Source organism: Sphingobium psychrophilum (assembly GCF_012927105.1).
Taxonomy (GTDB): Bacteria; Pseudomonadota; Alphaproteobacteria; order Sphingomonadales; family Sphingomonadaceae; genus Sphingobium; species Sphingobium psychrophilum.
Genome location: NZ_JABBFV010000027.1, coordinates 1 through 47,260, shown reverse-complemented (window position 1 = coordinate 47,260; position 47,260 = coordinate 1). Strand labels below are relative to the sequence as shown.

Sequence of the window (47,260 nt, the reverse complement as noted above, 5' to 3'; positions counted from 1 at the left end):
GCCGCTGTGGCGTCGTCCCGTCCGGTGGAGGCCAACTAGGGGAGGCATCTGAGTCGGTCAACCGGAAAAAAGCGCGCTTTGTGAATTTTCTGAGACAATGCTGGGAAATCAACCCGCCAAAGCCGATCAACTCGCTCCGCCACGGCCAGCGCAATATCGCGTTCAGCAACAGCGTCTCGATGCCGAACGCATATTCGACCACGCCCGGATCGAGTAGGAAATTCCAGTAACCGGTCACGATGTTGAGCGGCGCGGCGGGCAGCGCCGCGGGCAGCACCACCGGTTCGCCAATATCAGTAACGCGGCAACCACCTCCATCACCTTGATCCAGGCGAACAGGCCGCTATGGATCAGCGCGAGCGTGAATTCCCGCGCCAGCGGCGTATTGCCCAATGGCTGAAGGTCGAAGGGGGGTGAAATATTCCACCCCCGAAAAGAGGAACCAACCGCCAAAGATGATCCGGGCGGCGGTGAATGCCGCGCCGGTCCCGCGCCCTTGCGCATTAAGGGCGATCATCGTCAGAACCCCGCGGGCGCGCCGTCGAGCAGGATCGTCTTGCTTTCCAGATAGGGGTGCAGCCCTTCCACCCCGCCTTCGCGACCAATGCCCGACTGCTTGAAGCCGCCAAAGGGCAGGCCGAATTCCAGCTTCATGCCATTTTGCCCAAAGCCGCCCGCACGGATACGCCGGCCGATGCGATAGGCCGCGTCGGCATCGTTGGTCAGGACCGATCCGTTCAGACCAAAGCTGCTATCGTTGGCGATGCGGATCGCATCCTCCTCATCCTCGGCAGGGATTAGGCAGAGCACCGGGCCGAAGATTTCCTCCTGCGCAATCCGGCTGCCATTATCGACATTGGCGAACAGGGTCGGTTCGATGAAATAGCCCTTGTTCAGATGCGCCGGACGGTTGCCTCCCGTCACCAGATCGGCGCTGTCGCGGCCCAGCGCGATATATTCCTCCACCCGATCGAGTTGGCGTTTCATAGCCACCGGGCCAAGCTGCGTGTCGGGCGCATCGCTATGGCCGATGCGGATGCCCTGCATCACCTTGGCGATGGCGTCGGCCAGTGCGTCATGCCTGTGCTTGGGCACGATGGCGCGGCTGAGCATGGCGCATACCTGGCCGCTCATGATGGTGATGGTGTTGCCGAGGATCGCGGCGGCCGCCTCGATCGGGAAGTCGTCGCGCACGATCGCCGCCGATTTGCCGCCCAGTTCCAGCGTGCAGCGCGCGACACGCCTGGCGCACACTTCGCCGATCCGCTTGCCCGCCAGCGTCGATCCGGTGAAGGTCACCTTGTCGATGCCGGGATTGCGCACCAGATGGTCGGACGCATCGCGCCCGGCCGCCACCAGATTGACGACGCCCGGCGGCACGCCCGCCGCCTCCGCCGCTTCGGCCATGATATAGGCCTCCAGCGGGGTTTCGGGCGATGGCTTCATGATGACGGTGCAGCCCGCGACCAGCGCATAGGCGACCTTTGCCGACATGATGCCATAAGGCGCGTTCCACGGCGCGATCGCCGCGACCACACCGGCCGGCTCCTGCACCACGATCGCGGTGTCGACCATGTGCGAGGGCCGCCGCTCCACGAAGGGATAAGTATCGGCATAGCCGGCGATCGCCATCAGCGTCGCCGTCGCGCCGCCAGTCATCACCGGCGCGAAGCTGGCGAGGCCGCCAACCTGCGCGGTCCAGGCGGCCGCCAGTTCGGGCGCACGCTTTTCCAGTTCCGCGCCCATGCGCTTGACGATCGCCCCCCGCTCGGCCGGGTCCATGGTCGGCCATGGCCCGTTGTCGAACGCATCCCGCGCGGCGGCAACGGCGCGGTCCATGTCCGCTGCCGTGCAGTCGGCGACGCGGGCGATCACCTCCTCGCTATTGGGCGACACGATCTCGATCATGCCGTCGCCGGTTGACTCGATCCAGGCGCCGCCGATAAACAGCTTGTCGGGATGGGCGATGCAGATGGCTGCGGAAATCATGTTGTCCATTTCCTCTCAGAAGCTCTTCTTGACCGTCGCCGTCCATTCGCGCGGACGACCCACCGTGCCGGTAGACACGCCATAGGTTGCAACATTTTCCGCTACGCCCTGATAATAGAATTTGTCGAAGACATTGGTCACGCCCACGCTGAGCGACCAGTCCTTGTCCGCCGCCTGATAGGTCAGCCGCGCATTCACCAGGCTGGGCGCGTCGATCAGATTATAGGGGTTGTTGACCGAGTTATAATAGAAGTTCGAGCGCCAGGACCAGTCGATCCGCGGCGTCAGCGTGCCGTTGCCACCCAGGTCCGCTTCATATTGCACGCCTGCCGACAATTGCCATTTGCTGATGAAGGGCGCGATCATGTCCTTTGTCACCAGGGTCGCCGGGTTGGTGATGGTCTTGTAGTCGAAATCCAGATAGCCGACCGACGCATCGAACGACAGGCCATCGGCCGGGCGCAACTGCGCTTCCAGTTCCCAACCGAATACCTCGGCATCGCCCGCATTGGACGGGACCGAGCAGGACAGAACCAGGCTTTCCGGGCATTGATAGCGGACCAGCTGCATATCGTCATATTTGTTCAGGAACACCGCGCCATTGAGGCGCAGCATCCGGCCGAACAGATCGGCCTTGAACCCTGCCTCATAGGTGGTCAGCTTTTCCGGGCCGAATGTCTGGACCTGATCCGGCGCGGACGGGCGCGGATTGATGCCGCCACCTTTGAAGCCGGTCGACAGCTGGGCATAGGTCATCAACTCGTCCGACCAGCGATAATTGGCACCGATGCGATAATCGACCCGGTTGCCCTTGAACGTACCGGTCAGCCCGTCCAGCCCGACGAGCAGGAAATTGGGCGTGAAGAAAGCGCCGCTGGGCAACGTCCCGTCCACATTGCGGCGGGAATAGCGATAGGTCTTCTTGTCATCGGTATAACGCAGCCCGCCGATGATGTTGAAGGCGTCGGTGACATGATATTCGCCATGCGCAAAGGCCGACGCGCTGCGGTTCTTGATGACGTCGTCCGACAGGAAGTCGAACAGCAACGTCGGAATTTGGCTGCGCCCCTTGATCGTGTCGGTGGCGTTATAATAGAAGCCACCCACGGTCAGGTCGACCTTGTCATTGAAATTGGCGCTCAGGCGCAATTCCTGCGTGAACTGCTCATGGCCGTAGGTGAATTGCTGCAACAGGATGGCGAGCGGTGATCCGTCCACGTCGATCGCGCTAGTGCCGTCCGCGCTGCGATAGCCGGTGATCGACTTGAGTTTGAACGAGTCCGACAGGTCATAGTCGATCGTGCCGGAAAGGCCCCAGGCCTTGACCGTGCTGGTCGGGCTGGCGGAAAAGCCACCCGGCGCGATCTGGGTCGGGATGCCGAACACCGTCGTATAATTGCCGCCGGTCGCATAGGTGGCGTAGGATGTGTAGCTGTTCGCCCCGGTCAGGAAACGGCTGTCGAACGGGATGCCCGCGGTGGGATCACCCGCGACATAGCTGCGCACCGACGGATTGTCGGCGTAGAGCAATTTGGTCGCGACCGTCTCGCTCTTGTCCTTGGACACATCGGCGACGATGTTGATTTCCAGCGGCGATCCGGCCGGCGCGTAACGCAGCGCGGCGCGCAGCGCCATCACGTCGATCCCGCCTTCGGTGCCGATCTGGCAATTCTTGTTGCCGCTGCTGGCCGGGATGCCCGACGCCGGACTGACGCAACCATAGTCGAGCAGCTTCATATAGCCGTCGACATTTTTCGACACGCCCGACACGCGCAGGAACAGGTCGTCGGTCAGCGGCACATTGGCGCTGCCGCGCAGTTCCAGCCGGTCGAACCGGCCATAGGTCGCCTCGACAAAGCCGCCCGCCGTGGCATCCGGCTTCTTGCTGAACAATTTCACCGCGCCGCCGACGCTGTTTTTGCCCGCCAGCGTCCCCTGCGGCCCGCGCAGCACCTCGACCCGCTCCAGGTCGGTCAGGTCCATGACCGCGCCGAAGGTCGTGCCATAATAGATATCGTCAATATAGATGCCGACGCCCGGCTCCAGCGCGAAACTGGCATCGAGCTGGCCGACGCCGCGGATGAAGGCGGCGACGGCGTTGCCCTGAATGCTGGTGGCGGGAGCCAGCGCGACGTTGGGCGCGAACTGGCCCAGATCGGTGACGCTGGTCTGGCTGCGCGCCGCCAGCGTATCGGCCGATACCGCGGTGATCGCGATCGGCGTATCCTGCAAATTCTGCGCGCGGAACTGGGCGGTGACGATGATATCGGCGCTATTGGCCTGATCCGCCGCCGGTTGTTCGGGCGTCGCCGCCTCCTGCGCCATTGCGGGCGCGGCGATCATCGCCGCCGCCAACGCCAGACCCGCTCCATGCCCTTGAAACCGGCTCTTCCAGATTATCGACATTATCTTTTCCTCCCTCATATGATGGCCGCCAGGCACAGGGGAGGAAGCGCCGGACCAGCCATTGCCGGTTCCGGTGGGGGCGGCGCTATGCACCTGCCTGCCTTGCCATCCTCTTGCCCGGCCCAGGGCCTTCCGTCTTTTCCGTTCAGGACGGAGAGGTCTTTGCCTCTCCATCATTAAGTAACGATCGTTAGTATTTTGTCAAGCGACTTGGTGTACTTTCGCGGTCGCCAATTGCGCCGCCGACACCCAGGCACCATGGACTTGCGCGCGCATCGGCAGGGGCATCGGCACCCGCGCGACCGGCCCGGCGGCGATGGCGTTTGCGTCCACCACCCACAGTTCGGACTTATAGTCCGCCTCGCCCGCCTGGCGATCGACCACCATCAGCAACCAGCCCTCATGCCCCGCCTGTGAGGACGGGACATGCACCGGTTCACTGATCGCCATGCCGAATTCCAGCCCCATCATGTCGATGCGGCCATTGCCCGGCTCGATCTGCAACAGGGCGTTGAAGGCGAAGCCGACCGGCCCGCCCGGCAGCGGCGGTCCGCCCTGCGGGTTCATCGACAGATACCAGGCCGACCGATAGGGCCGACCCTGATCCGCGTCGCGTAGGCGCGGCATGTCGCCAGGCGGGCCGATCAGCCGCTCCTCGAAACCGTCGCTCTCCTTCGACAGGTCGAAGGTCCAACGGGTCAGGCCACCGCCTATCTCGCGCTGGTCGCGCTGGATGCCGCCCGCTTCGCGCATGAAACCGAACGCATTGGTGTCCGAAAGGCACAGGTCGAGATGGACGCAATCGCCATCGTCAAAGGCGTTGACGATGTGGAAGGCCGACACGCCCGGCCGCCCCCGGAACCAGCGCATCTCTTCCACCTTGCCATCGCGCGGCATGATGCCGACCCAGCTGTCCAGATCCTGCTGGTGCGCCCAATGGGCGCCGCCCGCCTTCAACCGGTCCAGATCCGCCGTGGTCGGAAAAATCGGGAAGATGGCGTATTTTTCCGTGATCGCAAAATCATGGATGGTCGAACAATAGGGCTGATCGAACCATTGTTCACGCATCAGATTACCGTCGCGATCGGCCACGCCATAGGCGATTTTGGTCGAACACAGACCGTCCGCCTCATAGCCGAAGAAGAACATCTCCCCGGTCTGCGGATCGACGCGGGGATGGGCGGTAAAGGTCTGCGACGTGAAGGCGCCATGATAATCCCACCGCCCGATCGTCTCCAGCGTGTCGGGATCGACCTCATAGCCCAGGCCGTCCTCCTTGGTCATGAATAGCCGCCCGCCATGCCAGACCGGCGTGGTGTTCGCGACGGTGCGATCGCGACCGGCCACGGCGGGATCGTCGGTAAAGGGGTTGCGATAGCGGCCGAACAGGGCGTGCCTGGCGTCCTTTTCCAGCGCGTAGCGCTCGGTTTCGACATAGCGGATGGCGTAATCCACTTTGCCATCATGAATGGCGAATTTCGCGACCATGCCGTCTCCCGACAGTACGATATCGTCATCGAACATCGGGGCATGGGCGGGGTCGGGTACGGCGCGGAAGAAGGCGCCGTCTATCTCTGCCGGGATCTCGCCCACCACATCCAGGTTGCGCGCCGACCATTCGATGCCGACTGGCGTGTTGAGGCCGGTAAAATGGATCGTTTCGGGAAAGACTCGCACCGTTATCTGCTCCTAATCCTACGATCTTATAATAACGATCGTTATCATTATTGCAAGCCGTCGAAACCGCTCACAACTGTCCAACTCGCTGTCGCATCGTGCGCAGCACATGGTCCGCGCCCTTGTCGCCGATCATGATCGCGGTCGCATTGGTATTGCCCGCCGGCAGGCTGGGCATGACCGAAGCGTCGGCCACCCACAGCCCCTTGATCCCGATGACGGCCAGATCGGCATCGACCACCGCCTGCGCATCATCGCGCGCGCCCATCCTGGCCGTGCCGACGGGATGATAGAGCGGGATCGACGCCATCCGCACATAGCCGCGCAACTGATCGGGATCGGTCAGCGCCGCGCCGGGACGCAACTCGCTCTTGATATGCGCCGCGATCGGCGTCTCGTTCAGAATCGACCGGGCGATGCCGATGCCCTCTACGATCTGATCTATATCGTCCTCGCTGCCCAGTTGCCGATGCTCGATCTTTGGCGGCGCGAACGGGTCGGCCGAGCGCAGGCTGATCCGACCGCGATGGCTGGGCCGCATCAGCCCGACCAGGGTGGAGACGGACGGCGTCTTGCGCAGCATCAACCGGCCCTGCTCATCGAAATCGAAGGCGAAGGCGGCGAAGCTGATCTGGAGATTGGGTGCGGGCAATTCCGGTCGGCTCTTCACGAAAGCCTGCGCATGGCCGATCGCCGTGGTCAGCGCGCCGCGCCGGGAGAGCGCATAGCGCAGCACCTGCCATGCCCCGCGCAGGCCCTGTGCATCGCTGTTGAGCGTGGCTGCATCGACTTCATTGACGACATGGGTGCCGACATGATCCTGAAGATTGCCGCCCACGCCGGGCCGATCGCACAGCACCTCTATCCCATGGGCGCGCAGATGATCGGCCGGGCCTATGCCCGACAGCATCAGCAGGCGCGGCGTGTTCATCGCCCCCGCGCTCAGCACCACGCCATGACGGGCGCGCAGCGTCTTTTCGACGCCGTCCTGCCAATAGTCGATGCCGACCGCGCGACCTTCCTCGATTCTGATGCGCAGCAATTGCGCCTCCAGCAGGATGGTCGGCGCCTTGCCGCCGCGCCGCTCGTGCAGATAGCCGCGCGCCGCCGAACAGCGCGTGCCGTTGCGTTGCGATACCTGGACATAATCGACGCCCTCGGCGCTTTGCCCGTTAAGGTCTAGCGATCGGGGGATGCCCGCCGCCTGCGCCGCCACGATCCACTGGTCGGTGATCGGATAGCGCGCCCGTCCTTCCGACACGGCGATCGGGCCGCCGGTCCCGCGCCAGGCGTCCGCCCCGCGTTCATTATCTTCCATCCGCCGGAAATAGGGCAGGACCGATTCATAGTCCCATCCCGCAGCGCCCAGCCGCGCCCATTCGTCATAATCCCAGCGATGCCCGCGAATGAACATCATGCCATTCAGCGCACTGCCGCCGCCCAACATCCTGCCCGCAGGCCAGATGTCGGCCCGGCCGCCCAGCGACGGGTCTGGCTCTGCCTGATAGCACCAGTCATAGGCGGGGTTCTGGACGATTGCGCTAGTCAGCGCCGGGATGCGCGATCGCATGTGCCGGTCGGTCTTGCCGGCCTCGACCAGGGTGACGGACAGTCCCGCTTCGGCCAGCCTCCCGGTCATCGCGGACCCCGCCGAACCGCCGCCCACGACGATGATGTCGGTTTCTTCGATGGTCGTGTTCCTAGAAATTGGACATGATGGCGGCGCTGGGCGCGTCGAGCGGCTTGCCCGCGGCCTTCAGCTTCAGCTCACGGTCCCGCAGCGGTCCCTGCTCGGCGATCAGCCAGGCGTGGATGGCGTCGGCATCCTCCACGCTCAGCAGGTCGTCCCAGCGTGGCATCCCGCCCGGCAGGAGCAGGCCGTCGCGGACGATCTGGTTGAACATGTCATGTGTGGCCGGCTGCATCCGGCGCAGGTCGGGCGCGGTGGAGCGCAGCTGGTTGCTGTGGCAGATGGCGCAATTCTGGAAGAACAGCCCTTGCCCCTTGGCGATCATCGCAGGCGTCACGCCAGGCAACTGCGCAGGCGGCGCGGATGCAACCTCCGCAGGCGGCAACGGCGTGGGCTGCGGCACCGGCCCGCCGTCCAGCTTGAACACCAGAATGCGGTTGGCGTTGCCGTTGCGATAGGCTGCGGAGTAGCGCGGCACATAGCCCCAGCCGCCTCCGCCGAAACCCGCCGCGACCGCCACATATTGCACGCCCTTCACCCGATACGTCATGGGCGCGGCCATGATGGACGTGCCGGTATCGATTTCCTTGATGAGCTTGCCATTGTCGGCGTCGCGGACGATCAGCTTGCCGCCGATGGTGCCATGGACGATAAGGCCCGATGCGGTGGAGAGCATCCCCATCCGGTCCTGCCATCCCTCGGTCGGCACCGCCCAGCGCGCCTTGCCGGTCAGCGGGTCGATGGCCCGCAATTCGCTGCTATAGGGCTTGTCCTTCACCCACTGCATTTCGGGTAATTTCTCAACCTGTTCGCGGATCGCAGGCGGCAACGTCGGCAGCACGGCCTGTAATTGCGGCGTGAAGATGAGCGTCGTCTGGACATTGAGCGCCTTGGGCCGCCGCGCCGCCGCAGGCGTGCCGGGCGGCACGGTGAACATGAGGTTCCCCATGTCCAGCACGGAGGCGTAATAGCTCTTCCGATCGGCGTCATAGGCCGCCGGATACCAATTGCGCGCGCCCGCTGATGCCGGGAAGATGATGCGCGGACCGTTCCAGAAATCAGTACGATCCGGCGTCATCTGCGGCACGCCATCCTTGTCGAATCCCTTGGTCCAGTTGGTCCGCACCAGCGGATTGATGCGCAGCGGCTTGCCCGTCTCACGATCCAGCACGAACAGATAGCCGTTCTTGGGCGAATGGAGGATGACGGGGCGGACCTGGCCGTCCACCTCCATCTCGGTCAGCACCATCGGCTGAGTGGCGGTGAAGTCCCAGCTGTCGCCGGGCGTTTCCTGATAGTGCCACTTCAGCGCGCCGCTTTTGGCGTCCAGCGCGACGATGGAGGAGAGATAGAGGTTGGTGCCGCCCTTGGGCGATCGGGTGGCGATGGAATAAGGCCCGCCATTGCCGACGCCGATATAGACGGTGCCATATTTGGGATCATAGTTGATCGCGTCCCAGACGGTGCCGCCGCCGCCAATGTCCCAGCGGCTTTTGGCGTCCCAGGTCTTGAGCGCGGCGTCGAGCGCCTTGTCCTCCTGCGGTCCTTTGGCCGGGTCGTGGGGAACGGTGTAGAAGCGCCAGGCCTGTCCGCCATCGACGATGCGATAGGCGGTAACATAGCCGCGCGCGTCATATTCCGCGCCGGCATTGCCGATGATGACCAGGTCGCCCGCCACTTCGGGTGCCCCTGTGCTTGTATAGCCGCGGCTGTGATCGACCACCGTATCGACTTTCCACAGGATCTTGCCGGTCTTCGCGTCGAGCGCGTAGAGCATCCCATCAAGCGCGCCGACCATGACCTTGCCATTGGCAAGCGCGATGCCGCGATTGGCCTGGTCGCAACAGGTGGCGCGGTTGGACTGCATGTCCACCTCCGGCTCGAAGGTCCAAATCGGCTGGCCCGTCACGGCGTCGAGCGCATAGACGCGGCCAAGATTGCCGCTGGTATACATGACGCCATCGACGACCACCGGCGTCGCTTCCTGCACGCGGTTGGTGTTGAGTTCGTATGACCAGGCCAGGCCCAGGCGACCGGCATTGCCCTTGTCGATATCGGTCAGGCGCGAATGATGGCTGCCCCAGACGTCTCCGCCAGTATAGGGCCAGTCGTCGCCCGCCCCGCTGCCACCCGTCGTTCCGCCGCCAGCGCATCCCACGAGCGCCAGCAACGCCGCCAGCGCGGCCATCATCTTCTTCACAGCGGCCAGCCTTCCTTATGCGCCAGCATCACGTCGCGCAGGCTTTTGGGCTTGCGACCGGTGATCTTTTCCACCCAGTCGGTCTTCTCCGCAAAATAGCCTTCGCGGATCGACTGGCCGAACGTCACCATGTCGTCGCTCGACCAGGGGATCGGACCGTCTGGCACGATGTCGGAGGCATGGCGCGGCGCGCCCAGCGCATCGAAATAGGCGAACATGGCGTCGTCATCGACCGCATCAACCACGATCGGTTTGCCCGCGAGTTCGCTCGCCAGCGCCATCGCCTGCGGGATGGTGATAAGGTCGGGGCCGGTCAGCACATAGGCCCGGTTCTCATGGCCTGTCTGGGTCAGCACGCCCACGGCCGTCGCGACACAATCATCACGGCTGACGAAGGCCACCGGGCCGTCGCCGCAATTGTCGGGCTTGCCGCCCGCCATCAGCGCGGGAATGGTCATCGGCCCGGCGATCGCCTCGGCATATTGGCTGTCGCGCAAATGGGTCCAGGCCGCGCCGGAGCCCTCGATGATTTCCTCGGTCGCGCGATGGTCGTTCTTGACGATCGCGGGATTGCCGGGCTGATCGGCGGCGATGATGGAGGTATAGACGATATGCCGAACGCCCGCCGCGACCGCCGCCTCGACAGCGCTCCGATGCTGGCCGACGCGGGTGCCGACGCGCGCGGTACTGATGAGCAGCATCTTCTCGCCCCCCGCCATCGCAGCGGGCAAACTCGTCGGATCGTCGAAATCGGCGAAACGCACGTCCGCACCACGGGCGGCGAGATCTGCCAGCTTCGCTGGCGTGCGGGTCAGCAATATCGCGTCCTGCGGCGCGACTTTCTCCAGCAGCAATTCCGCCGCCGCGCGGCCAAAGGCGCCCGAAGCGCCTGAAATGATGATCTTCCCCATGCGTCCTCTCGCTTGCATGATCTATCGTCTTGTTGCAGACAATCGTAACGAATGTTATTATTGCGTCAAGCCTAAGAAGCATGGCCATAGAAGCAAAGGAGAGTGACTATCATGCCTTCCCTTCCGATCGAGGACAGGATCGCGCTGCAAGACCTGATCGCCGCCTATAGCTGGGCGCTCGATACCGGGGATGTCGACGGGCTGGTCGCCTGCTTCACGCCCGACGCGCGCATGGTGGAGGAGGTATTCGACGATCCCGACATCTGGGAAGGGCATGAGGGAATTCGCGGTATCGCCGAACATTATCGCAATGCGCCGGGCTTCCCCGGCCGCCAGCATCATGTGACCCAGGTTCAATATACGGCGCAGGCGGATGGTAGCTGCAAGATGCGCGGCTTCGCCTTTGTGACCGAGTGCGAAGGCGAACCACCTTATCTGCTGCGCTTTGCCGGCTGGTATGACGATCATGCGGTGAAGGGCGACGACGGCCAGTGGCGCTTCCATCGTCGTACCGTGCGATTGTGGGACGGCGAAGTGCTGAAGAATTTTCCTGGGCGCGGGGAGTGGGTGCCGCGCAAACGGCCGGAGTCGCTGATTATCCGGCGGTGAAACGCTGTCAGTTCGTGCTGAGCCTGTCGAAATTCCGTTCTTCCAAGAACAGCCCTTCGACAGGCTCAGGGGGAACGGATGAAGGCAATTTCACGAAGCAATTTTAGCGCCGGACCATCACCCAGCTGAGCGCCGGCTCTGCCCTGCTATGGGATGCCACGGCACATTGGCCGACCTTGTCGAGCGCCAGTTCGGCAAAGGCTTCCGGCCAGGCCATGCCGGAAAGTTGCGCCAGCACGTGGACGGATGCGCCATCCGCCGTGCAACGCGCCGTCATCCGGCCATCCGCGCCGTGCCGTACCAGCGCCACGCGGCGATAGCCCGCTTCGGCCGCGATCTCGCCCACCAGCAGTTCGTCGCTTCGCCGCGTGACCGCGAAGATCGCCGCCGGAGCGGTCGCGAGCAAAGCGCGCGTCTGGCGCACCCGGTCGCCCTCCAGCGCCAGTGCCTGTGCGCCCAGCAGTTGCGCCCGCGTAGCGAAGCGGCGTCCAGCCGCCAATTGGGCATCGTGCAGCAGGAGCGGCAGCGTCGCCGCTTCCACCCGGCCACTTGCCAGTGCCGCCGACGCCACGGCCGCGCTCGCCATGAAGCCCCGGCGCGACAGGCCGCTCATGGCTTTGCCCCCTTGGCGAGATGCTCGGCGATCTGCTGCAACTCGGCATCGCTCACCTCGCCGCGCGGGATGGCCGGCATGTTGCCAATCCCCATGCGCGCCGCCTGCACGACATAGTCGACGGTCAGGTCGGTGCGCTTTTCCAGCAAGGACTGGTCCATCCGCCGCGCGAGCAGCCCCGCCCCCATGCCGCCTGGTCCATGGCACATCGCGCATTTCGCCAGATAGAGTTTTTCGCCCGGCCCCGCCGCCGACCGCGACGACAGCGTTTCGGGCGCTGGCAAGGGCGGCGGCCCCTTCGGCGCTGGCGTCGGCGTTTCGCTCGCCCGACCGCAAGCCGCGCATGCCAGCACCAGCGCCGCACCCATTAGCGCGATCATCCCCCGGCGCATCAGCCCTGCCCTCCCGCATAGCGACTGGGCCAGATGCCACTCTTCCCCGGTGCAATCACGCCCTTGGGATCGAGCGCGCCCTTCACCTTGCGGTTGAGCTGCGCCAGTGCGCCCTTGTTATAATCATAGGTGCCGGCAACCGCATCCATATAGTCGAGATGGGTGCGATATTCGCCATAGCCCTGTGCCTTGGCATCGGCGATCAGATGCTTGAGGAAAGGATCGACCCGGCCCATCAGGTCGGGATCGTCCTTGTTGATGAGCACCGCGTTCACATTGATGAGGTGGCGTTCGCCAAAGGCGAAGCTGGCCTGATAGTCCATGCCATATTCCTTGTAACGGGCGTAGGTGCGCTGGAACTGCGCCTGCGCCGCGGCACCCGATTGCGGCAGGATCGGCGAGAAGCCGATATGGCCGCCGCGCCCGCCATGCCAGTTGGCGTTCTGCATCGGCATAGTGAGCGGCGTGCCGGTCCAGCCGGTCGCCTCCAACGGTTCGCCGGTTTTCCAGACGGTGGGGCGCAGCGACATGGGTTTGAGCTTCCCCATTTCCCGCTCCAATATCGCATAGGCCGCCTTGTTGACCGCTTCCCGGCCATAGAGGCGCAGGCTGACGCCCCACCAGCCGACATTGAATTTCTTGCGGATCGCCGCAATCACATCGTCGGGCAGCGCGCCGGGCTTGTCGGTCCACTGATCGCGGGTCGTCACTACGGCGGCGGCGCGCAGCCAGTTGCCGATCGTCGGCGATTGCTGCAACAGCCCCTCGCGCCGGAGCGGGGCGATCGCGTCGATCAGCGGCCCCAGATCTTCGGGCCGATCGAACTCCAGGTCCATGCCCATCAGCGATTCGGGCGCCGGCATCAGCCACAGGCCCATTTTGGTGACGATGCCGAAATTGGACTGCACGAACATCTGGTCCCAGCCAGGGCCGAAGCCGAAGCGATAGAGCTGCCAGGTCGGCGCGCCGTCCAGCGCGCCCATGCCGGTGCGCACGACGAGGCCGTCCGCCATCACCGCCTCTACACCGCATATGCGCGTCGCATGTTCGCCATAGGGGGTATAGCCCATGCCCCGGTCCAGCGCGTTGCCGACCACCGATCCCCAACTATTGCCAGGCACTGACAGCCAATGTTTCATGCCCCTCGACTTCAGAAAGTCGTAGAGATCGTAAAAGCCGACGCCCGGCTCCAGCAGCACGGTCCCGTTCGCCTCGTCATAGTCGATCTTCTTCATCCGGCTGAGGTCCAGCACCACAGACCCCGCCAGCAGCGGCGCGGAGCCGCCATAGCCCAGATTCTTGCCCCGGCTGATCGGCCACAGCGCGATGCCGCGGTCGGCCGCGATGCGGACGATCGCCTGGATTTCCTCCACTGTCGCGGGGGCGACCGCACCGGCAGGATGGTGACGGGCGTCGTCGATCGCGAACTTGTCCTGATAGCTTGCCTGATCGTCCTCGCCGAAAAAGACATGATCCTTGCCGACGATCGCCGCAAAGGCGGCTACGGTGGCGGGCGGTAAGGTTTGGGCCATGCTGTGTCTTGCCTTGTCGTGAAAAGGGTTCAGGCCGCCGCGGTCCAGCGGGTGCGCGCGGGCGGACGGGCGCCGCCGTCGAGCCGCAGGACTTCGCCGTTAATCATGGGATGACGGATCAGGAACAGGGCGGCGGCGGCAAATTCATCGGCCGTGCCCGCCCGGCGGGGAAATTCCATGCCGCCGACCAGTTCATTGACCAGCGCTTCCGGCATATGCGCCGTCATCGGCGTGGCGAAGAAGCCGGGGGCGATCCCGACGCAGCGGATCGCGTGACGGGACAGGTCGCGCGCCCAGATCAGCGTGAGCGCCGCGAGCGCCGCCTTCGATGCGCCATAGGCGCCCATCCCCTCCTGCCCCTCGAACGACGCGATCGAACAGGCGTTGAGGATCACGCCGCGTGTCTCATCCGGCCCGTCCGGCGCATTGCCGATCATGCGATGGGCGACATGGGCGGTGACGTTGACCGCGCCGATCAGATTGACGTCGATGACGCGACGAAAGGCGGCGACATCGCCCGGTCCCGCTGGCGTGGCGATCGATCCGATGCCACCGATCCCGGCCATGTTCGCCAGGATCGACACCGGGCCAAGCGGGGCAACGGCAGCGGACACCGCCGCTTCATCGGTAATGTCGCAAAGGATCGACCGCACATCCGGCAAGGGGCTGGCGTGCAGGTCGAGGACCACAATATGTGCGCCAGCGGACAGCAAGTTGGACACCAGTGCGGCACCCAACCCGGACGCGCCGCCGGTGACGAGCGCTACCTTGCCCTGCACATCCATCTCGCCTCGCTTTGCCGATCGCGCCGGCCTTTATTTAATAACGATCGTTATCATCGTGGCTGCCCCGCTGTTTGTCAAGGCACGCCGGCCCGCTGACCGTCGCAAAAAAGCCTTGCCAGTCGCGCATCGCGCATTGTATGCCTGTGATACATACTGCAAGGCCGATAGTGCAGGCCGCCAGAGGAGCCAAGGTGATGGAAGATCAAGACGTCGTTTCGGTACTTGTCGAAAACCGCATCGCCTGGGTGAATTTCGCCCGGCCGGCCAAGCGCAACGCGATGAGCCCCACGCTCAACCGGCGCATGATGGAAGTGCTGGACGAGCTGGAATTTAACGACGATGTCGGCGTGCTGGTGCTGGGTGGCGAAGGCACCGCCTGGTCGGCGGGCATGGACCTGAAGGAATATTTCCGCGAAACCGAATCGCTGGGCCTGCGCGGCGTGCGCAAGTCGCAGGCCGAAAGCTATGGCTGGTTCCGCCGCCTGCGCTGGTTTCAAAAGCCCACCATCGCGATGGTCAATGGCTGGTGTTTCGGCGGCGGCTTCGGCCCGCTCTTCGCCTGCGACCTCGCCATCTGCGCGGACGAGGCGCAGTTCGGCTTGTCTGAAATCAACTGGGGCATCCTGCCCGGCGGCGGCGTGACCAAGGTGGTGGTCGACCTGCTGCCGATGCGCGACGCCATGTGGCTGACGCTGACCGGCGACCTGATCGACGGCAAGGCCGCGTCCGCCATGCGGCTGGTCAATGAGAGCGTTCCGCTGGAGCAGCTCAAGGCCCGCACGACACAGGTGGCCGAGATGCTGCTGAGCAAGAATCCGGTGGCGCTGAAATTCGCCAAGGATGCCGTCCGCCGCGTGGGCACCATGACCTATGACGAGGCGGAAGATTATCTGGTCCGGATGCAGGAAGCGGCCAATTTCCACGACAAGAGCGAAGGCCGCAAGGAAGGTATCCGCCAGTTCATCGACGAGAAGAGCTACAAGCCGGGTCTGGGTGCCTATGACCTGAGCAAGGCGAAGACCAAGGCCTGAGGCCGATCAGTGGTGTGGGGTCAGGCCGCGGCCTGACCCCAACCGCCGCCCAGTGCGCGGAACAGGTCCACCTGTGCGAAGGATAGCGCGCGGGTGGCGGTCGCCAGATCCGCCTCGGCACTGGCGAGCGTGCGTTGCGCGTCCAGCACCGTCAGGAAATCGATCTGTCCCTCGCGCTGCCGCGCCAGGCTGATCCGGGCGGCCCGGGCAGCTTCGTCGCGCGCCAGGCCCAGCGTCTGCGCGCGTTCGATCGCGTGGGCATAGACGGACAAGGCGCGTTCGCTTTCCTCCAGCGCCTGTAGCACCGTACCGTCGAAGGTTGCGAGCGACGCCGCGCCCTCCGCCTTCGCAGCGCCGATCCGGGCACGGATCGCTTCGGTGTTGGGAAAGGCCCAGCTGATGAGCGGTCCCAGCACCCAGTTCAATGGCCCGCCGCCCAGCAAGTTACCGCCACCCAGCGCCGTGGTGCCGACCGATCCGCCCAGCGTGATGCGGGGATAGAGGTCCGCCGTCGCTACGCCGATCCGCGCGGTGTCCGCCGCCAGCCTGCGCTCTGCCGCACGCACGTCGGGCCGCCGCGCCAGCAGCGCCTGGCCGTCCCCCACCGGGATCGGCTGAGCCAGTTGCGGCGTGCGGGTCGCCGCGCGCACCGTATCAGGCAGTTGCTGCGGCGTCCGCCCGGTCAGCGTCGCCAGCCGGAACAGCGCTGCGTCCCGATCCGCCGCCAGCGCCGGGATCGTCGCTTTTTGCTGCTCGCGCAGGGCGGTCACGCGGATCACGTCCAGCCGGTCGGACCGGCCGACTTCGAAACGCGCGCCGGTGATGCGGATGGACTGGTCGAGCAGCGCCACCGTCCGCTGCGCCACGGCCAGCCGTTCGGCCGTGGCGGTGACGTCGAGGTAAGCGCGCACCGTGTCGGCGATCACCGCGACGCGCACGCCGTCGGCGTCTGCCTGCACCGCCGCCAGGTCGCCGCGCGCCGCTTCGACCCCGCGCTTCACCCGGCCGAACAGATCGACCTCGTAGGCAACGTCCAGCCCGCCATCGAACACCCAGTTTGCCCGGTCGATGTTCGGCAGCGATTGCGCCGCCGACGTCCGGTTATAGGTGCCCGACGCGCCAAGGCTGGTTTGCGGCAGGCGATCCGATTTCGCGCCGCGCAGCGAAGCGCGCGCCCGTTCGATCCGCGCCACCGCCACGCGGATGTCGGTGTTGGCGGCCAGCGCATCCCCGACCAGCGTGTCGAGCAGCGGATCGCGATAGAGCGTCCACCAGCGATCCTGCGTTGCAGCGGTGCTGACCGCCGGGTTGGCCGCACCGATGAAGGGTGCGGCGGCGGTGGTGGGTGTAGCAGGCGGCCGATAGTCCGGCCCGGCCGTGCAGGCGGTGAGCGCACTGACGCCGAGCAGAAGGGCGATGAAGTTGCGTGTCACAGCTTTGTTCCTCATTCGGCCGGCTGCAAGACAGCGTCGGCCTCTGGCCGCCGGCGGCGGGCGAAGCGATCGCCCAGCGCGCGGCACACGACATAGAAGGTGGGGGTGAAGAGCAGGCCGAAGGCGGTCACACCGGCCATGCCGAAGAACACAGCCGTTCCGAGCGCCTGCCGCAGTTCAGCCCCCGCGCCGGTCGCGATCACCAGCGGTACCGCACCCAGGATGAAGGCGAAGCTGGTCATCAGGATGGGACGCAACCGGGTCTGCGCCGCCTGCACCGCGGCCTCCACCGGCGACAGTCCCTGTTCCTCCTCCGCCTGCTTGGCGAATTCCACCACCAGGATGGCGTTCTTCGCCGCCAGGGCGATCAGCACCACCAGGCCGATCTGCGTCAGGATATTATTGTCCATGCCCCGCAGATTGATGCCCAGCATCGCGGCGAACAGGCACATCGGCACGATCAGGATGATCGCCAGTGGCAGCGTCAGGCTCTCATATTGCGCCGCCAGCACCAGGAAGACGAAGAAGACGGCCATGCCGAAGACGATGCCGGCGGTGTTGCCTGCGCTCTTCTGCTGATAGGCGATGCCGGTCCATTCGCTCGTATAGCCTTCAGGCAGCGCCGCGCTCATCTTGTCGATGGTCGTGAGCGACTGGCCGGAGGAGTAGCCGGGCGCCGTGTCGCCATCGACCTCCACCGCAGGCATCAGATTATAGCGCACCACGCGATAGGGACCGGTCTTGTCGCGGAAGGTGGCGACCGAACCGATCGGCACCATGCCTCCGGCGTTGGACCGCGTCTTGAGGTTGGCGATATCCGCGACGGTCCCACGATGTTCCGCATCCGCCTGCGCGGTGACGCGATAGGTGCGGCCCAGCAGGTTGAAGTCGTTGACGAAGGCGGAACCCAGATAGACCTGCATCGCTTCGAACACGCGCTCAGGCGGGACGCCCAGCAGGTCGGCCTTGGCCCGGTCGACATCGGCGTAGATGCGCGGGGTGCTGACGTCGAACAGGGTGTAGATCATCGACAGGCCGGGGGTTTGATTGGCCTTGCCGATGAAATCCTGCGCGACCTTGTTCAGTTCGGCATAGCCGCGGTCCTGCCGGTCCTCCAGCATGATGCGATAGCCGCCGGCCGACCCGATGCCCTGAATGACCGGGGGCGGCACCAGCAGGATGCGTGCCTTGTCATAGCCGGCCATCGCCTTGTTCGCCTGTTCCATGATCCCGGCATAGGTGACGCCTTCGGCCTTGCGTTCGGCAAAGCTCTTGAAGGGGAAGTAGATCGCGGCGGAATTGGGCGCAGCGGTCTGCGACGGGCCATGGAAGCCGGCGAACATCACCGCGCCGCGCAGGCCCTTGATGGGCAGGATCTTATCCGCGACCTCGCGCGTCACCTTGTCCGTGCGCTCGAGCGACGCGCCCGGGGGTAGCTGCACCACGGCCAGGAAATAGCCCTGGTCTTGCGACGGGATGAAGCCTGCGGGCGTCACCCAGAACAGGCCTGCGGTCGCCACGATCAGCCCGGCATAGGTCGCCAGCATCTTCTTCGGCCGCGCGACCAGCCAACGGGTGAGGCGGGCATAGCCCTCGCTCATCCGGTCGAAGCCGTTGTTGAAGCCATCGACCGCTATGCCCAGCTTCTGCCGCCAGAGCGGATCGTTGCTGCGGTCGCGCGGGCCATGTTTGGCATGCAGCAGCAAAGCGGCTGCAGCGGGCGACAGGGTGAGCGAGAGGATTAGCGAGATCACCGTCGCAGTCGAGATGGTGACCGCGAACTGCTGGTAGAAAGCGCCGGAAATGCCGGTGATGAACAGCGTCGGCACGAACACCGCGCACAGCACCAGAACGATCGCCACCAGCGCGCCCGATACCTCGTCCATCGACGTGCGTGCAGCCTCCAGCGGGGACATGCCCCGGCCGATATTGCGCTCCACATTTTCGACCACGACGATGGCGTCGTCGACAACGATCCCGATCGCCAGCACCAGCCCGAACAGCGACAGATTGTTGAGCGAATAGCCCAGGCCCGCCAGGATCGTCGCGGTGCCGATCAACGATACCGGGATGGCGATGATCGGAATGATCGCTGCGCGCCAGTTTTGCAGGAAGACGAGGATGACCAGCACCACCAGCAGCACGGCTTCGATCAGCGTGTGATAGACCGCGTCGATCGACTGGCTGATAAATTCGGTGGGGTTGTAGATGACGCTATATTCCAGCCCCTTGGGGAAGCGCTGGGACAGTTGGTCCATTTCCGCCTTCACATGCTCCGCCGCGTCGAGTGCGTTGGAACCGGGGCGCTGCATCACCGCGATGACGACGGTGGGCTTGCCCGACAGATAGGTGTTGATCGCATAATCCTGCGCGCCCAGTTCAACGCGGGCAACGTCGCGCACGCGGACCTGCCGGCCATTGGCGTCGCTACGGATCACGATGTTGGCGAACTGGTCGGGCGAGGTCAGGCGGCCCTGCATTTCGACGCCGAGCTGGAAGGCTTCGCCGCGATCATAGGGAGGCTGGCCGATCGAACCGGCCGACACCTGGACATTCTGCGCCCGCAGCGCCGACACGATCTCGCCCGCCGTCAGGTCCATAGCGGCGGCGCGGCCCGGATCGATCCAGACCCGCATCGCATAGTCGCGCGATCCGAACAGTTGCACGTCGCCCACGCCGTCGAGCCGGGCCAGCCGGTCGCGCACCTGGGTCAGCGCATAGTTGGACAGGTAATTGCGGTCGAACGTGCCGTCGGGCGACTGGAGATTGACGACCATCAGAAATTCGGGCGTCGTCTTGCGCGTGACCACGCCCAGCCGCTGCACTTCTTCGGGCAAGCGGGGCACGGCGACGGCGACGCGGTTCTGGACCAGCACCTGGGCGGCGTCGAGGTCGGTGCCGATCTTGAAGGTGACGGTGATCGTCACCTTGCCATCGCCGGTCGACTGGCTGCTCTGATAGAGCATGTCGTCGACGCCGTTGATTTCCTGTTCGATCGGCGCGGCCACAGTCGATGCGACCGTTTCGGCGGACGCGCCGGGATATTGGGCGGCCACTGTGACCGTGGGCGGCACGATGTCGGGATATTGACTGACAGGCAGGCCGATAAAAGCCAGCGCACCGACCACGGTGATGACCACCGCGATAACAGCGGCGAAGATCGGCCGGTCGATGAAGAAGCGCGAGAAACGCATCGGGCAAGTCCTTTGCGGAGGGCAAAAGGGAGGGCGCGCGATCCGCCATGGCGGCGGATCACGGGTAGGAATGTTCAGCGAGAAAGGCGGCTGTTACCGCTCGAAAGTCGCCTGCGACGCGACCGGGGCGGCACCGTCGGTCGGGGTGATCGGCGCGGCCACGGCCCTGATCGATGCGCTGCGGGTTGCGACCTTCGCACCGGGCATGGCCGCCTGCACATTGGCTACGACCACCTTGTCCTGCGGCGAGAGGCCCGAACGGATGATCCGCAGCCCGTCGACCAGCGGCCCCAGCTGCACCGGCTTGGCGGCGACGACATCGTCGCGGCCGACCACCAGCACCGTCTTGAGCGCCTGGTCGGACTGGATCGCCTCGTCCGGGACCAGCAGGGCATTGACTTTCCCGCCGCTGGACAGGCGCATATTGCCGAACAGGCCAGGGGTCAGGAACAGGTCGGGATTGCTCAGCACCGCGCGACCGCGAATGGTGCCCGACCGGGGGTCCAGCCCATTGTCGGTGAAGTCGAGTCGCCCCTTCCAGCGATAATCGGCCTCGTCCTGCAAACGGATTTCGACTTCGCCGTTATTGCCATCCGCATGGTCGCGCTGCGATTTCAGGAACAGCGCTTCGGACGCATCGAAGCTGAAATAGATGGGGTCGAGCGCATTGATGGTGGTGAGCAGGCTGGCACCCGCCCCTTCCGCCCCCGACACCAGATTGCCGATATCGACCTTCCGGTCGGACACCCGGCCGGAAATAGGGGCGCGGATCAGCGTGAATTCGACATCCAGCGCGCGGGTCCGGGCGCGGGCATCCGCGGCAGCGAGCGCAGCCTGCGCGGCTTGCAGGCGCGCCCGCAGCGTGTCGATCTCGCTGGCTGACACCGCTTCGTCGCCGTTCAGGCGCTGGACGCGGGCATAGTCAGCCTGCGCCAGCCGCAATCCGCTCTGCGCGCTGGCGACATTGGCGCGGGCTTCGGCCAGCGCGGCGAGGAAGGGCCGCTGGTCGAGCGTGAAGAGCAACTGCCCCTTGCGCACGATATCGCCGTCGCGAAAATGGATCGCGGTCACCGGACCCGACACGCGCGGCCGCACGTCGACCGTTTGGCTGGGGGCGAAGCGGCCGACATAATCGTCCCATTGCACCACCTGCCGCATCAGCGGCGCGGCGACGCCCACGGTCACCACCGCCGCGGCGGACGCCTGCGCCTGCGGCTGTCCGGCATATTTCCAGGTCACGCCGCCGACGATCGCCAGCGCCAGCGCGGCCCAGGCGACATGCCGGCCGCTCCAGCGCTTGCCTGCATTTTCCGACCGGATGTCCCCGGCCGGCGCGTCCGCGTCGATCTTTGTGATCATGTTCATGCGACAGTCCCCTTGATGCTGTGGCGCGCGGCGGTGATCGCGGAAAGGAGCAGTTCAAGCTGCCCTTCGCTGAACCCCGCTTTGCGAAAATCGGTGATGGCGGACGGACGGACGGCAAAGCCGTTATGCCAGCCTTCCACGGCCAGCCGGCGCAGCGCTTCCAGCCGCGTGCTGGCGAGCCGGAAGTGCGGTTGCGGGCCGAAAATCATGGTCTTAATCCGGGTCCAAAGGCCCGGTTCGCGCAGCGACGCCAGGCCATCGCCGCGCGCCAGTTGCACAATTTGCCATTCGGTCGGCGAAAAGCCGGTAGCGGTCGCCTTGATACGATCGCGCACGACAGACAAGGCGATGCCATCCCCCACCGCGAGCAGCGGCTGGGCAAAATCGATATAGGCCATGATATTCGTCCCCTGATTGCGCGCATGGCGCCCGCGCCATCCGTTCAGGATGAGCAGGACCGTCTCCCGAACCCCGGTGGGATCGGAATGCGCGACGGCATACAGAACAGGGCGTTCGCCCGGTCCGGCATGACCAGATGTTGATGCAGATGCGGCGCGCCGAAACGGCCGTTAAGTCGATGTCACTCGCTTATGGATAAACAGGCTTTTGCCATTGGGCCTCCTTGGAGGCGATGCCTCAGCCGGATTTCATACTTATCGGTATATAATGCGATGCAGCATGCCGTCAACCGCTTTCTGTACCGCTTGGTAAAAATTTATGAAGCGGTGCTGAACGGGGCGAAAAGGCTCAGGCGGTGGGCCACATCGCCAGGGTGGTTTCGACCAGTTGTTCCAGCTGCGCGGGCGTCGCCCCGCCGCTGGCCTGCACGCCCATGCCCTGAATGACAGCGGTCAGATAGGTGGCGATCGCGGCAGGCTCGACCCCGGTCGGCAGGTCGCCTTCCGCCTTGGCGCGCTCCAGCCGTTCGACCAGCGCCTTGTCGGACGAGGCGCGGCGGGCGATCACATCGGTCTTGATCGAGTCGGCCTGAGTCGTGCAGGCGACCATGGAGATGACGCCCAGGCACGCGCGCGGGTCGCTGCCGCCGGTCTGGATTTGCAGCGTACCGCGCAGCAGCCGTTCGGCCACACCGCGCGCGGTGGGCGCATCGAGGGCGGAGCGCATATAGCAGAGCTTGTCGCGTTCATAGAGGTCGAGCGCCTTGTGAAACAGGGCTTCCTTGTTGCCGAAACAGGCGTAGAGGCTGGGCTTGGTGATGCCCATCGCCTCGGTCAGTTCGGCCAGCGACGCGCCTTCATAGCCGCGCGTCCAGAAGACCTGAAGCGCAGCCGACAGGGCTTCCTCGGGATCAAATTCCCGCGGGCGTCCTCTCGTTACGGGTTCGGCTGCCATTTTCATACCGATCGGTATATAGGCATGGCGGCGAGATTGTCCAGATGCGGCGCTCATCCGACTGCGGAGCGGTTCACATTTATGATATACCCATATTCGTGAATTTATGGCACCTGTCTTCCGTTCGAGGGAGAGAGATGCATGTCCATAGCCACCACCCATGTCGGCAGCCTGCCGCGCGGCGACGCGCTGACGCCGCTGTTGCTGGCCCGCGACAAGGGTGAGCCTTATGACGCCGCTGCGTTCGACACGGCGGTCCAGCAGGCGGTGACGCAAGCGGTCGCGGCGCAGATCGACGCGGGCGTGTCTATCGTGAGCGACGGCGAACTGGGGAAGGTCGGCTATTCGACTTACATGATCGAGCGACTGTCGGGCTTTGGCGGCCATATCGACCGCAAGGTCGCGGCCGATCTGGCCCCGCTGCCCGAACTGCGCAAGAAGCTGGCCGCGATCATGGGGAGCCAGGAATTTACCCGCGCGTCCTGCATTGGGCCGGTAAAACTGGTGACGCTGGAGCCGCTGCACGACGACATCCGCCGGTTCAAGGCGGCGCTGGCCGATCACCCTGGCACGCGCGCCTTCATGAACGCAGCCTCCCCCGGCCTGATCACCGCTTTCCAGGTCAATCGCCACTATCCCAGCCCTGAAGCCTATCTGGCCGACCTGGTCGATGCGATGCGGGAGGAATATGAGACGATCGTGGCGGCGGGATTCGACCTGCAACTTGATTGCCCCGACCTCGCCATGTCGCGCCACACCGGTTATCAGGATGCGAGCGAGGAAGAGTTCGTCAAAATCGCCGCCGCCAATGTCGAGGCGCTCAATGCCGCAACCGCCAATATTCCGGCGGACCGGATGCGGATGCATATCTGCTGGGGCAATTATGAAGGACCGCACGATCATGACATCCCGCTGGAGAAGGTGATCGACATCATATTGGCCGCCCACCCGGCGACCGTGCTGTTCGAAGGCGCCAATCCATGCCACGAACATGAATGGACGGTGTGGCGCGACGCATCGCGCCGCGGCGTGTTGCCCGACGACAAGATTTTGGCCCCCGGCCTGATCGACACCTGTTCCAACTATGTCGAGCATCCCGAACTGATCGCCCAGCGGATCGAGCGTTTCGCCGGGATCGTCGGCAAGGATCGGGTGATCGCCAGCACCGATTGCGGGTTCGGCACCTTTGCAGGATATGGCAAGATTGATCCGGCCGTGACCTGGAAGAAGCTGCGCTCGTTGCGCGCCGGGGCGGATTTGGCGGACGCCAGATTGTGACGGGCGAAGAGCGTCGCGCCATCGAGCAGGATTGCGCCCGGCTGGTCGCGCTCTACGCCAATCTCAACGATGCGGGCCGCTGGGCGGATGTCGCGGCGCTTTATGCGCCCGATGGCCGCATGGCGCGCCCGACAGCGTCCGGCGAATGGACGGAAGGGCGCGACGCGATTTTGGCCGCCTTCCTCGCCCGGCCGGCGCGGACCACGCGGCATGTCTGTTCCAATGTCGTGATCGACGTGCTGAGCGAGTGCGAAGCGACGGGGGAGAGCGCGATGTTGCTCTTCACCGGCGAGGGTCCGCCTAAAGTCGGTTCCTTTCACGACCGGTTCGTGCGCATAGAGGGTGACTGGCGCTTCGCGGAGCGGCGAGGCACTCTGACTTTTTGATTGCCGCGATTTCCAAGTCGCCGGATATGCCGATCCGGCTCGAAATCGCTTTGATGAACAGGGGTTCGCTGACTTATGAATGGCACCACGCCGTCCACCGTCAAATCGGCGATGCGCACCATCGACATCATCGAATATGTCGTGGCGCGACCGGCAGGCGTGGTCGCGCAGGAGATCGCCGCGGGCCTGGCGATCCCGGTCAGCAGCCTGTCCTATCTGCTCGCGACGCTGACGGAGCGCCAATATCTGACCCGCGAAGGGCGGCGCTATCTGCCCGGCCCGGCGCTGGAGCGGCTGGCGTCGCCGCGCATCGCCATGTCGCTGGCCGACAAGGTCCGGCCGCTGGTCAAGTCGCTGCGGTTGCAGATGAACGAGACGGCGTCCTTCTTCATCCGCGACGGCTGGCATCTGGAGGCGATCGTCACCGAGACGGCGGAACAGTCGCTGCGCTATTCGATCAGCGTGGGGACGCGCAGCCCTCTCCATTGCCTGGCGGCGGGCAAGGCGCTGCTGGCCACCATGACCGACGATGAGCTGAACGGCTATTTCGCGCAGGCGCGGCTGGAAAGCTTCACGCCGAGCAGCATCACCGATGAAGCCCAGTTGCGGGCGGAACTGGCGCAGGTGCGCACCACCGGCATCGGCCGCACGCGCGAGGAATATACGCCCGGCATTTGCGGCCTGGGCATGGTGGCGATGGTGGACGATGTGGCGGTCGGCGCCTTTGCGCTGGCGATTCCCGTGCCGCGCTTCACCGCCGAGGTGGAGGGGCGCGCCATCGCCAGGCTGGAGCAGGCGGTGAGCCTGTTCACCGCCGCAGAGATGCCGACGGTTTGAAGGCGGGCGCGCGATGGGCGCGACAGGGCGAAGTATACAGTGTCGTGGGGTGAAAAGGGCCAATAGTGCGCGCCAAGCCATAGCGGCGCCACGCCCACGCCACAGTCGGGTAACATCTGCGTCAGGGTGACGCCACGCCGACGCGCCCGGCGCGCGACACCGAAGCGACAGGGCGGCGGAGGAGGTCGGGCAGGCGCGGGGATGCTGGTCCATCTACAAGGATAGATCAGACAAAATCCTACATTGGAAGAGTTTTGGTTGAGAGGGTTTGGAGGACGCCCCCCCTCAACGAAAACGGGGGACGCCTTTCGGCATCCCCCGTCCCATCCCGCTCAGGATGTGATCCGATTACGCGGCCTTCGTGCGCCAGCCGTCGGCGTAATTGTCGCGCGCGGCTTCCGAATAGGGGACCGAGGAGACGATCGCCTTGATTTCGGTCTGGACGTGGCGTTCGACGGTGGGCTTCGACGTGCCGCCATTGGGTTCGCCCCACAGCAGGGTGACTTCGGTGCCGGGCGTGGCGAACTCCGCGTCCACCATCGCCAGCGCCAGGAAGCGACCGGCGTTGATGGTATAGCCGATCCAGGTGGACAGGCCGACGGTCTTGCCGTCCTTGAGCACCGCATCATAGGGGTGCATGCAATAGACGGCGCTGGGGAATTCGAGGAACTTCGCCTTGTCGCCGGTCTGGAGCATGGAGCTCATGACGCGGACGATATCCTCATTATCCAGGGCCAGCGTCACCTTTTGACGGTGGGGCTGATCCTTGATCTTTTCCAACGCTTCGCGGCCGACGAAGTCATGGTCGAACTTGACCATGATGCCATAGCCCAGCTCCCAGGGGTTCAGATAATAGTCTTCGATATTGTCGGAGACGAAGCTGCCGCCGAGCGAGCATTTGCCTTCATAGCTGTTTTCGCTGGCCCATTCACGAAAGCCCTTCGAGCCTTCGCCGGTGTAGGTGGCGGGCAACGGCGAGGGAATCCAGCCGGATTCCAGCGTGTTGGACGAATAGGTGCGGCCACCGCAGAGCGTCAGGCCATGATCCTTGCCCGCTTCGATCAGCGCGTTGCGGACGGTGTCATAATCCTTCCAGGGACCAAACAGCTCGTAACCCGGCTGACCGGCCATGCCGTGACGCAGCGCGCGCACTTCGACGCCGGCGATCATGATCGGCGCCATGTGGAAGAATTTGAGGTCCGGCGGGGTCTGGCCCATCGCCTTTTCCAGCACCGGCATGGCGTTTGGCCCCTGCAACTGGAAGCGATAGTTGCGGCGATAACCCTGCTGGTCGAGCGGGCGGGCGATGGTGCGCTCGTCGCGTTCCACCTTCACGTCCCATTTGCCGGTCGAGGCCCAATATTCGACCCATTCGATCGAGGGGGCGCGGCCGACCAGTTCGAACTTTTCTTCTTCGAGATAGAAGAGAATGACGTCACCGATCACATAGCCTTCGGGCGTGACGGGGGCGAACTGCTTGGCGCGGTTCGGCACGAAGCCCTTGAAGCTGTTGGGGGCGAGGTAGGACAGCATGTCGAACGCGCCGGGTCCGGTGACGAGCAGATCGACCATGTGGAAGCTCTGGTTGAACAGGACCGAGCTTTCCGCCCAGCTGCGCTGTTCGTCGCGCCAATTGCTATATTCGCCCGGAACACCCGGATAGGCATTGGGGCCGACCTGCTGGTTACGCAGGAATGTGACGATGTCGCCCTTTTCATCGAGCAGCTGTTGCAGGGTCTTGTCAGTCATTCAAACCTCTCCTTCGACTTGATCTGGAAGTGTACGAAAATCTGGCGCGGGCGACGTGGTGAGCCATTCCCGCACGAGGTAGTTGAAGGCCTGCGGCGCTTCCGCAGGCATCATATGGCCCGCCCCTTCGACGATGCGCAGTTGCGCGTGCGGGATGGCGGCGGTGATCGCTTCATGCTGGGCGACCGGGGACCATTGGTCCTGGCGGCCGACCATGGCGACGGTCGGGCAGGCGATCGCCGGCAGCAGCGCATCGACCGACGGGCGGTGCAGCAGCGCTTCGATCTGCGCTTCGAACGTCGGCAGGCCCGCGGCGACCGCCATGGCGTAGAGCGCGTCCATCAGGGCTTCGTTGCGCAGGGCGGCGAAGCCCATCATCGGGGGGAGCCATTCGCCGACCAGGGCGCCCATGCCCTGCGCGCGGCCAAGGTCGCGCAGGCGGTGGCGGCCTTCGCGCTCGCCGGGCTTCACAGCATGGACGCCGGTGTCGACCAGTGCCAGCCGTTCGACGCGATGGGGCGCCTTGCGCACGACTTCGAGCGCGACGCGCGCGCCCATCGAATGACCCAGCAGGGCGCAGCGATCGGGCATGCGGGCGATCGCATAATCGGCCATTGCCTCGATTCGTTCGCAACCAGCGTAGAAGCCGTCCACCACCGCACTCTTGGGGAAGGCCGCCAGCGTTTCGCCGAACATACGGGAATCGCACAGCAATCCCGGCAGGATCAGGAGGGGGGCGTTTTCGTCGCGACCTGATGATTTCGCATCCATGAATATTTCATCTACACGAATATTTTAGGCCGGGCCAGAGAGAAAATGCATCGGCGAACAGCCCGATGATTGCCTTACGACTGGTGCGTCTCCTCATCGGCCGGGCGGAGGCGGGAGAGCAGCAGGACCAGCGCAGCGACGGCCGAGCCGAGCGCGAGTAGCAGCGACGTCACGCCCCTGCCCGCCCCCACGGCCAGCAATTGCCCGGCGATAAACGGGCCGAGCGCCGCGCCCATGCGGCCGAAGCCGATCACGGTGCCCGTGCCGGTCGCGCGCAACGTGGTGGGGTAGATATTAGCGATCAGGGCATAGAGGCCGACCACCGATCCATTGGCGAGGAAGCCCAGGATGAAGGCCGCGACCTGAAGCCAGACCATGGCGGCGGGGACCGCGCCGAAGGCCGCGACCGCGACCGCCGCGCCGCCCAGCCCGACGATCACCAGCGGGCGCAGGCCCAGGCGCGGAGAGAGGAAGCCGAGCGTCAACCCGCCGATCGCGCCGCCCATGTTCATGAACACCGACACGATCGTCGCCCGCGACGGATCGAAGCCCAGCGCTACGACCAACGAGGGCGCCCAGCCCAGCGCATAGTAAAAGGTCATCATGTGCAGGCCGTACATGAAGATGAGGGCGACGGTGGTGGCGCGATAGCGGGTCGCGAAGAGCTGGCCCATCGACGCTTTGGGTTCGTCCACGATTCTGACCTGCCCGGCCTGCGGCTGGCCGAGGTGGCGCAATATGGCGTTGATGCGCGGCAGCGCGGCGGGACCGTGACGGGTGGCGAGCCAGGCGACCGATTCGGGCAGGAGGAGGAGAACGAGCGGCACCATCAGCGCGGTTGCGCCCGCGCCGGCGAGGAAGATCGATTCCCAGCCATGGCTTTTCAATAATTGCGCCGCGCCCCAGCCGCCGACGATGCCGCCGACCGGATAGCCCGCCGCCATGATGCTGACCGCCAGGTCACGGCGGCGGCGGTTGGCGAATTCCGCCGACACGGCATTCACCGCCGCGAGTACCGCGCCAAGGCCAAGGCCCGTAAAAGCGCGCAACAGGCAGAGCGCCACGACATTGGGAGCGAAGGCCGAGGCGAACATGCCGCCGACCATGATGGCGAGGCACAGGAGAATCTGCGGCCGGCGACCGATGCGATCGGCAAGCTGGCCCAGCGTCAGCGAGCCGACGACCATGCCCGCTAGCCCGGCCGAAATGACAAGGCCGATCGTGTCGTTGCCGACGCTCCACTGCCGCGCAATGCCGGGCGCGGCGAAGGTGACGGCCAATATGTCGAAGCCGTCGAGCGCATTGAGCAGGAAACAGATGGCGATCGCCACGACTTGCGGCAGGCGCATCGGCTGAACCGCCAGGATGCTGCGCGGATCGTCGGCGGGCAAGGCGGTGGTCGATGTGACGGCCATGGGCGGCGCTCCTCTCTATCTTGTGCCGCGCACATTGTATGCTGATGACACAATATGCAAATCGAAAGGCGCGCGTCCTTCCCCGACGCAAACGCTTGTGGAAAGCCAGAAACAAATATAACGATCGTTATCAATTAGGGAGAGGACAGACCAGACGATGCCGCACGCCACCACCCCGGCCGGCCGAACAGACAGCGAGCCGAGCCTGTTGCTGGGCATTGCCTTTGGCTTTCTATCCTCGCTCGGTCCCTTCGCCATCGACCTGTACCTGCCCGCGATGCCGGGGATGGCGCACGCGATGGCGGCGGACAGCGGCGCGGTTCAGCGCACGCTGTCCGCCTTTTTCCTGGGACTGGCGCTGGCGCAGATACCGCTTGGCACGCTGGGCGACCGGTTCGGGCGGCGGCGGCCGTTGATCGGCGGGCTGGCGCTGTTCGCGGTCGCGTCGATCGCCTGCGCGATGGCGACCAGCCTGACCATGTTGATCGCGTGCCGATTTTTGCAGGGGATGGGGGCATGTGCGGGAACGGCGAGCGTGCGCGCCATGATCCGCGACCGGCATAGCGGCCATCGCGCCGCGCAACTGATGGCTTTCACCTTCCTGATCATCGGCATATCGCCGGTGCTGGCGCCGTTGGCGGGCAGTTACCTGTTACAGATCATGACGTGGCGGGGGCTGTTCGCGTTGCTGGCAGGCGGCGGGGTGATCGCGCTGGTCGCCGTCCTCCTCTTCCTGCCGGAATCGCTGCCGCCCGAACGGCGGCTGCACCAGTTGCCGATGCTGGAAAGCTATCGCCGGTTGCTGACCGCGCCGGCCTTTCTGGGCTGGACGATCGTGGCGGGGCTGGCGACGACCATTCCCTTCGCCTTCGTCACCGCCGCCCCCTTCCTTTATACGCAGGGCTTTGGACTGACCGGCCATCAGTACAGCCTGTTGCTGGCGCTCAATGCCGTGACGTCGATCATCGCCACCCAGTTCGCGCCGTCGCTGATGCGGCGGCTAGGGGCACGGCGGCTGGTGTCGATCGCGGCGACGATCGCCATCGCGGCGACGGCGCTGCTGGCGCTCACGACTGTTGCACTCGCTGTCTCGATCGGCGCCTTCCAGATCTATGCGATGCTGCTCTTTACGCTGGCCGGGCTGATCCTGACCCCGGCCGCCATTTCCGCGCTGGACGCCGCAGGCGGCGGGGCGGGCGCGGCCACCGGGCTGCTGGGCACGCTGCAACTGGCGATCACCGCGCTGGCGAGCGGCGCGGTGTCGCTGCTGCCGTCGATGACCGTGCTGCCGCTCATTGGATTGCTGGGCGGCAGCTTCACGCTGATGGCGGTGGTGATGCTGGGACTGGGCGGGCGGCGGGGTGCTTAGGGCGAAATCCGCTCGTCCTGAGTAGCCATTGAGCGAAGTCGAAGTGGCGTATCGAAGGATGCGTGCCGGGGGCCGATGCTTCGATACGAGCCTTCGACAAGCTCAGTCTCTACTCAGCACGAACGGGTTTGGTCAGACCCAAAATCATCAGGCTCCAATAGTCCCGCGGCGTGTTCCCGCGCAGGCGGGAACCCAATTCCGACGTCAGGACTGGGTTCCCGCCTGCGCGGGAACACATGGTGCCAGGGTCTAGCCGTCCCGCATCAGCCGCTCGGCGTGCCAGCGCAGGTGATCCCCCATGAAGGTCGAGATGCAATAATAGCTATGATCGTAGCCCGGCTGGAGGCGCAGCGTCAGCGGGATGCCGGCCGCGGCGCAGGCCTGTTCGAGCAGATGCGGCTTGAGCTGTTCGGCGAGGAAATTGTCGGCATCGCCCTGATCCACCAGCAGGTCGGCGACACGCGCGCCATCCTCGATCAACGCTACCGCATCATGCTTGCGCCAGACGGCGCGATCTTCGCCCAGATAGCCGCCCAGCGCCTTGTGCCCCCATGGCACCTGCGAGGGCGCGACGATTGGCGCAAAGGCGGATACGGCCTTGTAGCGGTCAGGGAAGGTCAGGCCGATGGTGAGCGCGCCATGGCCGCCCATCGAATGGCCCATGATCGATTGGCGGGTCATATCGGCGGCGGGAAATTCTGCGGCGATCAGCGCGGGCAGATCCTGCGTCACATAGGACAACATACGATAATGCTGCGCGAAGGGCGCCTGCGTCGCGTCTACATAAAAGCCCGCGCCGAGGCCGAAATCATAGGCACCGTCAGGATCGTCCGCCACGCCTTCGCCGCGCGGGGAAGTATCGGGCGCGACGAAGATGAGGCCCAGTTCCGCGCAAAGGCGGCGATATTCGCCCTTGTCCGTTACATTGGCATGGGTGCAGGTGAGGCCCGACAGATACCAGACGACCGGCAGCTTTGCGCCGGCTTCATGCGGGGGGACATAGACCGAGAAGGTCATGTCCGTTCCGCAAGCGGCGGAGGCGTGCTTGTACACGCCCTGCACGCCGCCAAAGGCGCGATTGGTGCTGACCGTCTCCATCAATAGACCACGACCGAACGGATGCTCTTGCCCGCGTGCATCAGGTCGAAGGCGGTGTTGATCTCCTCCAGGCCCATGACGTGGGTAATCATCGGGTCGATCTCGATCTTGCCGGTCATGTACATGTCGACGATCTTGGGCACGTCGGTCCGGCCCTTCGCCCCGCCGAAGGCCGTGCCGCGCCAGTTGCGGCCGGTGACGAGCTGGAACGGGCGGGTCATGATCTCCTTGCCCGCTTCTGCGACGCCGATGATGATCGATGTGCCCCAGCCGCGATGGCAGGCTTCCAACGCGGTGCGCATCACATCGGTATTGCCGGTCGCGTCGAACGTATAGTCGGCGCCGCCGTCGGTCATCTCCACGATCTTGGCCACCGTCTCTTCGCGCGACAGGCCCCTGGAATTGAGGAAGTCGGTCATGCCGAACTTGCGGCCCCATTCCTCCCGGTCGGGGTTGATGTCGACGCCGATGATCTTGTTCGCACCAGCCAGGCGCGCGCCCTGGATCACGTTGAGGCCGATGCCGCCCAGGCCGAAGATGACGACATTGTCGCCCACCTGCACCTTGGCCGTGTTGATGACCGCGCCGACGCCGGTGGTCACGCCGCAGCCGATATAGCAGCTCGACTGGAACGGCGCGTCCTGGCGGATCTTTGCCACCGCGATTTCGGGCAGGACGGTAAAGTTGGAGAAGGTCGAGCAGCCCATATAATGGAAAATCGGCTGACCCTTGTAGCTGAAGCGAGTGGTGCCGTCGGGCATCAGTCCCTTGCCCTGGGTCGCGCGGATCGCGGTGCACAGGTTGGTCTTGCCCGACAGGCAGCTTTTGCACTGGCGACATTCGGGGGTGTAGAGCGGGATGACATGATCGCCCGGCGCGACACTGGTGACGCCCGCGCCGACTTCGCGCACGATGCCCGCACCTTCATGGCCCAGGATCGAGGGGAAGATGCCTTCGCTGTCGAGCCCGTCGAGTGTGTAGGCGTCGGTATGGCAGATGCCCGTCGCCATGATCTCCACCAGCACCTCGCCCGCCTTGGGGCCTTCCAGGTCGAGTTCGACGATTTCGAGTATCTTTTTCGCTTCGAAGGCGACGGCGGCGCGGGTCTTCATGGGTTTACTCCCGAATTGGTCCGATGATCGGAGAATCTTGTGCCGGATCGGCAGGGGCTTGCGCAAGCCCGCGACGGAACGGCGATGGTCCCGCCCGCTCTAGCAATATCCCGCCTGCGCGATAAGAAAGCATTTGCGGGATTCATTATTTCGAGGGTGGGACAATATGCACCGCTGGGAAGGCATAGACGAATTCGTCGCAATCGCGGCCGCGGGCAGTTTCAAGGCGGGGGCGGAAGCGCTGGGCCTGTCCACCACGCATATGAGCCGCGCCATCGCGGCGCTGGAGGCGCGGGTGCAGGTGCCTTTGTTCCACCGCACCACCCGCACGGTAAGGCTGACAGATACAGGGCGGGTCTTTTTCGATCATTGCAGCCGGATCGTCGCCGAACGGGACGAGGCGATCGCGATGATCAGTGAGGGCGGCGAGCCGCAGGGCGACATCCGCATCACCTGCTCCACCGCAATGGGCGAGCGGTTCATCGCGCCGATCGTGCGGCGCTACGCCTCCAGCCATGCCAAGCTGCGGATCAGCATCGACCTGACCAACCGGCTGGTCGACTTGGTCGGCGAAGGTTATGACCTGGCCATCCGCACCGGGCAGTTGGCGGAATCGCGGCTGATCGGCACGCGGATTGCCTCGCGCCGGCTCTATACCTGCGCCGCGCCTGCCTATCTCGACCAGCAGGGCCGCCCCGCCAAGCCCGCCGACCTGTCGCGCCACGAATGCCTGGTCGGCACGTCGTCGCTGTGGCGATTCCAGCGGAGCGGGCGAGCGGAGAGCATAAGGCCCAAGGGGCGATGGCGCTGCAACAGCGGCGGCGCGGTGGCGGAAGCGGCGATCGCGGGCATGGGGGTATGCCAGTTGCCCGAATTCTACCTGTTGCCGCATATCGCATCGGGCGCGCTGGAGGAGGTGCTGGGTGATTTCCGGCCCGATGACGAGCCGATCTGGGCGGTCTATCCGCAGCGCCGCCATTTGCTGCCCAAGATCAGCGGGCTGCTGGACCGGTTGCGGGCCGAATTGCCCGCCGCGCTGGCGCGGCAGAACTGACCCATTAGTCGGCGGGTTCTTCGTCGTCGCCGTCGGGACGGGTAAATTCCAGGAAACGGCTGTTGCCGCTATCGTCAGTAGCTTCGAGCGTGTCGACCAGCATGTCGAGATACTGGTTCAGCAGATCGACCTCTTGGGTCGCGAGCGCCGAGACGAGGTAGGTCGCCACCTTGTCCGTCTGCGGGCGCATCAAGCCGTAGAGACGCCGGCCTTCGTCGGTCAGGACCAACGTCTTGCGCCGTTTGTTGCTGGGGTCGCGCTCGACCGCGATGCGGCCATGCTTTTGCAGCGCCGCGACCGCGCGGGAGACGCTCATCGGATTGACGCCCGTCATTTCGGCCAGTTCGTGACTGGCCGAATGGGGGTGCCGGCCGATCAGCATCAGCAGGCGAAATTCGTTGAGGCTGATCTTGTAGCGATGTTCCAGATAGGTGGTGAAGGGTGCCATCAGCTTGTTGGACAGGCGAAGCAGGCGATGCAGCGTGTCCGCAGGACTGATTTCGGCAGCGCGCGGCCGCGGTGACTTGGCGGACGCGGACGATTTCCTGGGCGGGCTGCTGTTCGACATAGTGTTCCGATAGGGCATCTGGCGGTGGTTAAGTCAAGCCGATGATCGCGCAGCCGACGCTGGTGAATTGGCCGTTGGCGACATGATAATGGATATATTGGCGCATCGCCTGCACTTCGCCTTTCGCGATCGGGGCGAACTGGTCCAGTCCCTGCGCCGCAAGTGTTGCGGCATCGAGATCCTTGATCCCCTCGACCCGGATGATCCCTTCGAGCGCGACGAGATCGTCGCTGGACGCGAAGCGTTCGATCGTCAGGGTTTCGATGACATGGGCGTGGAGAAAGTCGTAGAAGCGCTTGAACGCTTCGCGGGTGCCGAGGTCCACGCCGAAGAAGCGGATGCTGGCGCCCGGCGCGTAGAAATCGAATACCGTGTCATAGTCGCGGTTGTTGAATGCCTGCGCGTAGCGATCATAGTCGGCGCGATCCATCGCCCTCTCCCTTCGTTCGGGGCGGGATTTTTCCCCTGCCCGCTTGCCCTTTTAATAACGATCGTTATCGTAAGGGCAAAGGGCGGTCGGACGCCAGCGAAAAATGACGGGAGAGGGTTATGAGCTATAGCGCGCAGGAGCAGCGCAACCTGGACCTGGTCCAGGCGATGTTCGAGCAGGTGCTGATCCCGATGGACGGCGATGCGGCCGACCGCTTCATCGCGGCGGACTATATTCAGCATAACCAGTGGGTCGATACCGGGCTGGAACCGCTGAAAGCATTCTTGCGCAAGGTGCGCGGGGAGAACCCGGACGCGGTGCATGACATCAAGCGGCGCTTTGCCGACGGCGACCATGTCATCGTCCATTATCATGTGCGGCGATGGGCGGGCGATACCGGCTTTGCGGTGATGGATATTTTCCGGGTCGAAGGCGAGACGATCGTCGAGCATTGGGACGTGGTGCAGGATGTGCCGGCCGACAGCCCCAACCCCCATTCCCCCTTTTGAACCGGGAGGCAGCGATGCGATTCAAGGACAAGGTCGTGCTGGTGGTGGGCGGTAATAGCGGCATTGGGCTGGCGAGTGCGCAGGCCTTTGCGGCGGAGGGGGCGAGCGTGCGGCTGACAGGGCGCGACCAGGCGACGATCGATGCGGCGGTTGCTGGCATCGCCGGTGCGAGGGGCTATCGCGCTGACATTGCCGATCTGGACGCGATGGACTCGGTGATCGCCGATATCGCGGCGCAGGATGGGCGGATCGATACGCTGTTCGTCAATGCAGGCGTCGGCGGCTTTGCGCCCTTCCGTGACCTGACGCCTGCCGATTGGGACCATGTCCATGGCGTCAATCTGCGCGGATGCGTGTTCACGATCCAGACGGCGTTGCGGCTGATGGGCCGGGGCGGGTCGATCGTGGCGACGGGATCGATCGGCGGCCATGCCTTCGTACCTGGCAACACCGCCTATGCCGCGGCCAAGGGCGGTCTATATGCCGCGATGAAGGTGATTGCGGGCGAACTGGTGGGTGAGGGCATCCGCGTCAACCTGGTCAGCCCCGGCCCGATCGAGACGCCGCTGTTGCATCGTAATCCGGGCATGAGCGACGATGATGTCGACAATATGCGCGAGATGATGATCGCGGCGGTGCCGATGAAACGCATGGGGCGCGCCGAGGAAGTCGCGCGCGCTGTTCTGTTCCTGGCGTCGGACGAGGCCAGTTTTATCACCGCTGCCAATCTGTTCGTGGATGGCGGCACGCTGGAGTTGGGTTGATGGAAAATCTGTTTTCGACGCTGGACAATCCGCGGCTGGAATTCGCGATGGAAGTGCGGCTGCAATTTCCGCGGGTGCAGACCATCGTCAATACGCCGATGGGGGGCAATCGCAGCGCCGTCTATGTCGATGGCGGGACGTTCGAAGGGCCGCGCATCAAGGGTAAGGCGGTGCCGGGATCGGGCGGCGACTATGCCTATTTCCGGCCCGACGATGTCGCGGTGTTCGACGCCCGCTATATGCTGGAGGAGGAGGACGGGACGCTGATCCTGCTCAACAATCGTGGGTTTCTGTGGGGGCGCAAGCCCGACACGATGGCGCGGCTGCGCGACTGGGCGTTTGGCGACGGGGGACCGGTGGAGCAGCAGGATTATTATCTGCGCGGCAATCCCAGTTTCGAATGTCCGGTCGGCAAACATGACTGGCTGACCAAGCATGTGTTCATTGGCGTGGGCGAGCGGCGCGCGGACGGGAATGTGCTGCGATACTATGCGCTGACGTAAGGCATAGAGCGCCGTGCTCCCGCGCAGGCGGGAGCCCAGTTCTGAGCGTGGGACTGGGCTCCCGCCTGCGCGGGAGCACGGGGGGGGTTAGAGCGAAATCAGCGCGTCGAGGGCGATAGCGCCCTGCCCTTCAGGATAGACGATCACGGGATTGAGATCGACTTCGCGGATGGCGGGCGTGGCGGCGACCATTTGGCCCAGGCGCTGGACGATGTCGGCGACCGCGCCGATGTCCATCGCCGGGGCGCCGCGAAAACCGTCGAGCAAGGGGGCCATGCGCAGCGTGCGGATCTGGGCGATGATCGCGTCGCGGGTCAGGTCCGGCGGGAGCAGGCAGACGTCGTGCAGCAGTTCGGCCGCGACGCCGCCGAAGCCGACGAGGATGGTCGGTCCCCAATGCGGATCGTTGCGCGCGCCGACGATCAGTTCGACGCCCTTGGCCGCCATCCCCTCCACCAGCACGCCGTCGAGCGCGAGGCCGGGGCGCGAGGCGGCGAGATTGGCCATCAGCCGGTCCCAGCCGGCCGTCACCGCATCGGCGTCCGCGAGGTTGATGATGACGCCGCCCGCGTCGCTCTTGTGCGGGAGTTCGGGCGACTGGGCTTTGAGCACCACAGGATAGCCTAAGCGATCGGCGGCGGCGACGGCTTCATCGGCCGACTGGGCGAGGGCGAAGGCGGGGAAGGCGATGCCCTGCGCGCCCATGATCGCTTTCGACCGATATTCGGGGATGGTGCTGCCGACCTGCGCCAGATCGGGCACGGGCTGGGCGTCGAGCGGGGCCACCGCCTCGTCGCGCTGGCGATGGGCGGCGATGCGGGCGAGTGCGCGCAGGGTCCGTTCGGCGGTGGGCAGATAGGTGACGCCAGCGGCGCGCAGCGCAGCGAGATCGTCGGCGAACACGCCGCCGCCTTCATCGACGCCGCCGACGATGACGGGCTTGGTCGCGCCGATCGCCTGAAGCGCGTCCAGAACCGCCTTGAACTTGATGTGCGAGGTGCCAGTGTCGGTCTGAATGAGGGTGAGGAGGATCGTGCCGATCCGGTCGTCCTGCGCCAGCGCGGCGAGCGTGCGGCCGTAGAGGCCAGGATCGACCAGCCCCTGCGCGGTGATGTCCATCGGGTTGGTGACGGGGACGAAATCGGGCAGCGCCGCGCGCAGCGCCGGGCTATCGGCATCGGTCAGCTTGGGCAGGTCGAGGGCGACGGCTTCGGCCAGATCGAGCATCATCGCCTTGAACGCGCCGGATTCGGCGATGACGCCGGTCCCGCCGATCCCGGCGTTGGGCGAGCGGACGAGGATTTCGACGATGTCGCCCAGTTCCTCCAGCGAGTCCGCCAGGATGACGCCCGCGCGCTGGACATGGACGGCCATGACCGCATGGTCGCCCGCCATCGCGCCGGTATGGGTGGCGGCGCTTTCCGCGCCCGCCGCGCTGCGGCCGGGATGGAGCAGGACGACCGATTTGCCCGCGTCGCGGGCCGCGCGGGCGGCGGCGAGGAAACGGGCGGGATCGCGGACATGTTCGGCGATGAGCGCGATGACGGCGGTGTCGGGCTGGTCGACCAGATAAGCGAGATAATCCTCGATCCCGCTGGCTGCTTCGTTGCCGGTGGAGATGTAGCAGTTCAAGGGCACGTCGCGGTGGATCATGGTCGTCGCCAGTACGGCCGCCATCGCGCCCGATTGCGAGACGATGCCGACGCGGCGGTCGCCCTGCGCCTTGGCTTCGGGCATTTCGATGAAGGTCAGCGAGACATTGTCGCGGAAATTGACGAGGCCCAGGCAATTGGGGCCTTCGACCACCATGCCGCTTTCGCGCGCGATGCGACCGATCTCCTGCTGGTCGGCCAGGCCCTGCGGTCCGTCCTCGGCAAAGCCGGCGGAGAAGATGACGGCGGCGCGGACGCCGCGGCGGGCGAGGCCGCGCATCGTGTCCAGCACGCCCGCGCGCGGGATAGCGAGGACGGCGACATGGACACCTGTAGGGAGATCATCGACCGCGGCGACGCAGGGGCGCCCGCCGATGTCCGTGCGCTTGGGATTGACCAGATGGATGTCGCCGTCGAACCCCTGGCGCAGGAGGTTGGCCAGCACCGATGCGCCCAGCGCGCCGGGCTTGTCCGACGCGCCGACGATCGCGACCGACCGGGGCCGCAGCAGGCAGTCCAGCGAGGCGGACGGCAGGCCATGGCCCAGGATTTCCGCTTCCTCCATGCAAACAGCTTCCGTCACGCCCATCCATCTCCCTGTCGCGCGGCGCTATCCTGTCGAATCGGCCGCATGGTTCGCAGGAATTGTGCGCCTATGATACAATTTGCGCAAGCCCGCTTGCTTAACTGTCGTCATCGGGGGCGGCAGATGCCGGGCCGAGCCGGACGAGCAAGCCGTGCAGGGTCGCCAGTTCATCGGCGCTGAGCCGTTGCGTCATGCGCGCGTCGGATTGGCGGACAGCGGCCAGCATGGTTTCGAGCTGGCGCGCGCCTTCAGGCAGCAGGGCGAGGGCGTTGGTGCGCAGGTCGCGGCCCGGCCGCCGTTCCACCAGCCCCTTGTCGGCAAGGATATTGACCAGCTTCATCGCGCTCGACCGATTGATGCTGAGCGCGCGGCCAAGCGCAGTCTGGTCGCAACCCGGATTGTCGCGGATCAGGATGAGCGCGGTCATCTTCGCCGGCGACAGGTCGAAATCACCAAGTGCGGCGCGCGCATCGGTTTCCATCAGCAGATTGGCCTGCTGCACGCGATAGCCGACAAGCGTCTGGAGATCGGACCCCTGTTTCATCTGTTGCGATACCCCCTTGTCAAAATTGTATCCCAGGCGCACATATACAGGCTATAGATGTCCGCCGCGCAAAGCGATAGTCAATGCCCGCCCGGATCGGCCTGCGATAGCCATATAAAGGAGAGCGACTCATGGATCATGAATTTCGGATGCTCATCGACGGCGTACTGACGCCCGGCGTCAGCATGTTCGACGTGGTTAACCCGGCGACGGCGCAGCCTTTCGCCGCCTGCCCCAAGGCCGACGAGGCGTTGCTGGAACGCGCAATCGCGGCGGCCAAGCGCGCCCAGCCAGGCTGGGCGGCAACGCCGGTGGAGGAACGCGCCGCGCTGGTCCTGAAACTAGCCGATGCGCTGGAAGCGCGGATCGGCGAGTTCGCCAGCCTGCTGACCAGCGAACAGGGTAAGCCGCTGGACCAGGCGGGATATGAGATCATGGGCAGCGTCTTCACCCTGCGCGCCTTTGCGGCGATGCGGGTGGAACCCAAGATCTTGCGAGAAGAAGGCGGCAACAAGGTGATCGAGCATCGCACGCCGCTGGGCGTGGTCGCATCCATCACGCCATGGAATTTTCCGCTGATCCTGTTGATGAACAAGCTGGGTCCGGCATTGGTGACCGGCAACACGATGGTCGCCAAGCCAGCGCCCACGACGCCGCTCACCACATTGTTGTTCGGTGAACTGGCCAAGGACATATTGCCGGCCGGCGTGCTGAACATCGTGTGCGACCAGAATGAGCTGGGTCCGTTGATGACCGGCCATCCCGATATCGCCAAGGTCGCCTTCACCGGATCGACCGCGACCGGCAAGAAGGTGATGGCGTCGTCCGCCGGCACCGTGAAGCGGGTGACGCTGGAGCTGGGCGGCAATGACGCGGCGATCGTGCTGGACGATGTCGATGCGCGTGCAGTGGCCAAGAAGGTCTATCAGGGCGCGATGACCAATGCCGGGCAGATCTGCGTCGCGGTGAAGCGCGCCTATGTGCCCAGCATCATGTATGACGAGTTTTGCGACGAGTTGGCGAGGCTGGCCAATGAAGCGATCGTCGACGATGGTGCCAAGCAGGGGACGACCATCGGCCCGGTGCAGAACAAGATGCAGTATGACAAGGTCACCGCCCTGATCGCGGACGCCAAGACGCGCGGCACGGTGCTGGCAGGAGGCGAGCCGATGGACCGGCCGGGATACTTCATCGCGCCGACCATCGTGCGCGATCTGCCCGAAGACGCGCCGCTGGTGCAGGAGGAGCAGTTCGGCCCGGTGCTGCCGGTCATGAAATATGACGATATCGCTGATGTCATCGCCCGCGCCAACGACAGCGATTACGGCCTGGCCGGTACGGTATGGGGCAAGGATGTGGCGCGCGCCACCGCAGTCGCGATGCAGATCGACACCGGCACGGTATGGGTGAACCAGCATCTGGCGATCGACGCCAATATCCCGTTCCGCGGGGTCAAGCAGTCCGGGCTGGGCGGCGAACTGGGCGAAGCGGGTCTGCTGGAATATACCCAGGCGCATATCGTCAACATCGTGGAACTGGAAGACGCCTGACGATCACCGCTTTGTAACATCATCGAGGGCCGACGACGCATAATGCGTCTTCGGCCCTCTTTTTTTGATATTTTCCACCTAGTCATTCGACATATTCGGAACATTCGCTTGTGTCGTAATCATAGCCTCGATCCCCAGGGACATTCCCCCTGATCGAGGAGTTCGCACTTGGCCTTTTCCCGCCTCGCCACCGTCGCCGTCGGCGCCGTCACCCTCGCCGCCATGGCCATGCCCGCCAGCGCCCATGGCATCTGGTTCGCGCAGCGCGCCCGCCAGCTGGCGCTGATCTACGGCGTAGGCGCGGACGATCTGGACGCGGTCAAGCGGTTGCCGCTGGTCAAGAGCGTGACCGGCTATGACGCCGACTGGGCGCCGGTGACGACGTCGCTGCGCGCAGCGGGCATAATCCCGGTGGTCGATAGCGACGAGCCGGTGGCCGCTGTCGCCGCGATCATGGACTATGGCTATTGGAGCAAGACGCCCGACGGCGAATGGCACAATAAGGGCCGCGACGAAGTGCCGACCGCGACGTTGGCCGAGCATAATTTCAAATATGCCGTCTATCTGAGTCAGGTGCCGACCAAGCCGGTGCCTTTGTTCGAGGGGCATATGTTGCAGGTGGTGCCGGTCGACGGCATCCCGCAGAAAATGGGCGAGCCGATGAAGGTCCGCGTCTTTTACAAGGGCAAGCCCATCGCCGGGGCGACGGTGATGCAGGATTATGTCAACGATCCCGACGAAGCCGCACCCGCCAAGACGGCGGCCGACGGCACCGCCACGATCAAGCTGCGCAACCAGGGCATCAATGTGCTGATGGCGATCTATGTCGGCCAGACGGCCGACAAAAGGGTCGATCATGAGGAATATCGCGCCTCCCTGTCCTTCGTGCTGCCGCACGCGCCGGAATAAGCTGCATTTTTCAGGAGAATAGCCATGCATTTTCGCACGACCCTTGCCGCCATCGCCCTCATCGCCGCCCCTGCCATGCTGCACGCCCATGGCAGCATGAAGCCGCAGCATGGCGGGCTGGTCCAGATGACCGGCGAGACGATGATCGAACTGGTTGCCGGCCCCAAGGGCGTCGATGTGTATCTGAGCGAAGAGGATGAGCCGCTGGTCGCTGCGGGTTTCACCGCCAAGCTGACCCAGACCGTCGCGGGGGCGAAGAGCGAGGCGACGCTGAAGCCCGCGGGCGGCAACAAACTGACCGCTACGGGCTTCAAGGCCGCCAAAGGGGCCAAGCTGGTGGTCGCGCTGGTCGACAAGGGCGGGGCCAAGAGCTTCGCCACCTTCCAGGCGAAGTAAGAGGCCATGATGCACAGCGCGATCTACCCGCCGCTTCTCTCTCCAGGCGCGCGGCGGGTCGCGCTGCTGCTGCTGCTGGGGCTGGCGCTCGCCTGTATGAGCGCCTCGCTCTGGGCGCATGGCGTCAATGAGAATGACAAGGCCTTCATCGAAGGCGCGTCGGGGATCAACATCATCCCGTACATGTATCTGGGTGCCAAACATATGGTCACCGGATATGACCATCTGCTGTTCCTGGCGGGCGTCATCTTCTTCCTCTACCGGATGAAGGACGTCGCCGCCTATGTGACGCTGTTTGCGATCGGGCATAGCGCTACATTGCTGTTGGGGGTGTTGCTTGATATCCGCGCCAATCCCTTTCTGATCGACGCGATCATCGGCCTGTCGGTGGTCTATAAGGCGATCGACAATCTGGACGGGTTCAAGACCTGGTTCGGGGTGTCGCCCAATCCGAAGGCGGCGGTGCTGATCTTCGGTTTCTTCCACGGTTTCGGCCTGGCGACCAAGTTGCAGGCGTTGACACTGGCGGAAGATGGCATGATATACAATCTCATCAGTTTCAATGTCGGCGTCGAACTGGGCCAGTTCATCGCGCTGGCGATCATCCTGCTGCTGATGAATCTGTGGCGCCTGTCGCCCGGTTTCAACCGCAGCGCCATCCTGGCCAATGCCGCGCTGATGACCGCCGGCTTCGTCCTTATCGGCTATCAACTGGCCGGCTATTTTACCGAAGGGGCCTGACATGACCGCAACGAGTGTATCCGCCCTGCCTGCCCGCATCAGTCCGTCGCCCGCCACGCTGGCGAGGGCGACCGGCGGGGCCGCGCTGGCGGCGATCGCCATCCTCACCCTGTTCGTGCTGCCCGCCGAATATGGCATCGACCCGACCGGCGTCGGCAGCGCGATCGGCCTCAAGGGCATGGTGTCGGGCGAGGCCAAGGAGGAAGCGCCCGCGCCGAGCGACGTTGCGAACCCGACCAAGGCGACGATCGCCAAGTCCGCCGCCTGGCGGCAGGACGAAATGACCATCACCCTGGCGCCGCATAGCGGCCAGGAAGTGAAGGCGCATATGGCCAGGGGCGACAGCTTCATCTTCACCTGGGCATCGACCGGCGGCCCGGTGAAGGCCGAAATGCATGGCGAGAAGGCCGGCGCCACCGACGGGTCGTTCACCGACTATTGGAAGGAATTGGCGCTGACAGGCGGCCAGGGCGATTTCACCGCGCCGTTCGATGGCACCCATGGCTGGTATTTCCGCAACAAGGGCGACACGCCCGTCACCGTGACCGTCAAGACGGTCGGTTTCTACAAGGATCTCTTACAGCCCAAGGGCGCGTGAAGAGCCAGGGAAGGGATAGACAGATGAACAGCATTGCCGGGCAAGCGCCCCTGACAGGCTTTAGCCCCGGCGCGACGGGGCCGGTCGCCGTGGCGAAGGCGCGCACGCGCCTGATCGCCATCGATGCGCTGCGCGGGCTGGTCATGCTGTTCATGCTGGTCGATCATGTCCGTGAGACTTGGTTCCTGCATTTGCAGGTGACCGATCCGGTGGACGCCAATACCACCGATCCGGGCCTGTTCTTCACCCGGTTCCTGTCGACATTCTGCGCGCCGACCTTCGTCGCGCTAACCGGCCTGTCGGCGTGGCTCTATGGCCAGTCGCACAGCAAGGGCCAAGTGTCGGAATTTCTGCTGAAGCGCGGGCTGTTCCTGATTTTTCTGGAATTTACCGTGGTCGGCTATGCCTGGCCGACGCAGGCGCCCGCCTTTCCGCCAACGGCGATCTGGTTGCAGGTTATCTGGGCGATCGGGATCAGCATGGTCGCGCTGGCCGCGCTGCTGCATCTGCCGCGACCCGCGCAGTTCGCGGTCGGCCTGGGAATCGTCTGCCTCCACAATCTGCTCGATCCGATCCGGCTGACCGCGGAATCGCCCTTCTTCATTCCCTGGGCCGTGCTGCACCAGCGCGAAAAGTTCGAGCTGGCCGGCACGATGTTCAAGACCACCTATCCAATCCTGCCCTGGATCGGCGTGATCCTGCTGGGCTATGCCTGCGGGCCGTGGTTTGCGCGCGGCACCGATCCCGCGCCGCGCATCCGGCGGCTGACGATGCTGGGGCTTGGCCTGATCGTCGGGTTCGTGGTGATCCGCTATATCAACATCTATGGCGACAAGCCTTGGTTCGTGGCGGAAACCCCGCTGCGCACGGTGATGAGCTTTCTGGCGCTGACCAAATATCCGCCGTCGCTGCTGTTCCTGATGCCGACCATCGGCACCGGATGCCTGCTGCTGGCGCTGTTCGAAAAGTGCGAGGGCAGCAAGGCGATGCCGCATCTGGCGATGCTGGGCGGCGCGCCGATGTTTTATTATGTGCTGCACCTCTATGTGCTCAAGCTGATCTACAATGTCGCGCTGGTTCTTTACGGCCCGACCAAGGGCAGCGTGTTCGGCGTCGACCAGCTGCGCTGGGTGTGGATCTGGGTCTTTATCCTGATCCCGGTGCTCTACTTCCCGACCCGCTGGTTCGCGCAATTGAAGCAGCGTCGCAAGGATATCTGGTGGCTCAAATATCTCTAAATGGGCGCAGGGCCGCTCCCTTCGGGAAGCGGCCATTTTGCGGGATTTTTGGTAGGATCGGCGGCGCAATCGCGCGCAGCATTTTCATGCCGTAGCGCCCCGCGATTCACAATTTTGCACCGTCCCATGCGCCAAGTTTGACGTAATATATCCGTAACTCGACCTAGCCTCGATCTCAAGAAGAGGTGATCGAAAACACCCCGTGGCCCGGCCCCGACGACAGGATGCAACATCCGCGCGGGAAACAAGAAGAAGACCAGCCGGTCCGCGTTTCGCAGGACATTCGGGAACAGCGACTTCATAAGGGGAATCATCATGCGCACATCATCGGCCCTTCGCCTGGCCTTTATCGCCAGCACCGCCGCCATCGCCCTGTCTTCCGCCGCACAGGCGCAGGAACCCGCCGCCGCCAGCGCGGACGGCGACATCGTCGTCACCGGCCTGAAGCGGCAATATTTCGGCGACACGCCGGTCAAGGAAATCCCGCAGGCCGTGCAGTTTCTGGAAGGCAAGCTGCTGAACGACCTCAACATCACCCGGCTCGACACCGCGCTGGAACTGGCGAGCGGCGTGTCGAAGCAGAATAATTTCGGCGGTCTGTGGGACAGTTTCGCGATCCGCGGCTTTGCCGGGGACGAGAATTTCCCAAGCGGCTTCCTGGTCAACGGCTTTAATGGCGGCCGCGGCTATGGCGGCCCGCGCGATGCATCGAATGTCGAGCGGATCGAAGTGCTCAAGGGGCCCAATGGCGCGCTGTTTGGCCGGGGCGAGCCGGGCGGCACGGTCAACATCGTGACCAAGAAGCCGACGTTCAACGAAGGCGGCCACTTCGCCATTTCCGGCGGCAGCTTTGAAACCTATCGCATCGAGGCGGACTATAACCTGCCGCTAAGCGACAGCATCGCCATCCGCATCAACGGGTCGTCCGAACAGGCCGAAAGCTTCCGCGACACGGTGGAGACGCAGAAATATACGCTGACCCCGTCGGTTTTGCTGAAGCTGTCGGACAAGGACATCTTCACCTACGAACTGGAATATGTAAGCCAAGAGGTTCCGTTCGATCGCGGCGTGGTGGCGATCCCGACGGTCACGGCAAGCGGCACCACCTACAAGCTGGGGGCCATCCCCAATTCGCGTTTCCTGAGCAACCCCAATGACGGCCCGATCAAGATCGGTGTGCTGGGCCATCAGGCGCAATATCAGCATGACTTCAGCGACGATTGGACGCTGATGCTGGGCGCGGGGTATAAGGACACGACGTTCGAGGGCTATTCGAGCGATCCCGAACTGGCGCTGGGTCGTCAGTTGATCGACAATGACGGGCGCACGCTGTCGCGCCAGCGCCGTTATCGCGATTACAGCACCACGCATATGGTGTTCCGCGGCGAAATCAGTGGCAAGATTAATACCGGATCGATCGTCCACAATATCCGCATCGGTGGCGACTGGGATCGGTTCAAGATCAAGACGTTCCAGCTGCGCTATCGCCCGACCGCGGCCGACCAGTCCTATTCGATCGACATCTTCAACCCCAATTACAATATTCCCGCGCCCGCGCCGACAAGCGTCATCCAGAATTCCACGGAAGTCCAGAAGGCCTGGGGCGTGTATATTCAGGACCAGATCGAGATCACCGAACAGATCAAGGTGCGGTTCGGCGGCCGTTACGACGATTTCAGCCAGAATATCGACAACCGGCTGGGGGCTACCAACCCAGCGTCCTATACCAAGTTCAGCCCGATGGCGGGCCTGGTGTTCGAACCGACGCAAAGCCTGTCCTTCTACGCCAGCTATGGCAAGGGGTTCCGGCCGAACAGCGGCGTGGATGTGAACAACAATCCCTTCGCCCCGGAAATCAGCAAAAGCTATGAAGTCGGCGCGAAGTTCGTGACGCCAGATGGCGCATTGCCTCACCCTTTTTGCTCCTGAGTGACAGGCCGTTGCCTCATCTAGAATGCTCCCGGCAACGGTCGGGAGGGAACGATGAGGAAGATGAGCATGGCAACGCGGAAAGAATTGATCG

Annotated in this window: 41 protein-coding genes and 1 pseudogene; 17 read left to right on the top strand and 25 right to left on the bottom strand. The window is 64.6% G+C overall.

Translation table 11 applies throughout. From position 1 onward, the window contains the following. The 7 genes and pseudogenes from HHL08_RS25775 to HHL08_RS22440 form a co-directional block, all read right to left on the bottom strand. Window positions 1-280: pseudogene (locus HHL08_RS25775) on the bottom strand (hypothetical protein); the annotation flags it as partial. Window positions 281-519: 239 nt separating this feature from the next. Beyond that, a complete protein-coding gene (locus tag HHL08_RS22465; protein ID WP_206378050.1) occupies window positions 520-1,989 on the bottom strand; it encodes an aldehyde dehydrogenase in 1,470 nt (489 codons plus the stop codon). A 15-nt stretch (window positions 1,990-2,004) separates the two neighbouring features. Beyond that, window positions 2,005-4,395, bottom strand: coding sequence for a TonB-dependent receptor (locus HHL08_RS22460; RefSeq protein ID WP_169575172.1), 2,391 nt, complete (start codon window positions 4,393-4,395; stop codon window positions 2,005-2,007). Between the two features lie 201 nt (window positions 4,396-4,596). After that, entirely contained in the window at window positions 4,597-6,072 is a 1,476-nt protein-coding gene (locus HHL08_RS22455; protein WP_169575171.1) for a carotenoid oxygenase family protein, read from the bottom strand. A 70-nt stretch (window positions 6,073-6,142) separates the two neighbouring features. Continuing rightward, complete coding sequence (locus HHL08_RS26205; RefSeq protein ID WP_169575179.1) at window positions 6,143-7,762, bottom strand: GMC family oxidoreductase N-terminal domain-containing protein; 1,620 nt, start codon at window positions 7,760-7,762, stop codon at window positions 6,143-6,145. 10 nt (window positions 7,763-7,772) lie between these two features. After that, complete coding sequence (locus tag HHL08_RS22445; RefSeq protein ID WP_169575178.1) at window positions 7,773-9,953, bottom strand: outer membrane protein assembly factor BamB family protein; 2,181 nt, start codon at window positions 9,951-9,953, stop codon at window positions 7,773-7,775. Window positions 9,954-9,958: 5 nt separating this feature from the next. Further along, on the bottom strand, window positions 9,959-10,873 hold the full coding sequence (locus HHL08_RS22440) for an NAD(P)H-binding protein (RefSeq protein WP_169575170.1): 915 nt from the start codon (window positions 10,871-10,873) through the stop codon (window positions 9,959-9,961). Window positions 10,874-10,984: 111 nt separating this feature from the next. Here HHL08_RS22440 and HHL08_RS22435 point away from each other — a divergent pair, with 111 nt between their 5' ends. Further along, complete coding sequence (locus HHL08_RS22435; protein WP_169575169.1) at window positions 10,985-11,482, top strand: nuclear transport factor 2 family protein; 498 nt, start codon at window positions 10,985-10,987, stop codon at window positions 11,480-11,482. A 103-nt stretch (window positions 11,483-11,585) separates the two neighbouring features. Here the strand turns inward: HHL08_RS22435 and HHL08_RS22430 are convergent, their stop codons facing one another. From HHL08_RS22430 to HHL08_RS22415, 4 genes are read right to left on the bottom strand one after another with little or no spacing between them, the layout of a single operon-like run. After that, the gene (locus HHL08_RS22430) at window positions 11,586-12,095 is read right to left on the bottom strand and encodes a hypothetical protein (RefSeq protein ID WP_169575168.1); all 510 of its coding nucleotides are present in this window, start codon (window positions 12,093-12,095) and stop codon (window positions 11,586-11,588) included. Then, window positions 12,092-12,487 carry a c-type cytochrome gene (locus HHL08_RS22425; protein WP_235955240.1) on the bottom strand — a complete coding sequence of 132 codons (396 nt, stop codon included), beginning with the start codon at window positions 12,485-12,487 and terminating at the stop codon, window positions 12,092-12,094. The genes HHL08_RS22430 and HHL08_RS22425 overlap by 4 nt, the downstream gene beginning before the upstream one ends. Then, window positions 12,487-14,019, bottom strand: a complete 1,533-nt coding sequence (locus HHL08_RS22420) for an FAD-binding oxidoreductase (RefSeq protein WP_169575167.1) — start codon at window positions 14,017-14,019, stop codon at window positions 12,487-12,489. The genes HHL08_RS22425 and HHL08_RS22420 overlap by 1 nt, the downstream gene beginning before the upstream one ends. Window positions 14,020-14,048: 29 nt before the next feature. After that, the gene (locus HHL08_RS22415) at window positions 14,049-14,804 is read right to left on the bottom strand and encodes an SDR family NAD(P)-dependent oxidoreductase (RefSeq protein ID WP_169575166.1); all 756 of its coding nucleotides are present in this window, start codon (window positions 14,802-14,804) and stop codon (window positions 14,049-14,051) included. Window positions 14,805-14,998: 194 nt separating this feature from the next. Here HHL08_RS22415 and HHL08_RS22410 point away from each other — a divergent pair, with 194 nt between their 5' ends. Continuing rightward, on the top strand, window positions 14,999-15,835 hold the full coding sequence (locus HHL08_RS22410) for a p-hydroxycinnamoyl CoA hydratase/lyase (protein ID WP_169575165.1): 837 nt from the start codon (window positions 14,999-15,001) through the stop codon (window positions 15,833-15,835). 20 nt (window positions 15,836-15,855) lie between these two features. On the opposite strand, the gene HHL08_RS22405 is transcribed toward HHL08_RS22410, so the two are convergent. From HHL08_RS22405 to HHL08_RS22385, 5 genes are all read right to left on the bottom strand, one after another. Then, window positions 15,856-17,268, bottom strand: coding sequence for an efflux transporter outer membrane subunit (locus HHL08_RS22405; RefSeq protein ID WP_169575164.1), 1,413 nt, complete (start codon window positions 17,266-17,268; stop codon window positions 15,856-15,858). A gap of 11 nt (window positions 17,269-17,279) precedes the next feature. After that, on the bottom strand, window positions 17,280-20,462 hold the full coding sequence (locus tag HHL08_RS22400) for an efflux RND transporter permease subunit (RefSeq protein WP_169575163.1): 3,183 nt from the start codon (window positions 20,460-20,462) through the stop codon (window positions 17,280-17,282). 93 nt (window positions 20,463-20,555) lie between these two features. Beyond that, entirely contained in the window at window positions 20,556-21,827 is a 1,272-nt protein-coding gene (locus HHL08_RS22395; protein ID WP_169575162.1) for an efflux RND transporter periplasmic adaptor subunit, read from the bottom strand. Beyond that, window positions 21,824-22,225, bottom strand: a complete 402-nt coding sequence (locus tag HHL08_RS22390) for a hypothetical protein (RefSeq protein WP_169575161.1) — start codon at window positions 22,223-22,225, stop codon at window positions 21,824-21,826. Before HHL08_RS22390 ends, HHL08_RS22395 begins: the two co-directional genes overlap by 4 nt. Window positions 22,226-22,574: 349 nt before the next feature. Beyond that, window positions 22,575-23,186 carry a TetR/AcrR family transcriptional regulator gene (locus tag HHL08_RS22385; RefSeq protein WP_169575160.1) on the bottom strand — a complete coding sequence of 204 codons (612 nt, stop codon included), beginning with the start codon at window positions 23,184-23,186 and terminating at the stop codon, window positions 22,575-22,577. 135 nt (window positions 23,187-23,321) lie between these two features. On the opposite strand from HHL08_RS22385, the gene HHL08_RS22380 reads away from it, so the two are divergent. From HHL08_RS22380 to HHL08_RS22370, 3 genes are all read left to right on the top strand, one after another. Then, window positions 23,322-24,458: a cobalamin-independent methionine synthase II family protein gene (locus tag HHL08_RS22380; protein WP_169575159.1), complete on the top strand. Its 1,137-nt coding sequence runs from the start codon at window positions 23,322-23,324 to the stop codon at window positions 24,456-24,458. Beyond that, on the top strand, window positions 24,455-24,844 hold the full coding sequence (locus HHL08_RS22375; RefSeq protein ID WP_328804736.1) for a nuclear transport factor 2 family protein: 390 nt from the start codon (window positions 24,455-24,457) through the stop codon (window positions 24,842-24,844). Before HHL08_RS22380 ends, HHL08_RS22375 begins: the two co-directional genes overlap by 4 nt. 75 nt (window positions 24,845-24,919) lie before the next feature. Next, the gene (locus HHL08_RS22370; protein ID WP_169575158.1) at window positions 24,920-25,681 is read left to right on the top strand and encodes an IclR family transcriptional regulator; all 762 of its coding nucleotides are present in this window, start codon (window positions 24,920-24,922) and stop codon (window positions 25,679-25,681) included. Window positions 25,682-26,029: 348 nt separating this feature from the next. Here the strand turns inward: HHL08_RS22370 and desA are convergent, their stop codons facing one another. The 3 genes from desA to HHL08_RS22355 form a co-directional block, all read right to left on the bottom strand. Next, on the bottom strand, window positions 26,030-27,430 hold the full coding sequence (desA, locus tag HHL08_RS22365) for a syringate O-demethylase (protein ID WP_169575157.1): 1,401 nt from the start codon (window positions 27,428-27,430) through the stop codon (window positions 26,030-26,032). After that, on the bottom strand, window positions 27,431-28,201 hold the full coding sequence (locus HHL08_RS22360) for an alpha/beta fold hydrolase (protein WP_169575156.1): 771 nt from the start codon (window positions 28,199-28,201) through the stop codon (window positions 27,431-27,433). It lies immediately after the preceding gene. Between the two features lie 74 nt (window positions 28,202-28,275). Continuing rightward, complete coding sequence (locus tag HHL08_RS22355; protein ID WP_169575155.1) at window positions 28,276-29,616, bottom strand: MFS transporter; 1,341 nt, start codon at window positions 29,614-29,616, stop codon at window positions 28,276-28,278. 157 nt (window positions 29,617-29,773) lie between these two features. Here HHL08_RS22355 and HHL08_RS22350 point away from each other — a divergent pair, with 157 nt between their 5' ends. Then, on the top strand, window positions 29,774-30,985 hold the full coding sequence (locus HHL08_RS22350; protein ID WP_169575154.1) for a multidrug effflux MFS transporter: 1,212 nt from the start codon (window positions 29,774-29,776) through the stop codon (window positions 30,983-30,985). Window positions 30,986-31,234: 249 nt separating this feature from the next. On the opposite strand, the gene fghA is transcribed toward HHL08_RS22350, so the two are convergent. Both fghA and HHL08_RS22340 read right to left on the bottom strand, forming a co-directional pair. Beyond that, window positions 31,235-32,083 carry an S-formylglutathione hydrolase gene (gene fghA, locus HHL08_RS22345; protein WP_169575153.1) on the bottom strand — a complete coding sequence of 283 codons (849 nt, stop codon included), beginning with the start codon at window positions 32,081-32,083 and terminating at the stop codon, window positions 31,235-31,237. Further along, on the bottom strand, window positions 32,083-33,195 hold the full coding sequence (locus tag HHL08_RS22340; RefSeq protein WP_169575152.1) for an S-(hydroxymethyl)glutathione dehydrogenase/class III alcohol dehydrogenase: 1,113 nt from the start codon (window positions 33,193-33,195) through the stop codon (window positions 32,083-32,085). The genes fghA and HHL08_RS22340 overlap by 1 nt, the downstream gene beginning before the upstream one ends. A 166-nt stretch (window positions 33,196-33,361) precedes the next feature. Here HHL08_RS22340 and HHL08_RS22335 point away from each other — a divergent pair, with 166 nt between their 5' ends. Further along, complete coding sequence (locus HHL08_RS22335; protein ID WP_169575151.1) at window positions 33,362-34,249, top strand: LysR family transcriptional regulator; 888 nt, start codon at window positions 33,362-33,364, stop codon at window positions 34,247-34,249. Window positions 34,250-34,253: 4 nt separating this feature from the next. Here HHL08_RS22335 and HHL08_RS22330 read toward each other — a convergent pair whose 3' ends face one another. Next, complete coding sequence (locus tag HHL08_RS22330; RefSeq protein ID WP_235955239.1) at window positions 34,254-34,817, bottom strand: MarR family winged helix-turn-helix transcriptional regulator; 564 nt, start codon at window positions 34,815-34,817, stop codon at window positions 34,254-34,256. 28 nt (window positions 34,818-34,845) lie between these two features. Further along, the gene (locus HHL08_RS22325) at window positions 34,846-35,247 is read right to left on the bottom strand and encodes a nuclear transport factor 2 family protein (RefSeq protein WP_169575149.1); all 402 of its coding nucleotides are present in this window, start codon (window positions 35,245-35,247) and stop codon (window positions 34,846-34,848) included. Window positions 35,248-35,366: 119 nt separating this feature from the next. Here HHL08_RS22325 and HHL08_RS22320 point away from each other — a divergent pair, with 119 nt between their 5' ends. The 3 genes from HHL08_RS22320 to HHL08_RS22310 are packed head-to-tail and all read left to right on the top strand — an operon-like array spanning window position 35,367 to window position 37,023. Continuing rightward, complete coding sequence (locus HHL08_RS22320; RefSeq protein WP_169575148.1) at window positions 35,367-35,756, top strand: nuclear transport factor 2 family protein; 390 nt, start codon at window positions 35,367-35,369, stop codon at window positions 35,754-35,756. 14 nt (window positions 35,757-35,770) lie between these two features. Then, window positions 35,771-36,520, top strand: coding sequence for an SDR family oxidoreductase (locus HHL08_RS22315; protein ID WP_169575147.1), 750 nt, complete (start codon window positions 35,771-35,773; stop codon window positions 36,518-36,520). Next, window positions 36,520-37,023, top strand: a complete 504-nt coding sequence (locus HHL08_RS22310; protein ID WP_169575146.1) for a DUF3237 domain-containing protein — start codon at window positions 36,520-36,522, stop codon at window positions 37,021-37,023. The genes HHL08_RS22315 and HHL08_RS22310 overlap by 1 nt, the downstream gene beginning before the upstream one ends. Window positions 37,024-37,110: 87 nt before the next feature. Here the strand turns inward: HHL08_RS22310 and HHL08_RS22305 are convergent, their stop codons facing one another. Together HHL08_RS22305 and HHL08_RS22300 are read right to left on the bottom strand one after the other, a co-directional pair. After that, a complete protein-coding gene (locus HHL08_RS22305; protein WP_169575175.1) occupies window positions 37,111-39,240 on the bottom strand; it encodes an acetate--CoA ligase family protein in 2,130 nt (709 codons plus the stop codon). Between the two features lie 118 nt (window positions 39,241-39,358). Beyond that, a complete protein-coding gene (locus HHL08_RS22300) occupies window positions 39,359-39,805 on the bottom strand; it encodes a MarR family winged helix-turn-helix transcriptional regulator (protein WP_169575145.1) in 447 nt (148 codons plus the stop codon). A 131-nt stretch (window positions 39,806-39,936) separates the two neighbouring features. Between HHL08_RS22300 and HHL08_RS22295 the strand changes: the two genes are divergently transcribed. The 7 genes from HHL08_RS22295 (at window position 39,937) to HHL08_RS22265 (ending at window position 47,166) form a co-directional block, all read left to right on the top strand. Further along, window positions 39,937-41,355: an aldehyde dehydrogenase family protein gene (locus HHL08_RS22295; protein ID WP_169575144.1), complete on the top strand. Its 1,419-nt coding sequence runs from the start codon at window positions 39,937-39,939 to the stop codon at window positions 41,353-41,355. Between the two features lie 168 nt (window positions 41,356-41,523). After that, window positions 41,524-42,264, top strand: coding sequence for a DUF4198 domain-containing protein (locus HHL08_RS22290; protein WP_169575143.1), 741 nt, complete (start codon window positions 41,524-41,526; stop codon window positions 42,262-42,264). Between the two features lie 24 nt (window positions 42,265-42,288). Continuing rightward, complete coding sequence (locus HHL08_RS22285; protein WP_169575142.1) at window positions 42,289-42,660, top strand: hypothetical protein; 372 nt, start codon at window positions 42,289-42,291, stop codon at window positions 42,658-42,660. Between the two features lie 9 nt (window positions 42,661-42,669). After that, window positions 42,670-43,401, top strand: a complete 732-nt coding sequence (locus HHL08_RS22280) for a HupE/UreJ family protein (RefSeq protein ID WP_169575174.1) — start codon at window positions 42,670-42,672, stop codon at window positions 43,399-43,401. A gap of 1 nt (window position 43,402) precedes the next feature. Next, entirely contained in the window at window positions 43,403-43,999 is a 597-nt protein-coding gene (locus HHL08_RS22275; RefSeq protein WP_169575141.1) for a hypothetical protein, read from the top strand. A gap of 23 nt (window positions 44,000-44,022) precedes the next feature. Beyond that, window positions 44,023-45,237 carry a DUF1624 domain-containing protein gene (locus HHL08_RS22270; RefSeq protein WP_169575140.1) on the top strand — a complete coding sequence of 405 codons (1,215 nt, stop codon included), beginning with the start codon at window positions 44,023-44,025 and terminating at the stop codon, window positions 45,235-45,237. A 315-nt stretch (window positions 45,238-45,552) separates the two neighbouring features. Beyond that, window positions 45,553-47,166 carry a TonB-dependent siderophore receptor gene (locus HHL08_RS22265; RefSeq protein WP_235955238.1) on the top strand — a complete coding sequence of 538 codons (1,614 nt, stop codon included), beginning with the start codon at window positions 45,553-45,555 and terminating at the stop codon, window positions 47,164-47,166. Window positions 47,167-47,260: the final 94 nt, after the last annotated feature.

Bases quoted from the DNA above. Each gene is read 5' to 3' on its own strand.
- HHL08_RS22445 (WP_169575178.1), bottom strand. From the start codon at position 9,953: ATGATGGCCGCGCTGGCGGCGTTGCTGGCGCTCGTGGGATGCGCTGGC.
- HHL08_RS22275 (WP_169575141.1), top strand. From the start codon at position 43,403: ATGACCGCAACGAGTGTATCCGCCCTGCCTGCCCGCATCAGTCCGTCG.
- desA (WP_169575157.1), bottom strand. From the start codon at position 27,430: ATGACTGACAAGACCCTGCAACAGCTGCTCGATGAAAAGGGCGACATC.
- HHL08_RS22430 (WP_169575168.1), bottom strand. From the start codon at position 12,095: ATGAGCGGCCTGTCGCGCCGGGGCTTCATGGCGAGCGCGGCCGTGGCG.
- HHL08_RS22465 (WP_206378050.1), bottom strand. From the start codon at position 1,989: ATGATTTCCGCAGCCATCTGCATCGCCCATCCCGACAAGCTGTTTATC.
- HHL08_RS22330 (WP_235955239.1), bottom strand. From the start codon at position 34,817: ATGTCGAACAGCAGCCCGCCCAGGAAATCGTCCGCGTCCGCCAAGTCA.
- HHL08_RS22400 (WP_169575163.1), bottom strand. From the start codon at position 20,462: ATGCGTTTCTCGCGCTTCTTCATCGACCGGCCGATCTTCGCCGCTGTT.
- HHL08_RS22285 (WP_169575142.1), top strand. From the start codon at position 42,289: ATGCATTTTCGCACGACCCTTGCCGCCATCGCCCTCATCGCCGCCCCT.
- HHL08_RS22335 (WP_169575151.1), top strand. From the start codon at position 33,362: ATGCACCGCTGGGAAGGCATAGACGAATTCGTCGCAATCGCGGCCGCG.
- HHL08_RS22295 (WP_169575144.1), top strand. From the start codon at position 39,937: ATGGATCATGAATTTCGGATGCTCATCGACGGCGTACTGACGCCCGGC.
- HHL08_RS22270 (WP_169575140.1), top strand. From the start codon at position 44,023: ATGAACAGCATTGCCGGGCAAGCGCCCCTGACAGGCTTTAGCCCCGGC.
- HHL08_RS22460 (WP_169575172.1), bottom strand. From the start codon at position 4,395: ATGTCGATAATCTGGAAGAGCCGGTTTCAAGGGCATGGAGCGGGTCTG.
- HHL08_RS22340 (WP_169575152.1), bottom strand. From the start codon at position 33,195: ATGAAGACCCGCGCCGCCGTCGCCTTCGAAGCGAAAAAGATACTCGAA.
- HHL08_RS22370 (WP_169575158.1), top strand. From the start codon at position 24,920: ATGAATGGCACCACGCCGTCCACCGTCAAATCGGCGATGCGCACCATC.
- HHL08_RS22425 (WP_235955240.1), bottom strand. From the start codon at position 12,487: ATGCGCCGGGGGATGATCGCGCTAATGGGTGCGGCGCTGGTGCTGGCA.
- HHL08_RS22395 (WP_169575162.1), bottom strand. From the start codon at position 21,827: ATGAACATGATCACAAAGATCGACGCGGACGCGCCGGCCGGGGACATC.
- HHL08_RS22265 (WP_235955238.1), top strand. From the start codon at position 45,553: ATGCGCACATCATCGGCCCTTCGCCTGGCCTTTATCGCCAGCACCGCC.
- HHL08_RS22435 (WP_169575169.1), top strand. From the start codon at position 10,985: ATGCCTTCCCTTCCGATCGAGGACAGGATCGCGCTGCAAGACCTGATC.
- HHL08_RS22390 (WP_169575161.1), bottom strand. From the start codon at position 22,225: ATGGCCTATATCGATTTTGCCCAGCCGCTGCTCGCGGTGGGGGATGGC.
- HHL08_RS22440 (WP_169575170.1), bottom strand. From the start codon at position 10,873: ATGGGGAAGATCATCATTTCAGGCGCTTCGGGCGCCTTTGGCCGCGCG.
- HHL08_RS22320 (WP_169575148.1), top strand. From the start codon at position 35,367: ATGAGCTATAGCGCGCAGGAGCAGCGCAACCTGGACCTGGTCCAGGCG.
- HHL08_RS22325 (WP_169575149.1), bottom strand. From the start codon at position 35,247: ATGGATCGCGCCGACTATGATCGCTACGCGCAGGCATTCAACAACCGC.
- HHL08_RS22410 (WP_169575165.1), top strand. From the start codon at position 14,999: ATGGAAGATCAAGACGTCGTTTCGGTACTTGTCGAAAACCGCATCGCC.
- HHL08_RS22420 (WP_169575167.1), bottom strand. From the start codon at position 14,019: ATGGCCCAAACCTTACCGCCCGCCACCGTAGCCGCCTTTGCGGCGATC.
- HHL08_RS22385 (WP_169575160.1), bottom strand. From the start codon at position 23,186: ATGAAAATGGCAGCCGAACCCGTAACGAGAGGACGCCCGCGGGAATTT.
- HHL08_RS22280 (WP_169575174.1), top strand. From the start codon at position 42,670: ATGCACAGCGCGATCTACCCGCCGCTTCTCTCTCCAGGCGCGCGGCGG.
- HHL08_RS22315 (WP_169575147.1), top strand. From the start codon at position 35,771: ATGCGATTCAAGGACAAGGTCGTGCTGGTGGTGGGCGGTAATAGCGGC.
- HHL08_RS22310 (WP_169575146.1), top strand. From the start codon at position 36,520: ATGGAAAATCTGTTTTCGACGCTGGACAATCCGCGGCTGGAATTCGCG.
- fghA (WP_169575153.1), bottom strand. From the start codon at position 32,083: ATGGAGACGGTCAGCACCAATCGCGCCTTTGGCGGCGTGCAGGGCGTG.
- HHL08_RS22380 (WP_169575159.1), top strand. From the start codon at position 23,322: ATGTCCATAGCCACCACCCATGTCGGCAGCCTGCCGCGCGGCGACGCG.
- HHL08_RS22305 (WP_169575175.1), bottom strand. From the start codon at position 39,240: ATGGAGGAAGCGGAAATCCTGGGCCATGGCCTGCCGTCCGCCTCGCTG.
- HHL08_RS22360 (WP_169575156.1), bottom strand. From the start codon at position 28,201: ATGGATGCGAAATCATCAGGTCGCGACGAAAACGCCCCCCTCCTGATC.
- HHL08_RS22300 (WP_169575145.1), bottom strand. From the start codon at position 39,805: ATGAAACAGGGGTCCGATCTCCAGACGCTTGTCGGCTATCGCGTGCAG.
- HHL08_RS22355 (WP_169575155.1), bottom strand. From the start codon at position 29,616: ATGGCCGTCACATCGACCACCGCCTTGCCCGCCGACGATCCGCGCAGC.
- HHL08_RS22350 (WP_169575154.1), top strand. From the start codon at position 29,774: ATGCCGCACGCCACCACCCCGGCCGGCCGAACAGACAGCGAGCCGAGC.
- HHL08_RS22415 (WP_169575166.1), bottom strand. From the start codon at position 14,804: ATGGATGTGCAGGGCAAGGTAGCGCTCGTCACCGGCGGCGCGTCCGGG.